At 65.5% G+C, this 56,452-nt stretch carries 55 protein-coding genes and 2 pseudogenes (2 of these 57 cut by a window edge); 19 read left to right on the forward strand and 38 right to left on the reverse strand.

Features of this window, described 5'->3' with window-relative positions; translation table 11 throughout:
- The 5 genes from dacB to K323_RS0105410 form a co-directional block, all read right to left on the reverse strand.
- On the reverse strand, positions 1-877 hold the 5' portion of the coding sequence (gene dacB / locus K323_RS24415; protein ID WP_022884268.1) for a D-alanyl-D-alanine carboxypeptidase/D-alanyl-D-alanine endopeptidase. It extends 755 nt beyond the left edge of the window; 877 of the gene's 1,632 nt are visible here — the first part of the coding sequence; the start codon lies at positions 875-877; its stop codon lies off the left edge, out of view.
- Complete coding sequence (locus tag K323_RS24420) at positions 874-2,061, reverse strand: serine hydrolase domain-containing protein (RefSeq protein WP_022884269.1); 1,188 nt, start codon at positions 2,059-2,061, stop codon at positions 874-876. Before K323_RS24420 ends, dacB begins: the two co-directional genes overlap by 4 nt.
- A gap of 147 nt (positions 2,062-2,208) precedes the next feature.
- Entirely contained in the window at positions 2,209-2,709 is a 501-nt protein-coding gene (locus tag K323_RS0105400; RefSeq protein ID WP_022884270.1) for a GNAT family N-acetyltransferase, read from the reverse strand.
- Between the two features lie 46 nt (positions 2,710-2,755).
- Complete coding sequence (locus tag K323_RS0105405; protein WP_026851272.1) at positions 2,756-3,694, reverse strand: 5'-3' exonuclease; 939 nt, start codon at positions 3,692-3,694, stop codon at positions 2,756-2,758.
- A 62-nt stretch (positions 3,695-3,756) separates the two neighbouring features.
- Positions 3,757-4,383, reverse strand: coding sequence for a hypothetical protein (locus tag K323_RS0105410; protein WP_022884272.1), 627 nt, complete (start codon positions 4,381-4,383; stop codon positions 3,757-3,759).
- A 212-nt stretch (positions 4,384-4,595) separates the two neighbouring features.
- Here K323_RS0105410 and K323_RS0105415 point away from each other — a divergent pair, with 212 nt between their 5' ends.
- A complete protein-coding gene (locus K323_RS0105415) occupies positions 4,596-5,783 on the forward strand; it encodes an ROK family transcriptional regulator (RefSeq protein WP_022884273.1) in 1,188 nt (395 codons plus the stop codon).
- A gap of 23 nt (positions 5,784-5,806) precedes the next feature.
- Here K323_RS0105415 and K323_RS0105420 read toward each other — a convergent pair whose 3' ends face one another.
- Positions 5,807-6,610 carry a gamma-glutamyl-gamma-aminobutyrate hydrolase family protein gene (locus tag K323_RS0105420; protein WP_022884274.1) on the reverse strand — a complete coding sequence of 268 codons (804 nt, stop codon included), beginning with the start codon at positions 6,608-6,610 and terminating at the stop codon, positions 5,807-5,809.
- Positions 6,611-6,775: 165 nt separating this feature from the next.
- Between K323_RS0105420 and K323_RS30665 the strand changes: the two genes are divergently transcribed.
- The 3 genes and pseudogenes from K323_RS30665 to K323_RS0105435 all read left to right on the forward strand — a co-directional run.
- Complete coding sequence (locus tag K323_RS30665) at positions 6,776-8,875, forward strand: TPM domain-containing protein (RefSeq protein ID WP_022884275.1); 2,100 nt, start codon at positions 6,776-6,778, stop codon at positions 8,873-8,875.
- A gap of 90 nt (positions 8,876-8,965) precedes the next feature.
- On the forward strand, positions 8,966-9,697 hold the full coding sequence (locus K323_RS0105430; RefSeq protein ID WP_022884276.1) for a PspA/IM30 family protein: 732 nt from the start codon (positions 8,966-8,968) through the stop codon (positions 9,695-9,697).
- An 11-nt stretch (positions 9,698-9,708) separates the two neighbouring features.
- Positions 9,709-10,416 (forward strand): annotated as a pseudogene (locus tag K323_RS0105435) (NADPH-dependent F420 reductase); the annotation flags it as partial.
- A gap of 17 nt (positions 10,417-10,433) precedes the next feature.
- Here the strand turns inward: K323_RS0105435 and K323_RS0105440 are convergent.
- Together K323_RS0105440 and K323_RS0105445 are read right to left on the reverse strand one after the other, a co-directional pair.
- The gene (locus K323_RS0105440) at positions 10,434-12,143 is read right to left on the reverse strand and encodes an ABC1 kinase family protein (RefSeq protein WP_022884278.1); all 1,710 of its coding nucleotides are present in this window, start codon (positions 12,141-12,143) and stop codon (positions 10,434-10,436) included.
- A gap of 5 nt (positions 12,144-12,148) precedes the next feature.
- Positions 12,149-12,694: a PadR family transcriptional regulator gene (locus K323_RS0105445; RefSeq protein ID WP_026851274.1), complete on the reverse strand. Its 546-nt coding sequence runs from the start codon at positions 12,692-12,694 to the stop codon at positions 12,149-12,151.
- A 212-nt stretch (positions 12,695-12,906) separates the two neighbouring features.
- Between K323_RS0105445 and K323_RS0105450 the strand changes: the two genes are divergently transcribed.
- Entirely contained in the window at positions 12,907-13,347 is a 441-nt protein-coding gene (locus K323_RS0105450; protein WP_026851275.1) for a VOC family protein, read from the forward strand.
- Between the two features lie 351 nt (positions 13,348-13,698).
- Here the strand turns inward: K323_RS0105450 and K323_RS24425 are convergent, their stop codons facing one another.
- The 3 genes from K323_RS24425 to K323_RS0105470 form a co-directional block, all read right to left on the reverse strand.
- The gene (locus K323_RS24425; RefSeq protein ID WP_022884281.1) at positions 13,699-14,511 is read right to left on the reverse strand and encodes an arginase family protein; all 813 of its coding nucleotides are present in this window, start codon (positions 14,509-14,511) and stop codon (positions 13,699-13,701) included.
- A gap of 221 nt (positions 14,512-14,732) precedes the next feature.
- Positions 14,733-15,146 (reverse strand): VOC family protein, encoded by a 414-nt coding sequence (locus tag K323_RS0105465; RefSeq protein WP_022884282.1) that lies wholly within the window; start codon positions 15,144-15,146, stop codon positions 14,733-14,735.
- Entirely contained in the window at positions 15,143-15,427 is a 285-nt protein-coding gene (locus tag K323_RS0105470; RefSeq protein ID WP_026851276.1) for an ArsR/SmtB family transcription factor, read from the reverse strand. Before K323_RS0105470 ends, K323_RS0105465 begins: the two co-directional genes overlap by 4 nt.
- A 309-nt stretch (positions 15,428-15,736) precedes the next feature.
- Between K323_RS0105470 and K323_RS0105480 the strand changes: the two genes are divergently transcribed.
- Entirely contained in the window at positions 15,737-16,570 is an 834-nt protein-coding gene (locus K323_RS0105480; RefSeq protein ID WP_022884285.1) for an arginase family protein, read from the forward strand.
- 126 nt (positions 16,571-16,696) lie between these two features.
- Here the strand turns inward: K323_RS0105480 and K323_RS0105485 are convergent, their stop codons facing one another.
- A complete protein-coding gene (locus K323_RS0105485; protein ID WP_026851277.1) occupies positions 16,697-17,083 on the reverse strand; it encodes a VOC family protein in 387 nt (128 codons plus the stop codon).
- A 407-nt stretch (positions 17,084-17,490) separates the two neighbouring features.
- Here K323_RS0105485 and K323_RS0105490 point away from each other — a divergent pair, with 407 nt between their 5' ends.
- From K323_RS0105490 to K323_RS0105500, 3 genes are all read left to right on the forward strand, one after another.
- Positions 17,491-18,279, forward strand: coding sequence for a crotonase/enoyl-CoA hydratase family protein (locus tag K323_RS0105490; RefSeq protein WP_033372510.1), 789 nt, complete (start codon positions 17,491-17,493; stop codon positions 18,277-18,279).
- 157 nt (positions 18,280-18,436) lie between these two features.
- Positions 18,437-19,888 (forward strand): dihydrolipoyl dehydrogenase family protein, encoded by a 1,452-nt coding sequence (locus tag K323_RS0105495; RefSeq protein ID WP_022884288.1) that lies wholly within the window; start codon positions 18,437-18,439, stop codon positions 19,886-19,888.
- Between the two features lie 62 nt (positions 19,889-19,950).
- Positions 19,951-20,310 (forward strand): hypothetical protein, encoded by a 360-nt coding sequence (locus tag K323_RS0105500; RefSeq protein WP_022884289.1) that lies wholly within the window; start codon positions 19,951-19,953, stop codon positions 20,308-20,310.
- A 105-nt stretch (positions 20,311-20,415) separates the two neighbouring features.
- Here the strand turns inward: K323_RS0105500 and K323_RS0105505 are convergent, their stop codons facing one another.
- The 6 genes from K323_RS0105505 to map form a co-directional block, all read right to left on the reverse strand.
- A complete protein-coding gene (locus tag K323_RS0105505; RefSeq protein ID WP_051147208.1) occupies positions 20,416-21,273 on the reverse strand; it encodes an ABC transporter ATP-binding protein in 858 nt (285 codons plus the stop codon).
- A gap of 2 nt (positions 21,274-21,275) precedes the next feature.
- Positions 21,276-22,307: a FecCD family ABC transporter permease gene (locus K323_RS0105510; protein ID WP_022884291.1), complete on the reverse strand. Its 1,032-nt coding sequence runs from the start codon at positions 22,305-22,307 to the stop codon at positions 21,276-21,278.
- Positions 22,304-23,356: a FecCD family ABC transporter permease gene (locus K323_RS0105515; protein WP_022884292.1), complete on the reverse strand. Its 1,053-nt coding sequence runs from the start codon at positions 23,354-23,356 to the stop codon at positions 22,304-22,306. The genes K323_RS0105510 and K323_RS0105515 overlap by 4 nt, the downstream gene beginning before the upstream one ends.
- Positions 23,357-23,386: 30 nt before the next feature.
- A complete protein-coding gene (locus tag K323_RS0105520; RefSeq protein WP_022884293.1) occupies positions 23,387-24,442 on the reverse strand; it encodes an iron-siderophore ABC transporter substrate-binding protein in 1,056 nt (351 codons plus the stop codon).
- Between the two features lie 98 nt (positions 24,443-24,540).
- Positions 24,541-25,497 (reverse strand): siderophore-interacting protein, encoded by a 957-nt coding sequence (locus tag K323_RS0105525; RefSeq protein WP_033372453.1) that lies wholly within the window; start codon positions 25,495-25,497, stop codon positions 24,541-24,543.
- 101 nt (positions 25,498-25,598) lie between these two features.
- A complete protein-coding gene (map, locus tag K323_RS0105530; RefSeq protein ID WP_022884295.1) occupies positions 25,599-26,366 on the reverse strand; it encodes a type I methionyl aminopeptidase in 768 nt (255 codons plus the stop codon).
- A gap of 81 nt (positions 26,367-26,447) precedes the next feature.
- Between map and K323_RS24430 the strand changes: the two genes are divergently transcribed.
- Positions 26,448-26,717 (forward strand): helix-turn-helix domain-containing protein, encoded by a 270-nt coding sequence (locus K323_RS24430; protein ID WP_022884296.1) that lies wholly within the window; start codon positions 26,448-26,450, stop codon positions 26,715-26,717.
- A 17-nt stretch (positions 26,718-26,734) separates the two neighbouring features.
- Here the strand turns inward: K323_RS24430 and K323_RS0105540 are convergent, their stop codons facing one another.
- The 3 genes and pseudogenes from K323_RS0105540 to K323_RS0105550 form a co-directional block, all read right to left on the reverse strand.
- The gene (locus K323_RS0105540) at positions 26,735-27,772 is read right to left on the reverse strand and encodes a serine hydrolase domain-containing protein (protein WP_169515603.1); all 1,038 of its coding nucleotides are present in this window, start codon (positions 27,770-27,772) and stop codon (positions 26,735-26,737) included.
- A 173-nt stretch (positions 27,773-27,945) separates the two neighbouring features.
- Positions 27,946-29,870, reverse strand: a pseudogene (locus K323_RS28395) (heavy metal translocating P-type ATPase).
- Positions 29,871-29,975: 105 nt separating this feature from the next.
- Positions 29,976-30,215: a cation transporter gene (locus K323_RS0105550; protein WP_022884298.1), complete on the reverse strand. Its 240-nt coding sequence runs from the start codon at positions 30,213-30,215 to the stop codon at positions 29,976-29,978.
- A gap of 243 nt (positions 30,216-30,458) precedes the next feature.
- On the opposite strand from K323_RS0105550, the gene K323_RS0105560 reads away from it, so the two are divergent.
- Entirely contained in the window at positions 30,459-32,240 is a 1,782-nt protein-coding gene (locus tag K323_RS0105560) for a molybdopterin-dependent oxidoreductase (RefSeq protein ID WP_084697034.1), read from the forward strand.
- 42 nt (positions 32,241-32,282) lie between these two features.
- Here K323_RS0105560 and K323_RS0105565 read toward each other — a convergent pair whose 3' ends face one another.
- The 3 genes from K323_RS0105565 to K323_RS0105575 all read right to left on the reverse strand — a co-directional run bounded on the left by K323_RS0105565 (position 32,283) and on the right by K323_RS0105575 (position 34,682).
- Entirely contained in the window at positions 32,283-32,987 is a 705-nt protein-coding gene (locus K323_RS0105565) for a Crp/Fnr family transcriptional regulator (RefSeq protein WP_245570924.1), read from the reverse strand.
- Between the two features lie 187 nt (positions 32,988-33,174).
- Positions 33,175-33,828, reverse strand: a complete 654-nt coding sequence (locus tag K323_RS0105570; protein ID WP_022884302.1) for an NADPH-dependent F420 reductase — start codon at positions 33,826-33,828, stop codon at positions 33,175-33,177.
- Positions 33,825-34,682 (reverse strand): helix-turn-helix domain-containing protein, encoded by an 858-nt coding sequence (locus tag K323_RS0105575; RefSeq protein ID WP_022884303.1) that lies wholly within the window; start codon positions 34,680-34,682, stop codon positions 33,825-33,827. The genes K323_RS0105570 and K323_RS0105575 overlap by 4 nt, the downstream gene beginning before the upstream one ends.
- Before the next feature lie 139 nt (positions 34,683-34,821).
- Between K323_RS0105575 and K323_RS0105580 the strand changes: the two genes are divergently transcribed.
- Positions 34,822-35,505: an SDR family NAD(P)-dependent oxidoreductase gene (locus K323_RS0105580; protein ID WP_022884304.1), complete on the forward strand. Its 684-nt coding sequence runs from the start codon at positions 34,822-34,824 to the stop codon at positions 35,503-35,505.
- Positions 35,499-36,695, forward strand: a complete 1,197-nt coding sequence (locus tag K323_RS0105585; protein WP_022884305.1) for an MFS transporter — start codon at positions 35,499-35,501, stop codon at positions 36,693-36,695. Before K323_RS0105580 ends, K323_RS0105585 begins: the two co-directional genes overlap by 7 nt.
- A 77-nt stretch (positions 36,696-36,772) precedes the next feature.
- Here the strand turns inward: K323_RS0105585 and K323_RS0105590 are convergent, their stop codons facing one another.
- From K323_RS0105590 to K323_RS0105625, 8 genes are all read right to left on the reverse strand, one after another.
- Positions 36,773-37,168 (reverse strand): GNAT family N-acetyltransferase, encoded by a 396-nt coding sequence (locus K323_RS0105590; protein ID WP_245570925.1) that lies wholly within the window; start codon positions 37,166-37,168, stop codon positions 36,773-36,775.
- Positions 37,169-37,557: 389 nt separating this feature from the next.
- Positions 37,558-38,043, reverse strand: coding sequence for a GNAT family N-acetyltransferase (locus tag K323_RS30830; protein ID WP_084697035.1), 486 nt, complete (start codon positions 38,041-38,043; stop codon positions 37,558-37,560).
- A 111-nt stretch (positions 38,044-38,154) separates the two neighbouring features.
- Positions 38,155-40,284: an iron ABC transporter permease gene (locus K323_RS24440; protein ID WP_022884308.1), complete on the reverse strand. Its 2,130-nt coding sequence runs from the start codon at positions 40,282-40,284 to the stop codon at positions 38,155-38,157.
- Complete coding sequence (locus K323_RS0105605; protein WP_022884309.1) at positions 40,256-41,224, reverse strand: iron-siderophore ABC transporter substrate-binding protein; 969 nt, start codon at positions 41,222-41,224, stop codon at positions 40,256-40,258. Before K323_RS0105605 ends, K323_RS24440 begins: the two co-directional genes overlap by 29 nt.
- Before the next feature lie 92 nt (positions 41,225-41,316).
- Entirely contained in the window at positions 41,317-42,150 is an 834-nt protein-coding gene (locus tag K323_RS0105610; RefSeq protein ID WP_022884310.1) for an ABC transporter ATP-binding protein, read from the reverse strand.
- A gap of 204 nt (positions 42,151-42,354) precedes the next feature.
- Complete coding sequence (locus K323_RS0105615; RefSeq protein WP_022884311.1) at positions 42,355-43,866, reverse strand: catalase; 1,512 nt, start codon at positions 43,864-43,866, stop codon at positions 42,355-42,357.
- 105 nt (positions 43,867-43,971) lie between these two features.
- Positions 43,972-44,427, reverse strand: a complete 456-nt coding sequence (locus tag K323_RS0105620; RefSeq protein ID WP_425402265.1) for a Fur family transcriptional regulator — start codon at positions 44,425-44,427, stop codon at positions 43,972-43,974.
- Between the two features lie 128 nt (positions 44,428-44,555).
- Positions 44,556-45,983 (reverse strand): amidase, encoded by a 1,428-nt coding sequence (locus tag K323_RS0105625; protein WP_022884313.1) that lies wholly within the window; start codon positions 45,981-45,983, stop codon positions 44,556-44,558.
- Between the two features lie 31 nt (positions 45,984-46,014).
- Here K323_RS0105625 and K323_RS0105630 point away from each other — a divergent pair, with 31 nt between their 5' ends.
- Together K323_RS0105630 and K323_RS0105635 are read left to right on the forward strand one after the other, a co-directional pair.
- On the forward strand, positions 46,015-46,776 hold the full coding sequence (locus K323_RS0105630; protein ID WP_026851285.1) for a hypothetical protein: 762 nt from the start codon (positions 46,015-46,017) through the stop codon (positions 46,774-46,776).
- Positions 46,777-46,866: 90 nt separating this feature from the next.
- Positions 46,867-47,694 carry an SDR family NAD(P)-dependent oxidoreductase gene (locus K323_RS0105635; protein WP_022884315.1) on the forward strand — a complete coding sequence of 276 codons (828 nt, stop codon included), beginning with the start codon at positions 46,867-46,869 and terminating at the stop codon, positions 47,692-47,694.
- Positions 47,695-47,845: 151 nt separating this feature from the next.
- On the opposite strand, the gene K323_RS0105640 is transcribed toward K323_RS0105635, so the two are convergent.
- From K323_RS0105640 to K323_RS0105665, 6 genes are all read right to left on the reverse strand, one after another.
- Positions 47,846-48,424 carry a GNAT family N-acetyltransferase gene (locus tag K323_RS0105640; protein ID WP_022884316.1) on the reverse strand — a complete coding sequence of 193 codons (579 nt, stop codon included), beginning with the start codon at positions 48,422-48,424 and terminating at the stop codon, positions 47,846-47,848.
- A gap of 89 nt (positions 48,425-48,513) precedes the next feature.
- The gene (locus K323_RS0105645) at positions 48,514-49,227 is read right to left on the reverse strand and encodes a uracil-DNA glycosylase (RefSeq protein WP_051147209.1); all 714 of its coding nucleotides are present in this window, start codon (positions 49,225-49,227) and stop codon (positions 48,514-48,516) included.
- Entirely contained in the window at positions 49,193-49,912 is a 720-nt protein-coding gene (locus tag K323_RS0105650; protein ID WP_022884318.1) for a Type 1 glutamine amidotransferase-like domain-containing protein, read from the reverse strand. The genes K323_RS0105645 and K323_RS0105650 overlap by 35 nt, the downstream gene beginning before the upstream one ends.
- Positions 49,909-50,856 (reverse strand): isoprenylcysteine carboxylmethyltransferase family protein, encoded by a 948-nt coding sequence (locus K323_RS0105655; protein ID WP_022884319.1) that lies wholly within the window; start codon positions 50,854-50,856, stop codon positions 49,909-49,911. Before K323_RS0105655 ends, K323_RS0105650 begins: the two co-directional genes overlap by 4 nt.
- 67 nt (positions 50,857-50,923) lie before the next feature.
- Positions 50,924-51,430, reverse strand: coding sequence for a phosphoribosyltransferase (locus K323_RS0105660; protein ID WP_026851286.1), 507 nt, complete (start codon positions 51,428-51,430; stop codon positions 50,924-50,926).
- 5 nt (positions 51,431-51,435) lie between these two features.
- Positions 51,436-52,218, reverse strand: a complete 783-nt coding sequence (locus K323_RS0105665) for an SDR family NAD(P)-dependent oxidoreductase (protein WP_022884321.1) — start codon at positions 52,216-52,218, stop codon at positions 51,436-51,438.
- A 39-nt stretch (positions 52,219-52,257) separates the two neighbouring features.
- Here K323_RS0105665 and K323_RS24445 point away from each other — a divergent pair, with 39 nt between their 5' ends.
- From K323_RS24445 to K323_RS0105685, 4 genes are all read left to right on the forward strand, one after another.
- Entirely contained in the window at positions 52,258-53,421 is a 1,164-nt protein-coding gene (locus K323_RS24445) for an acyltransferase family protein (RefSeq protein ID WP_084697036.1), read from the forward strand.
- Positions 53,422-53,544: 123 nt separating this feature from the next.
- Positions 53,545-54,876: a bifunctional o-acetylhomoserine/o-acetylserine sulfhydrylase gene (locus K323_RS0105675; protein ID WP_022884323.1), complete on the forward strand. Its 1,332-nt coding sequence runs from the start codon at positions 53,545-53,547 to the stop codon at positions 54,874-54,876.
- Positions 54,877-54,966: 90 nt separating this feature from the next.
- Positions 54,967-56,184, forward strand: a complete 1,218-nt coding sequence (gene metX, locus K323_RS0105680) for a homoserine O-acetyltransferase MetX (RefSeq protein WP_022884324.1) — start codon at positions 54,967-54,969, stop codon at positions 56,182-56,184.
- Between the two features lie 61 nt (positions 56,185-56,245).
- Positions 56,246-56,452: the start of a sensor histidine kinase gene (locus K323_RS0105685; RefSeq protein ID WP_022884325.1), read on the forward strand. It continues 972 nt past the right edge of the window; only the first 207 of its 1,179 coding nucleotides appear in the window; the start codon lies at positions 56,246-56,248; its stop codon lies beyond the right edge, outside the window.

The following is a 56,452-nucleotide window of genomic DNA, read 5'->3' on the forward strand; positions in this document are numbered from 1 at the left end:
CAGTGACGGTGCCAGCGACGACGATCGTATTCGGATCGTCGGGCGAGATCTTCGGGTCGTCGATTTCGGCTTCCTCGCCCGGGGCCACGGTCTGCACCCGGTTGTCCAGCTTCCACGGAGCGACGGCGGGTGTGAGCGCCGCAGTGGCCGGCTGACCTGCCGCTCCCGGAGCGATCAGGATGTCGAGGAGGTTCTGATTGATCACGATGGGGGTGACAGGGCTCTCCGCCAGCGTTCCGACGAACAGGCGGTCGTCGACCACGACGTCGCCGCCCACCGCGGTGATGCCGGAGGCCTTCACCTGCGCAGCGAGATCATCGAGTCCAGCGAGCGGATTCTCCGGGGTGAGCGTCGCGCCTGGAAGCGGGTTCGCGTCATTGTGGTCGAGGTTCGTGAAGTCGACGGTGCCGTCGGCCTTCGTGCGGCCACCCATCGTGAGATCCCCTTTGCCCACGAGCACGAGGTCGCCCGTGAGCGTTCCGTCGGTGACCGTGCCCGACTGCTTCACCGGGGTGGTGACGGTGTGATCTGGGCCCCATTTCACCCAGGCCGCGCCCGCACTATAGGTCTTAACGAAGGAGCCCGGCTCGGCCAGCTTGTCGCCGTCGAGGTCGATCAACGTCTCGCCGGTGTCGAGGTCTTCGACCGAGATCAGCCACCGGCCGTTCGCGAACTGCGGCTGGTTCATCACCTCGAGGGCCGCATCAGGAAGTCCGGGGACCGAGTTGAGCGCGGTGCCGGATCCGGTGCTGCCAGACGTGGTACTTGACGCATCCGCGACGCAGCCCGTGGTGAGGGCGGCGGCGGCCGCCACGACGATGAGGATGCTCGCGCCGCGCACGAGGCTGGCCCGGGTCGTGTGGGTTGGCCGGATCACTGGCCCGCTCCATTCGCGAGGACCTCGGCGAGGGCGCGGAAGGTCGCATCGGCCGGATGCACCTCAGGGACGTCCGATTCGTTCATGTACACGACGATGCTCGCTTCCGTTTCGTTGTTGTGGAATGTCGCGGCGGTGAAGCCAAGCCCCTCGCCGTTGTGGCCCCACCAGCCGCCGATCTCGCCCATGCCCACGGCGTACTGGTCGTAGGGAGGGCTGGGGATCTGGTGCCCGATCTGCCGCAGCTTCTGAGTTTCGGGCTCCAGCAGAGCACCGGTGGCGAGCGTCTGCGCCCAGACCCGGCCGTCATCGAGAGTGGAGAACAGTGATCCTGCGGCGCCGAGGATGGAGGGGTTCTCGTCTTGGCTCACCGGTAGGCCGTCGGTCACGAAGTAGCCGACGGGATGGGGCGCGGTCCAGTCGTCCACATCGGTGATGTAGGTGGTGCCGGTCTGTCCGAGCGGCTCGAGGATGTGCTCGTCGAGCGACTCGGCGTACGACTGTCCGGTGACCTTCTCGATCACGGCGCCGAGCAGGTTCGTGTTGGCGTTGGTATACCGGTACTCGCTGCCGGGAGCGAACTGTGCCGGCTGGCCGATCACGAAGCCATTGAGCTCGTCGAGGGTGTAGACCTTCGTGGGGTCGGCAGTGAACTCTTCGGAGAACTCCTGGTTGAGGTAGTCGGCATTGCCGCTCGACATGTTGGCGAGTTCGAGCAGAGTGATCTGCTCGCCGTCGGTGATCCCGTCGACATACTTGTCAATGGTGTCGTCGAGGTTAAGTTCGCCTTCATCGGCGAGCTGCAGCAGCAGGGTGACGGTGTATGACTTGGTGATACTCCGGATGGGCCAAGTCATGTCGGCGGTGACGGCGACGTCGCCGTCGACATCTGCGAGACCGGCTGCTGTCGTCCACGAGCCCTGTCCGGGAATCCAGACCCCGGCGGCAGCACCGGGCACGTCGTACTCGGTCATGACCTGCTCGAGAGCGCCCTGCAGCTGGTTCTGGAGTTCGGCGGGCAGCTCGCCCTCTGGTGCGGCCGGTCGGGTCACGGCCGCGGTGGTGGCTGTAGCGCCGACCGTGCTCGCTGTGGTGGTGCATCCGCTGAACAGCAGGCCGCCCACGGCGATCGCCGCCACCCCCGGAAGCCAGGATGCTCGCGCGGCTGCATTGCGGGTCCTCATCGTTCCTCTTCCCTGCCAACGGGCTGAGCGACGCTCAATCGCGCCTCAGTCACCAGACTCCCGGACGCGGTCACGCGCTGCAATAGACCTAAGTCCTCTGCGCTCCGCTCGGTCGTCGACCCGGCGAGTTCGAAGATTTCTAAATCTTCAGGAATGAGGTACGGCGTATTTGAATCCCACATGCGACGCCGTGAAGCCGAGTCGCTCGTAGAAGCGATGGGCGTCGGTACGCGCTGCGTCAGACGTGAGCTGAACAAGCTGGGCACCGAACTCGGGGGCGCTTGCAACCGCCCAGCGGATCATCGCTCCCCCGATTCCGCGGTTCCTCTGGTCTGACCGCACGCGAACCGCCTCGATCTGGAGTCGCGATGCCCCAACACGCGCGAGCCCAGGGATGACCGTGAGCTGCATCGTGGCAACAACCTCACCCTCCGGCGTCGCTGCGACCAGCAGCTGCTGCGCCGAATCGGCCGCGATCGCGTCGAATGCCCTCTCGTACGCCGGCAAATCCTCCGCACGGTCGGTGTCTCCCCTGGCGGCACTGACCGGATCATCGGCGAGAAGCTCAAGAATCACCGTTAAGTCGTTTTGTGTTGCTTCGCGCAAGGCAATCGAGCCAGTGGCGAGGATGAGAGTGGAGTCGACCATCCTTCGAGTATTCCAGCCAATAGCCAGTGACTGACGCAAGACCGCCTCAAGTACCCGGCACGTCATTTCCCAGCGCACGAAGGGCGCGAGTCGCCGGGCTACCGAGCCCCCACTCGTCGGCGAGGTGCGCGAAGGAGCTACGAGCCTCGGCGGAGAGCGGCCGGATCTGCGCATCGAACTGCCCGAGGTCGAGTCCCTGCACGACTTCGACGACCTGCGGGGCCACGGCCAGGTACTCGGCAGCAGCAGCGATCTTCGCCCGAATGGTCGACGACATCGTTGACGACACATCCGCGGCCGCCGCGATGATTCCGTCGAGGCTGGCATACTCCTGCAGCAGGTTCGCCGCGGTCTTCTCACCGATTCCGGCGACGCCCGGCAGCCCGTCTGAGGCGTCGCCACGGAGCACCGCGAAGTCTGCGTACTGCCGTGGCGTGACTCCGTACTTGCCGACGATGACCTCCTCGGTCATCACCTCAAGCTTGCTCATGCCGCGTGCGGTATATACCAGGCGAACGTCTGACGCATCGTCGACGAGCTGGAACAGGTCGCGGTCACCCGTCACAATGTCGACGGGAATCGTTGATTGCGTGGCCAGAGAGCCGATCACATCATCCGCCTCATGATCCGCGGCACCGACGACGCTGATGTGAAGCTCGGCCAGTACGCGCCTGATCATCGGAATCTGCGTGACAAGCGCATCCGGCGTCTCCTCGACGTCGACGCCACCTGCAACGACATCAACCACACGATGCGCCTTGTAACTGGGGATGAGATCGACCCTCCACTGTGGACGCCAGTCGTCGTCCCAGCACGCAACCAGATGCGTCGGCGCGTAATCACCGACCAGCCGCGCGATGAACTCCAGCAATCCCCTCACTGCATTGACGGGAGTACCGTCTGGAGCCCTGATCGTGTCTGGCAGGCCGAAGAAGGCGCGAAAATACAGTGAAGCGGTATCGAGGAGCATCAGACGCTCTGTCACACCAACATCATGGCATGCGCGCGTGCGGTGCGCCCAGAACAATCGTGCTCAGGAATTGGCACTCAGGAGTTGGCGCTTATCAGGGGAACGACGGCGAGCAACGTCGGAATGGTGATGATCCCGAAGAGAATGACCAGCGCAACACTTGTCATCACGGGGTGCCGCTCCCATCGAGTGAGGTTCTGCCGGAATGGCGACCGCCGCAGTTGCGGCCAGGTCATCGCATCGTCGACGACGCGCACCGGCACATCATAAAATTCGACCACTCGCCAGAAGTCGTCGGTGTGCCACACCTGTCCGCGCATCCGGAGCAGCGTACGACAGCGGTCATCAACCAGGAACATCTGCTGCGAGATCGTGTCACTGCTGGAATCCCCGAGCCTGACCACGATGACGGAATCCACCAGAGCGACGGGAGTGTAGACTTGCCGGCTGAAATATTCACGCTCACGGATGCCGTCGGGCGCGAGCATGATCCCGGCCCCTTTCAAACGCTGTGCGGCGATCGCGAACAGGAGGGTCAGCGCGATGTGCGCCGAAACGAACGGAACCCACTGCCCGCTCCGGACGGTGACGAGATAGAGGGAAGCGAAGATCGGCAGTGTGAACACCATGAAAGCCACCCACGCCGACACCCACAGGTCCCGCTTGGGCCGGAATGACGCGGATTCCGCCACAGGTTTCGCCACGTGCGCCGTTTCTTGGTTGCGGGCGAGGACCCAGCGGTGATTCCCGCCGACGCCACTATGATTCTGCTCGGCGGGTCACAGCGCCTCCCCCGAGCAGCGGCGCGCCTCGCTTCCTTGACACTATCGGCGACCGCGCCGCATCCGTCACCCGTTCGGACTTCGGCAGGCCACTACATTGGGATTGTCCGTCACCACTGCGAAAGAATGGGCACATGTCTGCGACCACTGCCCCCGGTACACCAGCCTGGCTGGGCGCCTGGAATGACCGGGCCGCCCTGTCACTGCTGCTTGAGCACGGCCCGCTCAGCCGGGTGCGCATGGCGGAACTCGGCGAGATGTCCAAACCGACGGCATCACTCGTCGTGACGAGACTCGAATCGGCCGGGCTCATCCGCCCGGCGGGCGAGACCAGCACCGGTCCTGGGCGGCCGGCGAAGACCTACGTCGCACGCGCCGACCTGGTTCTGGGGGTCGCGATCGATATCGATGCGAAGCGCATCCGTGCCTGTCTGGTCGACGCCGTGCGCACCGTGCACGAAACCGTCGAGCTTTCCGTTTCGGCGCTCGCCCATGACCGCGATGCCGTGCGGGAGATCCGAGACGCCGTGCACGCAGCGTGCCGGCCGAGTGGCGCCGACCCGGCATCCGTTCTCAAGATATGCATCGGGGTTCAGGGCTACCTCCACACCCAGCGCGACGACCTGCTCGACAGCGAGACTCTGCCCGGCTGGCCGCGCACCGGCGTGCGGGAGTTGCTCGAGAACGAACTCGGCTTCACCGTTCAGATCGACAACGACGTGAACCTGGCCGCCGTCGCCGAACGCCTGGCAGGGTCGGCGACGGATGCCGCAAGCTTCGCCCTGCTCTGGCTCGGCAACGGTCTCGGGGCGGCCATCGACCTGGAAGGCACGCTCTTCCGCGGCACCTACGGCGCGGCAGGTGAGATCGGGTTCCTGCCGGCTCCCCACGGACTCCAGGGCAGAGACGGATCGCCCGCCCGCGACCTGCAAGACGTCATGGGCGGTAAAGCGATGGTGCGCCTCGCCCGCGAACACGGCGTGCACGGGCGGGGCCTTACCGGGATTCTCGAGGCTCTGGAAACCAGTGAAGCGCGCGGCGGGTTCCTGATTGAACTCGCACGGAGAATGGCGTTCGGCGTTGTGCCCTTGCTCGCGGTCGTCGACCCAGAACTCGTGGTGCTCGGTGGTCCGACCTGCATGGCCGGCGGAGCGGAACTGGCCGAACTGGTGTCGCAGCAGATTCAGCGCACCAGCCGCTGGTCACCGACGGTGCGAGCGAGCGCCGTGACCGGCAACCCGGTGCTGGTCGGGGCACAAGAGCTCCTGGCCTCCGACCTGCGAGAGGTACTGCTGGGTCGCGCTGCCCGCTCTGCGGCCTGACGCTCACGTTGCCACGGACGTGCTCAGGCAGCAACGGAAGTGGTCTGCGCGGCCGATCCTGCTGCGAGCTGGTGGCCAAGACCGGCTAGAAGCAGCGGCAGCTGGTGCGCGGGAGCAGCCGGCGCTTCGGGGTGCCATTGCACTCCGGTGATCGGGGCGCTCTCGTGTTCGAGCGCCTCGATGAGTCCGTCTGGAGCGTGCGCCGCGGCAACGAGTCCGTCGCCGAGGCGGTCAACGCTCTGGTGGTGCGCACTCTGCACAGAGACCTCGCGTGAGCCCAGGCTGCGTGTGAGGGCGCTGTCGGCGGCAAGGATGACACCGTGCTCGGTCAGCACCTGGTCGATCGGCACCCCGAATGTGCGGTGCACGCCGTCTTCCTTGATGTGCTGCACGATGCTGCCACCGAGCGCCACGTTGATCACCTGGAGTCCGCGGCAGATGCCAAGCAGCGGTGTGTTGCGGGCCACTGCCCGTCGCACCAGCGCAATCTGCCCTTCGTCGGCGGCCGCGAAGTGCAGGGTCTCCCCCTCATACCCTTCATGCGCGCCGTACAGCGCTGGTGTGATGTCTTCGCCACCAACGATGACGACTGCGTCACAGGCATCCGTCGTCTCCAGCAGTTCGGCGACCGTGACATCCGCCGCCGCCACGCGGGTGACCTGCCAGCCGCCGGCCTCGCCATCGGCGACGACCCGCGAATTGAGCGTCTGCACCTTCGCGTGGTACTCGGGCCGGTCCGGGCGATGCGCCGTCACTTCGACAACGGCCAGGCGCGGCAGGCCCACACGCGGCAGGTCGACACGCGGCAGATCGAAGGATGCGGACATGGTGCAAGTCTCTCGGGTACCGCCCGGTGCGCGCGAGGCGGCGTGTAACAGGCCGAAACAGTTCGACCCGCAGACTGTTCCCCCGTTCTTCCCAGCGAGTTCCTAGACTCGTCACCGGGCTGGCCGTAAGCTCGCAGAAGGTTCCCAACGCGAGAGAGCAGGCCGATGCGGGCACGATTGATGGTCGGAATCGGGCTGCTTGCTGCAGCGATGACCGTGACGGTGGGAGTTCCGACTGCCGCCTTCGCAGAGGACCCAGTGGAGTTCGGCTCAAGCCACATCGTCGACAAGGTCGGCGTGCTCGGCGACCGGGAATCCCAGGTGACCGACGCCGTCGACCGGCTGTACACCGAAACGGGCACCGATCTCTTCGTTGTCTACGTCGACAGCTTCACCGGAGTAGACAACCGGGACCAGTGGGCAGACGAGACCGCCGACAAGAACGGGATGGGCGCCACAGACGTGCTGCTCGCCGTTGCGACCGGTGACCGCCAGTACCAGTTGTCGGTGGCCGGCGACTTCGCACTGACGGATGCGCAATTGGGCGAAGTCGAATCTGTCGCCATTGAGTCGGCGCTACGGGAAAACGACTGGGCCGGCGCCGCGATCGGGGCAGCAGACGGTCTCACCGCCAGTCTGACCGGTGGCGAGGTGACCGCACCGGATGTCACGCCAGGCGAAGCCCAACCGAGCGGGTCAGGAGGCGGTTTCAACCCGCTCTGGATCGTGCTCCTCGCTCTCGTTGTCATCGCGATCATCGTCTTCTTCATCGTGCGAAGTCGCCGTCGTGCATCGGGAGGCGCCGGGAAGAACGGCGGCGTTCCGATCGCCGAACTCAAACAACAGGCGGGCAGCGCGCTCGTTCAGACGGATGACGCAATCAAGACGAGCGAGCAGGAGCTCGGTTTCGCAATCGCCCAGTACGGTGCTGACTCCACCGTTGAATTCAAGAAGGCGCTGGCAACGGCAAAGGAGCAACTCACCCAGGCGTTCACCCTGCAGCAACAGCTCGATGACTCCGCGCCAGACACCGAGGAGCAACAGCGCGCCTGGTACGTGCAGATCGCCGAGCTCTGCGAGGGCGCCAACACCTCGCTCGATGCCCAGAAGAAATCTTTCGACGCGCTGCGAGCGCTCGAGAAGAACGCACCGGCGGCGGCCGGGGCCGTCGCAGCGGAGGCGGATGGCCTGGATGCTCGCGTCACAGCAGCCGAGAGCACCCTCACCACGTTGTCCGCCGGGTACACGGCGGAATCCATCGCCACCGTGGCCGACAACGCCGTCCAGGCCGCAGAACGCCTGGCTTTCGCGCGGGCCGCACTGACTGATGTCGATGCCAGGCTCGCGGCGGGCGAGACGGCAACGGCGGCCGTCGGCATCCGTTCGGCTGAAGCGGCCGTCGACCAGGCCACGGTTTTGGTCGACGCGGTCGACCGGTTGGGCACCGACCTTCGTGCAGCCACCCAGAGTGCGAGTTCGACCATCGCCGATCTGGAAGCCGATCTGCTCACCGCACGCGGTCTTCCGGTTGGAGACGGCCCGTCTGCCGCGCTTCCCGCCGTGATCGCGTCCACGGAGCGAACGCTCTCCGAGGCGAAGAGCGCCATGGCATCCGGCCAGATCAACCCCATCGAACTCGGCACAAAGCTAGAAGCCGCCAATGTGCAGATGGACGCCGTGCTGCAGGGAGTGCGCGACGCCGAGGCGCAGGTCAAGCGCGCCAGGGCTGCACTCGGCCAGGCGATCCAGTCCTCGCACAGCCAGATTTCGGCCGCCGAGGACTTCATCACCACCAGGCGAGGCGCGGTGGGGGCGGATGCCCGCACCAGGCTCGCCGAGGCCGGTCGGCTGGTCGTTCTGGCCGAGTCGCAGGCCGGGACCGACCCGGAGACGGCCCTCACGTCTGCCCAGCGTGCCAATTCGCTAGCCGCGGAAGCCGTGCAACTCGCACGAAACGACGTCGGAGGATTCCAGGACGGCGGCTACGAGAGCGACGGCGGGTCTGGTTACGGCGGGTCTGGCGGCCTGTCCGGGATGTTCGGCGGCAGTTCGTACGGCGGCGGGTCTTCTGGGGGTGGCGGCGACCTCCTGATGGGCGCCATCCTCGGCGGTCTCTTCAGCGGCGGAGGCGGGGGCGGTGGCCGCTCGTCATCTGGTTGGGGAGGCGGCAGCAGCTCACGCAGCCGGAGTTCGTCTCGCAGCAGCGGTTCACGCCGCAGCTCAAGCGGTTCACGCTCACGACGCGGGGGTGGCGGCCGCTTCTAGAACCTGTCACCGACATCCGCTCGCCGTCTTCTCCCCATCAACGTCTCACTGTCAACCACACCATGCACAATCCCCGAAAGGACACGCACAATGAGTAAACAGTCCATCTTTGGCCGCATCTCCCAGCTCGCGAAGGCGAACATCAATGCGCTCCTGGACTCCGCTGAAGACCCGAAGCTCATGCTCGACCAGATGGTGCGCGACTACACGAACAGCATCGCCGACGCCGAGAGTGCCATTGCCGAGACGATCGGCAACCTGCGGCTGCTCGAGGATGACCACCGCGAAGACGTCGAGGCCGCAGGCGAATGGGGTAACAAAGCCCTGGCCGCCAGCCGCAAGGGCGACGAACTGCGTGCCTCAGGCAACACGACGGATGCCGACAAGTTCGACAACCTGGCCAAGGTTGCCCTCGGGCGCCAGCTGCAGTCCGAGAAGGAAGCCAAGGACGCCGACCCGCAGATCGCGTCTCAGACGCAGGTCGTCGAGCAGTTGAAGAACGGCCTCAACGCGATGAAGCAGAAGCTGAACCAGCTGGCGTCGAAGCGCGACGAGCTCATCGCCCGTTCCAAGACCGCCCAGGCCCAGTCCCAGGTGATGGATGCCGTGAAGAGCATCGACATCATGGACCCGACGAGCGAGGTCAGCCGGTTCGAAGACAAGATCCGTCGCGAAGAGGCCAAGGTTCGCGGTGCGCAGGAGCTCGCTGCGTCCAGCCTCGATTCCCAGTTCGAGAGCCTGGAAGACATCGGTGAGCTCACCGAGGTCGATGCCAGGCTCGCCGCGCTGAAGGCCGGGCAGTCGCCGGCAATCGGCCAGTAGCACCGACAGAGAGCTCGACGCGTGATGGCGCCTGCGGGAATATCCCGCAGGCGCTATCGCTTTCCGCAAGCATGACAACTCTCGGACTCATCGGCGCCGGTCACATCGGCAGCCAGCTCGCACGCCTCGGCGTGGCCAACGGATACGACGTCGTCGTGAGCAACTCGCGCGGCCCCGATACCCTGCAGGACCTGGTCACCGAACTCGGTGACCAGGCGCGGGCGGCAACCCCCGCAGAGGCCGCTGCCGCAGCTGACCTCGTGGTGGTGACGATTCCCCTGAGCGGGATCGCCTCGCTTCCGGTGGCCGAACTGGCCGGCAAGATCGTGATCGACACCAACAACTACTATCCGCAGCGCGACGGCAACATTCCGGCGCTCGACGATGAGTCCACGACGGTCTCCGAGCTTCTGCAGGACAAGCTGCCGGACTCGAAGGTGGTCAAGGCCTTCAATCACATCTATGCGTCTGCGCTGACCGAGGATGCCCAGCCGACCGGCTCTGACAACCGCAGGGCGCTCATCGTGGCCGGAGACGACGCATCCGCTCGCCTGCGTGTGACGGAGCTGCTGAACACTTTCGGCTTCGACGCCGTTGACCTGGGTCCGCTCGCCGAGGGGTGGCGCATCCAGCGCGACACCCCCGGTTACGGCCCGCGCATGAACGATGCCGAATTGCGGGCCGCGACCGTCGCCGCGAAGCGCTACCGCGACATGTGACTCATCGGACATGAGGCCTATCCGCGACGGGACGCGAAGAGCGCGTGCAGCAGCGGAAGGATCGACGCGATCATCAGCACCGTGCCGAACACCGCATCCTCGGCGCGGAGCAGGACACCAGCGACGAGGAGTCCGCCGAACAGGAGCGCCGAGACCAGTCGCTGCGCGGAGCGTTCCAGCCGGGCAACCCGGCGTTCGAGGGCGGGGCTTTGCCCCGAAACGGAGCCGTCCTCGATCCGGGTGATGATCTCGTCAAGACGCTGTGGCAACCGCACGGCGATCCCTGCGACCTCAAGCGCCTGCTGAGCGACATCCTTTACCACGTTGCCGCCCTCGTCTCGCAGCAGTTGCGCCGCGTACGGTTCGACGGAATCCCACAGGTTGAAGTCCGGGTCGAGCGCGCTGCACACCCCAGAGGTGAGTGACATGGCACGGATGATGAGCAGGAAGTTCTCCGGCAGCTGGAACGGCAACGAGCGGACCACATCACCGAACTGCCGCGCGAAGTCTCGAAATTCGCGCGGGTCGACGTCGCGCAGCTCTGCGAATCCCATGCCGCCGAACCGGGCGAAGAGCTGCACCATCGCCCGCTCTAGCTCCGTCGTCTCAGCTGTCGGTAGCAGCACACCCAGGTCGCGGATCGCTTTCACCAGACCCTTGCCGTCGCGCGACGCGGCCGCGATCAGCAGTTTCCGCAGGCCGCTGCGGGTGCTGCTCGGCACTTCCCCCATCATGCCGAAGTCGATGAACGTCAGTCTCCACGGGCGAGCCCCGGAGCCGTCGGTGACCGGTGTGACGAAGATATTGCCCGGGTGCGGGTCGGCGTGGAAGAAGCCGTGGGTGAACAACTGGTCGAACATCACCGTCGCGAAGACGGCTGCCACCTCCCCCGGGTCGATTCCGGCGGCGCGGAGCGCATCCCTATCGGTGATCTTGATCGCCGTCACATCCTCAAGAGTGAGGACGCGCCTGGTAGTGCGCTCCCACACGACTGCGGGAACCGCCACCCGATCATCGCCTGCAAAATCCGCCGCGAAACGCTCCGAATTTGTGGCTTCGTGCAGGTAGTCGATCTCTTCGAGGCTCGTGACCGCGAACTCCTCCACGAGGGCGGGCATATCAACACGGTCAGAGATGAGACGCACGCGGCTGAGCCATCCGCCCACCTTGCGCAGTGCTGCGAGGTCGACATCGACGACCTCATCGATGCCCGGTCGCTGCACCTTGAGTACGACCCCCCTCAGCCCCGTGTCGGTTGCGTCGAGAGCGCCGAGAGTGGCGCGGTGCGCCTGACCGAGAGATGCCGCCGCCACCGGTGTCTCGTCAATCGTCGCGAACGCCCGCTCGAGCGACACGCCGAGCTCCGCCTCGGCAAGCGAACGGATCCCCGGGAACGGCACAGGAGGTACTTCGTCCTGCAGTCCCTCGAGTTCGGACGTGATCTCGGGTGGCAGCACGTCGAGCCGCGACGACATGAACTGGCCGACCTTGATCATCAGCCCCCCGAGTTCCACCGCGAGCACGTGGAAGCGGCGTGCGAAGCGCTGCATCCGCCGCCGCCGGGTGCTCTCGGCGATTTTCGTGAGGCCGATGCGTGGGAGGAACAGTTCGAACCACCACGTCACGGCAAGATTCCACCCTGCGAACCGCAGGATGCGACGATAGCGAGCGCGTGTGTTCCCGGCCCCGGCCAGCGAATCTCCTCGACCCTGGCGAACCGACGACACCTCCGTCAGTCCTGAGCGAGAATCGAGTAGAGCCGACGACGTGCCTCGTCGAGCACTGTCACCGCCTGCTGAACCTGCTCCGGCGAGCCAGTGCGACCCACCTGGGCGGCAGCCTGCGCGAGCTCCACGCCCGCCTTGGGCAGGGCGGTGAACCCGCCATTGTCGCCCGCGCTCGCGGTCTCCCACGGGGCGGTTGCGCCGGAACCGGCGACCGCCTCGCGCCCAACCTCGGTCAGCGCATAGGTCTTGCGGCCGTTCGACTCCTCTGCGCTGATCAGCCCCTCGTCGGCGAGCAGCTGCAGCGTCGGGTATACGGAGCCGGCGCTCGGCTTCCAGGCGCCGTTGCTGCGCTCCTCGATTTCCCGGATGATCTGGTAGCCGTGCATCGGCTTCTCCGCCAGCAGCGCAAGCACTGCCGCACGCACGTCGCCTCGGCCCATGCGGCTGCCAGCGCGCTTCTCAAATGTCGATCGCAATTGCTCCATTACCTGCCACATACCCTCGGCATGGTTACCGGCGCCGAATCCTCCTGCTGGGAACGAATTACCCATGATGACCTCCCGCTTGACTATGAACGATACTCAACGATACATCGTTGTGTTGCCAAGCGACATAGTTCGGGAATGCTCACTGGACAGCGACCTCTAGCGGATCGTTAGCCGGGCGCAGACTCTGCGCCGCGCGGCGGAGTCTTCCTCTCGTCCTGGATTCGCCGTAGGCTCCGTCCTGGGCCGTGCAGAACGAATTCTTGGAGGCTGTGCTCATGTCGCGAATCATTCGGTTCGACCACGTCGGTGTCACCGTTCAGGACCTCGACCACGTGACGGCGTTCTTCGTTGGACTCGGTCTCGAGATCGAGGGCAGAGCGTTCGTGGAGGGTGAGTTCATCGACACGGTCATAGCGATCCCTGATTCCCGGACAGAGATCGTTATGTTGCGAACGCCTGACGGAGGTACAGGAGTGGAGCTTTCCAACTTTGTCCGGCCCGACCCCGAGCGGGTATCGCCGGCCGCCATGGCTAACGAGCTCGGGCTGCGCAGTTTGTCCTTCGAAGTCGACGATCTCCAGGCGCAGGTCGACCGGCTGGCCACGGAGGGGTACGGGTTGGTCGGTGGCATCGGCCAGTATGAGCGTGTCTGGCGCATGGCCTACGTGCGTGGCCCGGAAGGAATCATCGTGGCCTTGGCCGAGCGGATCAGCTGACGCGGCCACCGCATAGCGGCATTGGCCGGGTCCCCTTAAAGTAAAGCGCATCCATCAAGGTGTCCCACGCCCTCGGGCTCCGACTGCATGTCGAGGCCATCGTCTGACGCTGCCCGCAAGCAGTTGATTTGGAGAGGCCAGATTCCCGCAAGCGGAACCTCTACCGGGCGCCAAAGTGGGCTGCGTGTGGACGGATCTAGAACGAGGTATCCGCCGTACGCAGCTCCGCTTAGCGAGTAGGAGAGGTGGGTGAAACGCCGGTGCGGACATCCCGTACGCTACGGAGCCGAAGCTCTTCTTTGAAACGCCGATGTGTCGCGGTCTCCGTTGACGGGCGCATTGCGGTACGAACTATGGGCGGATGAGGTGCTGGAAGGTTTCGAGGATGAGCTCCACGCTGAGGTGCTCGGGTAGGTTGGGTTCGCCGGCTTCGAACTCGGCTAGCTCCACCCCGCGGATGCTCTCGGTCGGCAGTGCGGCGAAGATAGCTGAGATTTGGTGAGGGCGTAGGCCGTCGGGGACCTTGTACGCCGCGGGAATGTAGCCGGGCTCGAGCACGTCCCAGTCGACGTGGATCCAAAGGGGCCTGTCTGCAACAAATTGGCTCACGGCCGCAGGCGTGCTTTCTGACGGAGAGAAGATACGCACTCCGGCTGCGGTCAAGAGTTCTCGTTCTGCCTCGTCGATGTCCCGGGCTCCGACGAGGGCAACCTGAGTGGGGTTCAGCCCCGCGCCGTGACCGCTGTCCCAGAGCCCACAGGCCCCGGACAGGGCCATGCCGCCGAGGTAGCCAGAGCCAGTCGTATCTGGGGTGTTGAAGTCTCCGTGCGCGTCGATCCATAGGACCACTGCATCCGGAAAGCGCTCTGCGACCTCCGGCAGTGTTGCGAGGCTTGCCGCGCAAGTGTTCGTGGCAAGAATAGGAATCGATCCGACGTCAAGAGCTCGCCCGAGCGCTGATCGAAGTTCGGTCAGGACTGCGTTCGCAGCCGGGAGGCTTTGGGTCCAGTCGTCATCGCGCGCTGCCGTCGGTGTTCCAATGTGAACAGGATCGACACCAAGAAGCGAGGCCAGAGCATCGCCCGTCAGACGAGCTCCCACGAGCGCTCCGTCTGTCCTGTCCGCAACGCGCCCCTGCGAAACGATCACCGTGTGCTTTGTCATATTCTCCCATCCGCCAGCTACTCAACAAGTATCCCTGATGCAACTGCTTAGAGGCACCGCGGTGCGCGGAGAACGATTCGCTGCCGGGTGCTACAGGGTGCCGGCGATCTGCTGTTTGGCGCGGGCGAAACGACTGCGAACGATCACAGAACGCCGCCACAGAGCGATCAAACTCACAGCACGATTCGATTCGTTGACCGAGTTGCCCGCAAGCGGAACCCTCAGCGGGCGTCGGCGTGGTTCTTGTCCGCCTTCTCTTCGATGAGCTGAATGAGGTTGCCGCACGTGTCATCAAAAACGGCCACGACAGCAGTGCCGACGTCAGTTGGCGACTGCGTGAACACCACGCCCTTGCTAGTCAGCCTGGCGTGCTCGGCCTCGAGGTCGTCGACGGCGAATTGAGCGAGTGGGATGCCGTCTTCGACAAGAGCATCCCGATACGGCTTCACGGCATGATGATCCGACGGCTCCAGCAACAGCTCCGGACCGTCAATCGATTCGGGCGACACGACGGTGAGCCAGAAGTTATCACCGAGGGGGATGTCCCGCCGCTTCGTGAAGCCGAGCACCTCAGTGTAGAAGGTGAGAGCTGCTCGCTGGTCGTCGACGAACACGCTCGTCAGGGCAATTCTCATTGTTCGGTCCTCTTTCTGGTGGGCCATCGTCCGGTGATCTCGGCGAGTGGCTCGGGATTGAAGTAGTGAAACTTGGAACGTCCGCGCCGCTCCGTCACGACGAGGCCAGCCGACTCGAGCACGCCGAGGTGCTGCGAGATCGCCTGGCGCGTAAGGCTGAGGCCATGCCGCATCGTGAGCACGGAACAGATCTCGAAGAGGGTCTGGCCGTCGCGCACTGATAGTTCGTCGAGGACGAGGCGCCTCGTCTCATCGTCGAGAGCTCGGAAGACATGGACCATGGACATACTTTAGGCAAGGCGCGACTTGCATGTCAACGCCTGTTCATCGATAGCGCGAGCGGTCCTCCGTCAGCACGAGGTGCTGGATGACCATCGAGGGGCGGGCTGTCCTATCGATGAACGGTCAGGCGGGGTTCCTCGCTGAGCTGGCCCGTAAGCCGGACGTCGACCGGGACGCGTGCAGACGGCTTTGGACATTCTCGTAATCCAGACAGTCCCCGCTACCTGCACAACCCTGCAAAATTGGGGCAGCCGCGCAGGCGAGTACTGAAGATGCCTCGTTCGATGCTGAGAGAGGATACTTGAGGCGTGCCTGCGAACTTCGTTGTTGTGCCCCAGTGGCAAGGATCGGTCTCGCCACGTGCAATGCGCCTTGCTGACGGCGCGGTCGCCATCAGGGGCGACCTGCCGGCATCCGCCACCACCGATGTGGAGGTCCCGACGGAGGCCGGCGATTCCCTCGACACCGGGATCAGCCGGTTCTCGGCGCTGGTGGCCGTACGGCAGCGGATGTCGCAAGCTCAGGCTGGCACCTCAGACTGGACGTTGACCGTCGGTGGCGACTGCGGTGTCTCCCTCACGGCCGTCGAAAACGCAGCCGCGCGGCATCCGGACGACGTCGCGCTGGTCTGGTTCGACGCCCACCCCGACCTGCATACCCCCGAGTCGTCGCCATCTGGCGGGTTCACCGGCATGGCGTTGCGCGCGATCACCGGAGAGGGCGTTGAAGGGCTTCGGCTCTCTGGCTCCGGGGCTGTGCCGCTCGAGCGAGTGGTGCTCGCCGGAACGCGAGACATCGACGCGGCGGAAGCGGAGGTCATCCGCGCCCGGTCGGTCGCCATTCTCGGATCAGACGACCTGGAGACTCCAGAGGCTCTCGTTGAAGCGGTGCGACGCACCGGTACCGCGCACGTGTACCTGCACATCGACCTCGATGTGCTCGATCCTGCTGCCCTGAACGGGCTGGCCAATCCGTTGCCGTTCGGCATCGACGTCGGCACTCTCACGACGGCGATCACGGCACTGCGAGCGGACTTCACCCTGGCGGGCGCGACCATCGCCGGTTTCTCCCCCTCATCACCGGAGCACGCAGAAGACGACCTGCCGAGCATCCTGCGCATCATCGGCGCGCTCACCCGCTGAGCTGTCAGCTGCCGCGGGGAGATTACGTCCAGCTGCGGGCATCACCACCCCGTATATACGGATGCGATGCCCCAGGGCTGGATGTAATCGCTCCGCACTGGCGGTGGACGGTTATGAATCGGTTCTTCAACTCGCTCGTTCGGCGTCACTGCGCAGGATGCAGAACTCGTTGCCTTCGGGGTCGCCGAGTACGACCCACCCTGATCCGTCCGGGAGCCGTCGGTCATCGACGGTGTGGGCGCCCAACTCCAGCAGGCGCGTCAGCTCCTGGTCGCGAGTGCCCTCGGCAGGCACGAGGTCCAGGTGCAGTCGGTTCTTAACCTGCTTCGCTTCCGGAACCTCGATGAACAGCAGTCGCTGGGCGCCGTCAGGGGAGAAGATCATGCACTCGGCATCACCGGGCTCGTCTGGATTGTCAACGTCCTGTGCGAATCCGAGCACCTTTCCCCAAAACACCGACAGGGGGTAGGCGTCAAGGCAGTCGAAGGTTGTGTGCGAGATCAGTGCGGTCATGACGGCAATACTCCCAAGGTGCCAACCCATGGTCAACTCGCACCGCATTCAACTTTTGCCCAGAACAAATGCCAGAAACACGCCGGCCGAACCATCGGGGAGAACTCTGCCCAGGTGCGCGTCTAAGAAGGAATCCGGCTCCACAGACCGCGCCGGATTTCGAGACGCGGCCTCGCAAGCTCGGTCGCTCCTAATCAGCGAATGGGCGGCACGGCTCGCTCACACACTGAGCTGTCGGCGTCCGGGGTGATCATATCCAGCTGTGGGCATCACCGCCCCGTATATAACGACGCGAGGTCGCAGGGCTGGACGTAATCCCCGCGCAGCGCGGCGAAGCTAGCATGGCAGGGGCGCGGACAGCGCCGGCGACAGGCATCAGGCATGAGACATCCGTCGAGGGAGACGCAGTGAGCGACGAGCAGAGAATCATCACCGAACGACGCGGCCACGTGCTGCTGATCGGCTTCAATCGGCCAGAGAAGCGCAATGCCGCCGACTTCGCCCTGCTGCAGCAGCTCGCACTCGCCTACGGTGACCTCGAGCGCGATCTCGAACTCCGCGTGGGTGTTGTGCACGCGGTCGGCGACCATTTCACCGCCGGACTCGACCTGGCCGACATCGGTCCCCGTCTCGGCCCGGATGGACTCGACGTCGTGCCGCCAGGCGGCATCCATCCGTGGCAGGTCGCCGGACAGTCCCTCACCAAACCGGTTGTCATCGCTGTGCAAGGGACGTGCCTGACGCTCGGCATCGAACTCATCCTCGCCAGCGATATCGCCGTCGCCGCGCAGTCGACACAATTCGGGCAGATCGAGGTCTCCCGTGGCATCCTTCCGTTCGGCGGTGCGACCATCCGTTTCCCGCGCGCTGTCGGCTGGGGCAACGCCATGCGCTGGATCCTCACCGGCGACCTGTTCGACGCGGCTGAAGCGCACCGGATCGGCCTGGTGCAGGAGGTCGTCCCAGACGGCACCCAGCTCGATCGTGCGCTCGAACTCGCCGAGCGTATCGCCGCCCAGGCTCCGCTCGCTGTGCAGGCCACCCTCGCCAATGCACGAAAAGCGATATGGGAAGGCGACGCCGCCGCTGAAGCTGACCTCCAGCCCGGTCTCGCCCGATTGGCCGCCAGCGAAGACGCCCGGATCGGTATGGAAGCGTTCCTCACCCGACAGCCGGCAAGGTTCGTGGGTCGCTGACCGATGCAGCGATCGACGCACTGACCGGCGTGCCGACCGGCGTGCCGACCGACTCCGGTTCAGGGCTGTCCCCCTCGACGGATGCCGGGGTAGGCTGCGAAGACGTGCCGCGGCCGGGCGCCGCTGAGCACGGAATCCGCAAGCGACAGGGGACGAGATGACATCCGCAGCCGAAACGTACGACCTCATCGTGATCGGCGGCGGCTCGTCGGGCGAAAACGTCGCCGATCGGGCTGTTCAGGGCGGTCTGACCGCCGTCATCATCGAGAGCGAGCTCGTCGGCGGCGACTGTTCGTATTGGGCATGCATGCCGTCGAAGGCCCTCATCCGTGCCGGCACGGCCCTCGATGCCGCGCGCAGGGTCGGGGGCGCGGCCGAGGCCGTCACCGGCGAACTCGATGCCCGCGCGGCGTTCGCCCGCCGTGACCGGGTCACACACAACTGGTCGGACGAGTCGCAGGTGAGGTGGTTGGATTCAGCCGAAATCGCGCTGGTTCGCGGCCACGCACGCATCACCGGCGTGCGCGAGGTCACGGTCACTGCAGACGACGGAGCTACCACTGTTCTCACCGCCACCCACGCCGTGGCGGTCTGCAGCGGATCTGCTGCACTGCTCCCAGACATTCCCGGGCTCGCCGACGTTGACCCGTGGAGCAGCCGCGAGGCGACCAGCGCCACCGAGGTGCCGACCAGCCTGGCCATCATCGGGGGCGGCACCGTCGGCGCCGAGATGGCGACCGCATACGCGGCGCTCGGCACGACGGTGACCCTCGTTGTGCGTGGCACACTGCTGGGCAAACTCGAGCCGTTCGCCGGCGAACTGGTGACGGATGCCCTGCGCGCGGCAGGCGCCACCGTCCTCACCGGGGTCTCCGCGACAGAACTCGCTCGCAATGCAGACGGTGATGTTGAGCTGAGCCTCGACGACGGCAGCACGGTCACCGCGAGCCAGGTGCTCGTTGCCACCGGCCGGATTCCGCGCACCCAGGACCTCGGCCTGGGAGTCGTCGGAATGTCCGACGGTGACTGGCTCACCGTTGATGACACGATGCTGGTGCGGGGTGACTCCCCGGTGCTGGAGGGTGAATGGCTCTACGCGACGGGTGACGTCAACAACCGCGCCCTGCTCACCCACCAGGGCAAATACCAGGCCAGGGCAGCGGGCGACGTCATCGCGGCCAGGGCGAACGGCAAGCCGGTCGATGACGAGCCGTGGGGAACCCACGTCGCTACCGCAGACCACGCCGCCGTGCCGCAGGTGACATTCACCGACCCCGAAGTGGCCTCGGTCGGGCTCACCGCCGAGGCCGCGGAGAAGGCCGGCTACCGCATCCGTGTTCTTGATTACGACCTCAGCTGGCTGGGCGGTGCCACCGTGCTGGCCGATGATTACACCGGCCAGGCTCGGGCCATCGTCGACGAAGACCGCCAGGTTCTGCTCGGAGTCACCTTCGTCGGACAGGACGTCGGCGAACTGCTGCACTCCGCGACTATCGCCGTGGTCGGCGAGGTGCCGTTGGCGCGACTCTGGCACGCGGTGCCGAGCTACCCCACCCTGAGCGAGGTCTGGCTCCGATTCCTTGAGGCGTATGGCCGTCCCAGCATTTAACGCCGCGTCAGAACTCAGCATGCTTCAGCGTCGCTGGCAGTTTCACCACGTAGGCTTGCCGGGTGCGCCGCATCCTCTTCGACTCCCCCATCAGCCGGGCCGGCTACCTCTACGCAACGCTGGTCGGGATCGTCTGGGGTTCGATCTGGAGTACAGGCAAGGTCGAGCGCCGCAACGGCATGATCGTGTTCCGCGGGATGCCGAAATGGTCGTTCGGACGCGGCGGCTCCTGCGTCGGCGGTTGCTACCTCACGCACCAGAACGTGTCTGCCGATGTGCTCGAACATGAGGCCGTGCACAAACTGCAGTGGCAGCGATACGGAATGGTCTTCCCGCTGTTATACCTGCTCGCAGGCCGCAATCCGCTGAAGAACCGGTGGGAGATCGAGGCCGGCCTCGAAAAGGGCGGCTACCTGCGCTGAGTGGGGCGCAATGTTCGGGTGCAGCGCTACACCCAAGCCGCGATGCACCTAAGCCTCGCCGAGCCGTGACTTAAGCATGTTCCCAGCGCTGGGAAGGTGCTTAGCTCACGGCTCGGCGACGGGTGGGTGACGGATGCCGGTGCGTGCGGCACGCGGAATGACCAGCGGTGTCCCAGACTCGGGGTCTGGGATGATCACGCAGGCCAGGCCGAAGACGTCTTCGACGAGCTCTGCGGTGAGGATCTGCGCAGGGTCGCCGACGGCAACGACGCGGCCAGCCTTCATCACGACGAGGTTGGTGGCGTACCTGGCCGCCTGGTTCAGGTCGTGCAACACCAGGGCCAGGGTGCGCCCTTCCGCATGCAGGCGGGCGCAGAGTTCGAGCACTTCGTACTGGTGAGCGATGTCGAGGAAGGTCGTCGGCTCGTCGAGCAGGAGAAGACCAGTCTGCTGCGCCAGCACCATCGCGATCCAGACCCGCTGGCGCTGGCCACCGGAGAGTTCGGCGACGTAGCGCTCGGCGAGTTCCTCACTGTTCGTCGCGGCGAGCGCTTCTTCCACAGCGCGCTCGTCGACTGCCGACCACTGCCGAAGCAGCCTCTGGTGGGGAAACCGGCCCCGACCCACCAGGTCGCGCACCGTGATCGCCTCTGGGGCGATCGGACTCTGCGGCAGCATGGCGAGCTGTCGGGCGACGGCCTTGCTGCGATAGGACGCGAGTGGGCGGCCGTCGAGCAGCACCTCACCGGCAGCGGGCGACAGCGTGCGCGAGAGCGCTTTGAGAAGCGTCGACTTTCCGCAGGCGTTCGGCCCGACGATGATCGTGAATCCTCCGGACGGGATGTCGATGGAGAGGTCGTCGACCACCACCCGTCTGTCGTAGGCCAGGCGCAGTCCTCGAGCGGACAGGCGAGGAGCCGTCGGCACTGCCTGCGCATCTGGGCCGGGTACAGCGGATGCCATCACTAGACGGTTCCCTTCTTCCATTGCGCGACGAGCAGGTAGCCGAGGTAGATCCCGCCAAGGATGGCAGTGAGCACGCCAACCGGCAACTGCACCTCGAATGGCAGCTGCTGTGCGAGCAGATCAGCGAATGTGAGCAGGAACGCGCCCATCAGGGCGGACAGCGCCACGTTCGGCCCCGCACTGCGGCTGAGGCGCCTGGCGATCTGCGGCGCCGTGAGTGCGATGAAGGCGATCGGACCAGCGACGCTCACTGCGGCGGTTGCAAGTCCGATGGCGACGAGGACCGCCAGCAGTCTCGTCTGGCCGCTTCGTGCGCCCAGACTGTCTGCCTGGTCGTCGCCCATTTCCATCAGTTGAAGCCGACGGCTCAACAGCAGCGCACATGGAAGCAGCATGGCCACGCTCGCCCAGATGACGGCCGCGTCGCTCCACGAACGCGATGCCAGGCTGCCGTTGAGGTAAGTGGCGAGCACCGTCGCCTGTTCGAGCCCCGCCCTGGTGATGACAAACTGCACAAACGCGAGGGACATCGCCGATACGCCGATGCCGATCAGAAGCATCCGTGCCGGAGAGGAGAAGCCCTTTCCCGTTCCGAGCCAGACCAGGAGCATGGCAGCGAGCGCGCCGAGGAGTGCACCGACGGGCAGGGGCAGGATGCCGGGCCAGAGCAGTCCGAATGCCGCTGCGCCGGCCGAGGCCCCTGCGGTCAGGCCGATCACGTCCGGGCTGCCGAGGGGGTTGCGGGTGACGGTCTGGAACAGGGTGCCGGCGATGCCGAAGGCCGCGCCGGCGGCGATCGCCACAACCAGGCGCGGCCCTCGGAAGACGCCGAGCACGATCTTGTCGGGGCCGCTACTCGACCCCAGGATCGCCGGCACCAGGTCGGGAAGGGCGATTCCCAGTCGTCCGAGGGTGAGCGTCAGAACGGCGCTGACCAGGATGCCGACGACGACGATTCCGGCGACGACAAGACTGCGCCGTCGCACCGTCAGGCTCAGCCACTGTCCTGCCCGCAGCGTGGTCTGGCTCATGCCGCAGCCTTCATCCGTCGTACGGCCAGGACCAGGATGGGCCCCCCGACGAATGCCGTGACGATGCCGACCATGAGTTCGGTCGGGCTGGCGACGACGCGCCCGAGGATGTCGGCGGCGAGGAGCAGCGCCGGACCGGCGACCAGGCAGTACGGCAGCAGCCAGCGGTGATCGGCACCGGTGAAACTGCGCACGATGTGCGGAACGGCGAGGCCGACGAACGAGATCGGCCCGACGGCGGCGGTCGCCGCGGCGCAGAGCAGCGTGGTCGCGACGGCCCCGAGGATGCGTGTGCGACCGACATGCGCCCCGAGCGCGCGAGCGGTGTCGTCGCCGAGCGCAAGGGCATTGAGCGACCCGGAGAGGATGAGGGCGAGCAGCAGTCCGACGACGATGAACGGAAGGATGTCGGTGACCAGCCCAGGGTCACGGCCGGCCAGGGACCCGACCACCCAGAACCGGTAGGCGTCGAAGACCTCCGGCATGGTGAGCGTGATGGCCTGGATGATCGCCACGAGCACCGCGGACACCACAACGCCGGCCAGGACGAGCCGCACCGGCGTCGCCCGTCCGCGGCCGGAGCCGAGCAGGTAGACGATGACAACCGCGGCGAACGCACCGGGAAGGGCGATCCAGACACTCGTCGCCGCCGACCCCAACCCGAGCGCGGCCGCAACCACGATCGCGGCCGCAGCCCCGGTGTTGACCCCGAACAGGCCGGGGTCGGCGAGCGGGTTCCTGGTCACGCCCTGCATGACGCCGCCCGCGACCGCGAGCGCGGCACCGACCAGCAGGCCGAGCAGCGTGCGCGGAATGCGGCTGGCGATGACGGTGTCCGCGTAACTGTCACCTGGAGCGACAAGCGCGGTCCAGACATCCGTCAGCGGGATGTATTTGTTACCGACGGCCAGGCTCAACAGGCAGACGACGATGAGCATGGCGACAAGCACGGCCAGCCACAGCACGCGAACCGAAGCGCGCCGCCGCAGGGTGCGCCGATGGGGACCGGCGGTGAGGCCGGCCCCCGATTCGGCGACGGTAGTGGTCATCGCGGGTGCCCGGTGTACAGGTCTCCGACGCTACTGTGCGACCTTCGCCACCGCATCCTTGATCATCGGAACGTACTGGTCGAGCGCCCACGGAACGCTGAGCGGGGTGAGCATGCTCGAAGCCATGCCCAGCTGGTTGTCAACGCTCGGCACATACGATCCGCGCTGCACAGCCGGGATCTGCGCGAACAACGGCTGCGCCTCGATCTGCCCCTGGTTCGCTTCGTCGTTGAACCAGGTGAAGACGACGTCGACGTCGTTCAGGAGATCAGCCCGTTCCAGGCCGACGGTCGAGGAGAAACTGCCTTGGGTGATCGGGACCTCAGCGACGGCAGACGCCATGCTCAGGCCGAGACCGGAGATGAGGTCGACGCGTGGGTCGCCCTCCTGGTAGAGCGAAAGTGTGCCGGGTTCAGCGGTGTAGACGTACGCGAAACTGACGTCGGCGAACTCGGGGTTCTCGGCCGCGGCATCCGTCAGCTCGGTGTTGATGTCGTCGATCAGCTGCGTGGCTTCGGCGCTTTTGCCGAGGGCTTCACCGATGATCTCGATCTGATCTGTCCAGCTGGTGCGCCACGGCTCGTCAGGGTATGCCACCGTCGGGGCGATCTCAGACAGCGTCGCGAACTGCTCTGCACTGATACCGGACTGCGGGGCGAGGATGAGGTCTGGGGCGAGTTCGAGCACCGACTCGACGTCGATCTCCGGGTACACATCGAAGGTGGCGGGAAGGTCGTCGCCCGCTGCTTCGATCGCATCGCGGGTCCACGGGAAGTACTGGTCGTCATCGCCGCCCCAGGTGGCCGCTTCCATTCCGACCGGAACGGTGCCGAGCGCGATCGCGGTATCGGCGGAGCCCCAGCCGATCGTGACGACGCTCTGCGGGTCGCTGGGAATCACGGCGTCACCGAGTGCGCTTTCGATGGTCACCGGGAATGCGCCATCGGCCGCGGAGTCGCCCGTTGCGTCCGTGTCTCCCGGCGTGCTTGCACAGCCGGCGAGCAGTAGCGCACTAGCCGTTGCAACGGCTGCGAGCCGTGCTCGCGCTGCAAAGCGGCGGGATCGGATGGGGTCGGTAGCGCGCACAGGCGTTCCCTTCGTTGGATGCGGGTATCGGTGATGGAGATGTGCCGCGCCGGTGCGGCCTGCCCGGCAGCAGCCGGGAAAGATTCTGTGGAACGGATTCAGTTCGCTTCGGCCCGACCGCTGCGCCAGTAGCCCATGAAGGCCACCTGCCTGCGGTCGATTCCGGTTTCGGAGACCAGGAAGCGGCGGAGCGTCTTGATGACGCCTGCCTCCCCAGCCAGCCACGCGTACAGGTCGCTGCCGTGGGTCGTCGCCTCCGGCACCTCCCAGAGGATGTCATTCTCAATGTCGACGTCTGCGATTTCGGCGCCACGCTGCGCGGTTGTCACCGAACGTGTCGTCCAGGCCCTGACAGCCGATTCGAGAGCTGAGCCATGTGCCTCGTGCGTGGACGATTCATGGTGCAGAGCGGCTTTGGCCCTGGCGAGCCAGGTGACCTGCACGCCATCCGGGGCCCCGGTCTCCATCGCGTCCCGCTCGTCTGGAACCTCGATGAAGGCGCACCCGCGGGCGTCGCGCGGGAGGGCGGCCAGGATGGCGCAGATGGCTGGCGCCGCGGTCTCGTCTCCGGCGAGCAGCACGCTGCGCGCATCGCCGGGGCGCCATTCGATTCCACTGCGTGGGTTTGGTCCGAGCGCGTCAGGGCCGACGATCACAAGCTCGTCGCCGACGACGGCCCTGCGCACCCAGCGCGACGCCGGACCGGTGTCTCCGTGCGCCACGAAGTCGATGTCTATCTCGCGATCCGCGGGGCGTACAGAGCGCACCGTGTAGGTGCGGATCGGGTTGCGATGGCTGTCTGGAAGCTCACGCCAGGCCGCATACCAGGACTCGTCCTCCGGCAGTGCGGAGATGCCGACGCCCGGAAGCGGGAGGATGAGCTTCACCCGCTGGTCGAGGCCCGCCGTGCCGAAGTCGTACAGTTCGGCTCCGGTGAAGGTGACCCTCGTGAAGGTGTCGGAGAGTTGCCTGATGGCCGCCACCGAGACCGTGAACGGACGATAGCTGGGCCTCGCCTGGCGCACGGGTGCGGGGGCGTCAGTCGAAGTAAGCATTGCCTAAGTATGGCATGCCTAACCTAAAGTCGTCCAGCCGTCCAGGCCTGATCGGACCGTCACATCCGTTCGCCTCGCCCGTCGCCTGCCATCACTGACTGTCAGCTGCGTCGGGTGAGCGTGATCGGGCCGTCGGCGGTGATCGCGATGGTGTGTTCTGAGTGGGCGGTGCGACTTCCGTCTGCGCTGCGCAGTGTCCAGCCATCGCGGTCGACCCGGAGCTTGTCTGTACCGCGCATGAACCACGGCTCGATCGCTATGACAAGTCCTGGTCTGAGCGGGAAGCCACGACCGGCGCGACCGGAGTTGGGAATGTGTGGGTCGCCATGCATGGTTCGGCCGACGCCGTGGCCACCGAACTCCAGGTTCACGCTGAGACCTGCGTCGTGTGCGACGCTTCCGATGGCATGGGAGATGTCGCCGATCTTGTTTCCCACCATGGCGGCCGCGATTCCGGCGTCGAGAGCGCGCTCGGTGAGTGCAATAAGTTCGAGATCTTCGGGGCGAGCTGTGCCGACCACGATGCTGATGGCGGAGTCCGCTACCCAACCGTTGACGCTGGCCGCGAAGTCGAGTGTGAGCAGGTCTCCGTCGTGAAGACGGTATGGGTTGGGCTTGCCGTGAAGAACGGCGTCATTGACCGATGTGCACAGGACGTATCCGAACGGTCCAGAGCCGAACGACGGCGCGTAGTCCAGATAAGAGGATTGTGCGCCGCGCTGCCGGATGAGCTCGTGGGCGAGTGCGTCCAACTCGAGCAGGCTCACACCGACTGCGGCGCGATCTTTCAGCGCCTCAAGGGTTGAAGCGACAAACGTGCCGGCTGCCTTCATCTCGTCTATCTCGCCTGCTGTGCGCAATTCGATCATCTCGCTCCTCCATTCTGCGGGTGTCGGCATCAATGCCGAGGCGAATACCGGTATTACTATACCGGTACTATTATTGGTGTCATGGTTCGTGTTCCGCTCACTCCCGCCGAAGTCAGGCGAGGCCGCGATTTGGGTGCTGCGTTGCGGGAAGCGCGCGGCTCACGAACGATGGTGGACGTCGCATCGCGTGCCGCAATCTCCGTCGAAACGCTTCGCAAGATCGAGACCGGACGCAGCCCCTCACCGGAATTCTTCACGATCCTGCGGATCTGCTCTGCATTGGGCATCACCATGGACGAGCTGTCGCCGTACAGCGTCGACAACGACGTTGCGGTCGCCACCGCTTTATAGCGAGCTGCCCGGCCTGCTCACTGGGGTATGGGCTTGTCGAGCAGGTCCCAGCCGTACGATTTGGCGATCCGGTCCTGGATCTCCGTTATCACCGACCCACCGTTGTCGCCGTTGTCGCCGTTGGTCATGATCACGGCACCGTAGCCCTTGGCGACGTGCGCGATGACTTGAGCCTTGTAGCCCCAGTTGTCGCCGCCGTGCTCGAAGTACCAGCCCTCACCCTTCTGCGACACCATGAAGCCGACCGCGAACGGGCCAACGCCCACCGGTGTCACCATGTTCCGCATCGTCGTTTGGTCCAGGACCAGCGACGACCGCCCTGCCAGCGTTCGCTGAACCTCGACCATGAATCTGGCCAGGTCACCAGGTGTCGTCCACAGGCCGGCAGCCGCCTGCTCCGGATACACGTGCCACCGAGTGCTCATCGTCGAACCCGCGTGGTCGTGTGCACGGGCGGCCCGGTGTTCGAGTTCGGCCGACAAAGGCTGCTCGTAGGTGCTCATCGACATGCCGATCGGCTGCAGAACCCAGTCGTTCATGATCTGCGTAAATGGCTCCTCGACGGTGTCGGTGAGCACGAGCTGCTGAACCTGGATACCACCCCCGGAATACTGATAACCCGTCATCGCCGGACGCACCAGCCGCACTGCCGGCAAATTCGAGGGCGGCTGTCCATCGAGCACCTGCAACACAGTGGGCAGTGGTTCGCCCGGTTCATACCCGGGGAAACCAAACCCGTCTCCGAGGCCGGCGGTGTGGCTCATGAGCATCCGTGGTGTAACGGCGGGGCCTCCGCCGAATGGCGCATCCGGAAGTTTCCAGCTCTTCAGGATGGTATTGACGTCGTGGTCGAGCTCGAACAACCCGAGCTGCGCCGCCTTCAGCGACGCCATTGCCGCCACTGGCTTGCTGATCGAGGCTGCCTGGTAGAGCGTCTCATCGGTCGCATTCTCACCGGATTCCGCGTCCGCGGCACCCCACGACTTCGTCCATGCGACCTCGAAGTCATCAATCACAGCAACGCTGACACCGGGCACATGAAAGTGGTCAAGCAACTGCGCAATGGTCAGAGAGTCGACCCCCTGGAGGTCCGGCGACTGCGCGCCCTCGATCTCCGCGATCCACGTGGCATGTGTCTCCGATGGACGTGGCCGACTGACTGGCATGCTCACGACCGTACCGTACCGCACCGTTCCGTTCGCCATCGCCGTGTCGTTGGCCGGCGGGCTTAGCTCGTGCTCGGCTGAATCCTGATGGATGCCGCGGACACCGTTGCTGTGACAGTGGTGTCACGTCCGCGGCGAAGCAGCCGCATGGCGTGACGATGACGATCAGGACTGACGCTTCGTGAAGGAGCATTCCGATAGACATTGTCACGCCGCCCAGCAGTACGCCAAGCAAGAGCAGGGACACGGTGATGAGGGCGATGGCGATGTTCTGGCGCATATTGTTCACCGTGCGCTTGGCCAGAGAGATCGCCTCGGGGAGCTTGAGAAGGTTATCGCCCATCAAGGCGATGTCAGCGGTTTCCACTGCCACGGCCGACCCGGCTGCTCCCATCGCGACTCCGATGTTAGCCGTAGCGAGAGCGGGTGCGTCGTTCACACCGTCACCGACCATTGCCACGACATGCCCCTCCGCCTGCAGCTGGGCGACAACGTTGAGTTTGTCTTCGGGCAGCAACGAGGCACGGACCTCGTCGACGCCAGCGATCGCCCCAACGGCATTGGCGACCAGCGGCGCATCGCCGGTGAGCATGATGACTTTCTTGATACCCCCGGCATGCAGCTCCTTCACCATCTGGGCGGCATCGGGGCGGACTTCGTCGGCGACACCGACCACACCGGCCACTCCCTCATCAACGGCGACGATCATCGGCGTGCGGCCCGCCTCGGCCAGCTCGTCGGCAATGCGAGCCGCGACAGCGGTGCCCTCGATTCCGTACTGCGCAAGCAGGGCGAGGTTGCCGATCAGAACCCGGCGGCCTCCCGTGTTGACCGCGATGCCCTTGCCTGGCACCGGCTCGATCGACTCCGGCAGACCGATGACACTGAAGCCCTCGCGCTTTGCGGCATCCAGTATCGCTTCGGCCAATGGGTGCTCTGAGCCTGCTTCGGCGCGACCGGCCCAGGTCAGAACCTGCTCTCGGGTCATGCCTCGGTTCAGCACAACCACGTCAGTCACACGGGGCTGGCCCATTGTCAGAGTGCCCGTCTTGTCCACAGCGACGGCGGTGATCTTCGCGGAAGTCTCCAGATACTCTCCGCCCTTGATGAGGATGCCATCCTTTGCCGCACGGCCGACGCCGGCAACGATGGACACGGGGATGGAGATGACGAGCGCTCCGGGGCAGCCGATGACGAGAAGTGTCAGCGCCAGGACGACGTCGGTGGCGAGCACGCCGACGACGAGGGCCAGGATCATGATGGCGGGTGTGTACCAAGCCGAGAACCGGTCCATGAACACTTGGGTTTTGGCCTTGGCCTCCTGCGCGTCTTCGACCCGGTGGATGATCCTGGCCAGTGTGGTGTCAGCACCGACGCCGGTAGCAAACACCTGCAGGAATCCGCTCCGTGAGACGGTGCCGGCGAACACCCGATCGCCGATCACTTTCGCCACCGGCATTGATTCACCGGTGATCGACGCTTCATCGAGGGTGCCGGTACCGCCGGCGACTTCGCCGTCGACGGGAACCTTGGCACCGTTCTTGACCAGGACCGTCTCACCCATGATCACCGCGGCGGCAGAAACCTCCACCTGCTCGCCGTCGCGCATAACGATGGCGACGTCGGGAGCAACAGCGACCAGTTCAGCCAGAGCAGACCGGGTCTTGTTCAGGGTTGCCGTCTCAAGGGCATGACCGATCGCGAAGAGGAAAGTCACCGCGGCGGCCTCCCAATACTGACCGATAACGACCGCACCGATCGCGGCCACCGAAACCAGCAGATCGATACCGATGACTTTCGCTCGAAGCGCTCGCGCCGCGTTCATCACGATGCGGGTACCAGCCACCACCGCGGCGGCCACCATAACGATGTTGCCGATCGTGTCGAAACGCGGAACCTGCAGCATCACGAGCGCGACGATGATCAGTAACCCCGAGACGGCCGGGATCGCCCACCGGTTGTTCATCCCGCTGCGTAACGTGCTCATGGCGCTTACCTTTCTTTGAGACTGATGAGACCCTGGGCCGCGGGTGCATTTCACAACGCAAATGACTGCGGGTCCCGCGGCCCTGCTGCGCGGCAACGGCGCGGGTCAAATGGCTGTCGGGTGCGACTCGTAACCGACTTTTGCGACTGTCGCCACCAAATCGTCGACGCTCACGACCAACGGGTCGTGGTCGATCTCGATGCGGGCGGAGGCGAAGTGAACCGTGACGGCGGAAACCCCGTCGACACGCCCGACCTGCTTCTCGATCTTCGACACGCAGGAGGGGCAGGAAAAGCCTTCAGCGCGCAGAATCGTGCGCGTGTTGGTGGGTGCGGTGGTGGTCATGGTGTGGTCCTTCCGTGGCGCAATCACCCCGCTTGTCGGGGCAATCACGACGTTACGTTTGCCCACCGAAGCGCACCATGACGCGCGTCATTTAGCCACAACTACGTGCTGGAAGCCCAATCGCACTTCCGGCGAGGAACGTTGTGGATACGCATAATTCTCCTGGTCATCGCGCCATTTTTGACCGACTGGCCGGCGCCCGTCAACACGGCCGCCAGCTGAAGGGGGGCTAGGCTCCGGAGCATGGCTACTTCTTCTGAAGACCAACATGTTCCTGCAGCAGATATTGGGGCCGGGGGCAAACGGCGGAGTTTTCGTGAGGAACTCGACGAAAGACATTACACAGCTGTGGACGAGCACTGGGCGGGAGGCGTGCCGGCACAGTATGGTGTCGCCCCAAGAGTGCGCATCGGTAACAGCAAGTGGTTCAACCTGTTATGGCTGATCCCGATCGGCCTCGTGCTGTTGATCATCGGGATCGCGATCGCCAAAGGCATCCGTGAGCTGCCCGCGGTGGAGGACTTCATACACCGCTACCCGGGTACATCAGAGCTGCCGGACAACGCACCGGTCGGATTCCCGGCCTGGCTCGGCTGGCAGCATTTCCTGAATCTCTTCCTGATGATCTTCATCATCCGCTCCGGGGTCACGATCATCGCCGACCACCCCCGGTTCTACTGGACCAGGCACTCAACACCCAGTAAAGACTGGTTCCGCATACAGAAACCGGTGCCAACCGATCCGCTCTACACCGCAAAGCAGGACTCGATCACCCTTCCAGACGGTGTTGGCCTTCCCGGGCGGCGCCACTCCATCGGACTGGCCAGATGGTGGCATCTCGGAGTCGATACTCTGTGGCTGCTCAACGGCATCATCTTCTACATCCTCATCTTCACGACCGGGCAATGGATGCGACTGGTGCCGCTCAGCTGGGATGTCATTCCGCACTCCATTTCGGTCGCGATCCAATACCTGTCCCTTGATTGGCCGGCGGAGGAGGGCTGGGTCAATTACAACGGCCTGCAGCTGATCGCCTACTTCATCACCGTCTTCATCGCCGCTCCGGCCGCGCTGATCACCGGGCTCGGAATGTCGCCGGCGCTCTCGACGCGGTTCCGTGCCATCAGCTCGGTCTTCAGCATCCAGGTGGCCCGATCGCTGCACTTCCTCGTACTGTGCTGGTTCGTCATGTTCATCGTCGTTCACGTGACCCTCGTGCTGACGACCGGCGCCCTCCGTAACCTCAATCACATGTACGCCTCGCAGGACACCGACTCCTGGGTGGGATTTTGGATCTTCGCAGCCTCCATGGTCGTCGTGATCGTCGGCTGGGTCGCAGCCACACCATTCACATACCGGCATCCCCGCGTTGTGCAGAAGGTGGGTTTCGCGCTGATAGGTCCTGCGCAGCGACTCTTCGAGCACATCGATTCGAAGCCCGGCCAGTACACGGAGAAAGACATTTCGCCGTACTTCTGGCACAACGGGAAGTACCCCGAAACTGAGGAGTACAAGCGACTCGAAGAAGGCAACTTCACCGACTACAAGCTGGACATTGGCGGTCTTGTTGAGAACCCCGTGAAGCTGGATCTCGATCAGTTGCGTGCCCTTTCCTATCACGAGCAGATCACGCAGCACTTCTGCATCCAGGGTTGGTCAGGTGTCGCCAAGTGGGGCGGCGTCTCCATGCAGACCATCCTCGATATCGTCAAGCCGAAACCCGAAGCGAAGTGGGTGATCTTCTACTCCTTCGCGCTCGGACCGGAGGGTGGCCTGTACTACGACGCCCAACCCATCGAGCAGATGAGCTACAAGCTGACCATGCTCGCCTACGACATGAACGGCGAACCTGTTTCGTTCGGCCATGGTGCACCGCTTCGCCTACGCAACGAAGTGCAGCTCGGATTCAAGCTCGTTAAATGGATCAAAGGTATTGAATTCGTGGAGGACTTCTCAGAAATCGGCGGCGGGCTGGGCGGCTACAACAACGATCATGAGTTCTTCGGCTACCGGCAGTCCATCTAACGCCAGCGCGGCATCGATACGCGGCATCGATACGCTGAGGCGTTACGAAGCAACGGGAACGGCAGGTGCGGCGAGGGCGGCGAGTTCGTCCCGGTCAAGGACCGAGGTCCACCCGCGTCCCGAATCGATGACGCCGTCCTTGCGCAATTGGCTCATGGCACGGGAAACGGACTCGGCGGTCGAGCCGGTTAGCGCGGCCACGTCGGCACGAGAGAGAGGCAATTGGATCAGTGTGCCGTCTACTCCTTCGTCCGCGCCCGGCTGACCGAATTTGTCGGACAGCCGCAACAGCACCGTCGCAACTCGCTGCGCGACGGTCGCCGTAGCCTGTTGTCCGGCATCGGAGCGAGCTTGCACCAACATGACACTCACGTCGTCGAGCACACGCAACGCGACCTGAGGATACTCGAGCAGCACCTCACGAAATGCCACGGTGTCGATGCGGAGTGCGCACGTTGTCGACAGCGCCTCAGCGGTTTCTGGGTAGTTGGATCTGCCGAGAAGGCCGAGGCCTCCGAAGAGATCCCCGGGAGCGAGCAGGTCAACGATGGTGTCCTGTCCGCTCGATGCCGATTGGAAGACCTTTGCCTGGCCGGCGGCGAGCACGTAGAGATGCTCCGCCGGTTCCTCTGCCGCATAGATGGTGTCGCCTTTTGCCCACGACAGAGAGATCATCCGATCGTCTATCCGCTCGAGCTCGGCCTCCGACAGCCCCGCGAAGAACGGAATCTGCGCCAGAATCTTCATCCGCAGAGGCGCGGGGCAATCGTGCGGTTGGGCGCAGGTACTGCGGAGCGGAATCCTTCGGCGGGACAGGGTCATAAGCTCATTGTCCCCCTGGGCAGTGATGAGTTTTTTCACGCACAACGCACGAATGCTCACCGACCCACCGTTGTCGCCGCTGGTCATGTTCACGGCACCGTAGCCCCTGCGTCTACTGTTCCGCTCGTAGCCGGGTCGCTACCGCCAGGTTGCGGACGAGTGCGTCGTGGCTCTGTCCCCCCATTAAGGAACGGTGCCACACGGGCGTACCGGGGCCCGACCGCCAGGATTCGCTCAACGGACTGTTGTCGACGGAGTCGTATCCGAACGTGTCGTAAAGCCCTGTCACGAGCGAGACGGCTTCGGGATGGTCGCTCGAGACCGCCAGGTCGGGGGAACCGGCGGGTCGGGCGAAGCCAAACAGGGTCGGTGCCTGGATGTGTGTGAACGCCTTGACGATCTTCGAGGTCGGCAGCTGCTCTTGCCGCAGCTCGTGCACGGTCTTCTCGCCGGAGTCCACGACAGGGAAGTGGCCGTCGCGCCCTGGCATGTAGTTGTTCGTGTCGAGTACGATCTTGCCGGCGAGCTCCTGGGCAGGTATGTCGTTGATGAGCTTGAGCGGCACGGCAATGACGGCGAAATCGCCGGCCGCGGCGGCCTCCGCAGCGGTTGCGGCGCGAGCGGATGCACCGAGTCCGGCAATGAGCCGGGTGAGGGTTTCTGGGCCGCGGGAGTTGGCGATGACGACCGTGTATCCGTTCGCGATCGCTGCGCGGGCGATCTGAGATCCGACCTCGCCTGCGCCGATGATCCCGATCGTCGTCACGCGTGCTTCCAAATCTCGTGCAGAGCGGCCGTGGAGGGCAGGGCCGCAGAAGCAAGCATCGCCAGCTTCTCCGCGTCACTGGATGCGGCGTCCGGGTGGAACACGACGAGCATCAGCCCATTGGCGCCGGCGATGCTCATGCGCTCTCGGTTGAGGGTCAGTTCGCCGACCTGCGGGTGGTCGAACCGCATGACGCCTCCGGTCTGGCCCCGCACTTCGTGTCGGGCCCAGAGTTGGCGGAATCGAGGGCTAGCGAGCGTCAGCTCTCCGGTGAGTTCGATGAAGCGAGGGTCGTCGACGTCGTTGCCGACGGTCTGCCGCAGGTTGGCAACGAGGCATTCCGTGGCGCTTGCCCAGTCCGGGTACAGTGCCTGTCCTGCCGGGTCGAGGAACAAGTCCCGTAGCTGGTTGCCTCCGACAGCGAGGCGGGGGTCGATCGCCTGGGCCAGGGTGTTGGAGGCCAAAACGTCGAAATACCGGTTCTCGATGTACGCGGGTTGCGCGAGGGAGTCGAGCAGCTTGAGTGCACCTGGCGGAGGCGTCTGTTTGCGCGGGCGGCGCCTGCGCTGCCGGGGAACTTCCGCGACCAGGGTGAGCAAGTGGGCGAAGTGATCGTCGTCGAGGTCCAGTACGCGCGCGATTGATTCGAGCACCTGCGTGGACGGGTTCCGGTCGCGGCCGCGTTCCAACCGCAGGTAGTAGTCAGCGCTGATGCCGGCGAGCATGGCGACTTCCTCTCGGCGGAGCCCAGGCACACGCCGCGCACCGTCATCGGGGATGCCGGCCTGCTCCGGTCGCACCAGATCGCGTCTGGCTCGCAGGAACGCCGCGAGATCGTTGGTCGATTTGTCCATGCAGCAACTCTAAGCCGGTCAAGCGGTATCAGTGGGGGCCCTGTCAGACCCCGGTCCCCAGGGGACTCTGGGCAAGGGCAGCGGATGTTCGTAGTGTCACTAACGGCCTGTTCGGGCCGGACCGTTTGAGAGGACAGACATGACCGTCGCATTGATCACTGGTGCCAATAAAGGCATTGGTTTCGAGACCGCGAAGCAACTGCTTGAGCTGGGCCACACCGTCTACATCGGCGCACGCGACGTCGAAAGGGGCGAGCGCGCCGCAGCAACGCTCGGAGCGCGATTCGTGCAGCTCGACGTCACCGACGACGCATCCGTTTCGAGCGCACTGGCCGCGATCGACGCGTCCGAGGGGCACCTCGACGTCCTCGTGCACAACGCCGGAGTCCTGCACACCGCGCTCGACGGCCCCGCGGCCCTGCGCTCGTTCGACACGAACGCGGTAGGCATCGTGCGCGTCACGGAGGCGGCCCTGCCCCTGCTCCGCCGCTCGTCGAACCCCAACGTCGTCACCATCTCGAGCAGCGCCGGATCGTTCTGGGCGGTGAACAACCCCGATCGGCCGGAGTTCGATATGCCGCTCGCGCTGTACTCAGCGTCCAAGACCGCAGCCACCATGCTGACCGTGCAGTACGCGAAAGCGCAGCCGGGCATCAAGTTCAACGCCATCGAGCCTGGAACCACCGCCACCGACATGACCGCCGCCTTCGGCATCGGGCGATCGGTCGAGGAGACCGCCCGGGTCGTCGTGCGGTGGGCGACCCTGAGCGCGGACGGCCCAACGGGAACCTTCCAGGACGAAACAGGCGAGCTGGGGTGGTAAGCACCGCAACCTCATCGATATCGAACTCGACAACTTCGGCCTCGCGCACATCCGGGTCTTGGGCCGGCGTCGTCTCCCTCGGCCTGGGGATCTTCGCGATCGTCATGTCGGAGTTCCTGCCCGCGAGCCTGTTGCCGCGCATGGCCGGAGACCTCCAGGTGTCAATCGGCCAGGCGGGACAGGCCGTGAGCGTGACCGCGTTCGCGGCCGCTGCTTCCGCCCTGTTCATCTCGGTCGTCCTGCTTCGTGCAGACCGGCGACGCGTCATGATCGGTCTCACGCTCCTCGCCGTCGTCTCGAACCTGATCGTCGCATTCGCTCCGAACCTCGTCGTGCTCCTGTCCGCACGGCTCCTGCTCGGTGTCGCGCTCGGCGGATTCTGGGCGATGGCAACGGCGATGGCAGTGCACCTGGTGCACGCCGACCACGTCGGTCGCGCCCTGACCATCATCAACTCCGGCGTGGCGATCGCCACCGTCGTCGCCGTCCCGCTCGGAGCCTGGCTAGGCGAGATCTGGGGTTGGCGGGGCGTCTTCCTGCTGGGTGCGGGCGTTGCGGCGCTCGCTCTGCTCGTGCAGGCCTCGACGCTCCCGCACATCAAACCAGGCGCGGCGAGTGGCATCCGCGCTCTCGGATTGGTCCTGCGCTCGGGCGTCGTCCTGGGCGGCCTGTTGGCGGTCCTGCTGATCTTCGGTGGGCACTTCAGCGGATTCACCTACATTCGGCCGGCCGTGGAGATCCTGTCAGGTATTGACGCCGACGCTTTCGCCCTGCTGCTGCTCGTGTTCGGCGTGGCGACCTTCGTCGGCACAGCAACGAGCGGGCCACTGGCAGACCGCGCGCCGCGTGTGGGCGTGCTCCTGTTCCCGGCCGTGCTTGGTGTCGGGATGCTCGTCATGCTCGTCACCGGCGGTTCGATCGTCGGGCTGTTCGTCGCCGCCGCGGTGTGGGGGTTCGGGTTCGGCGGAATGCCGACCACATTGATGAGCTGGGGAGCGCGCATCGAACCGACACGGTTGGAGCAGATCGGCGGGGTCATCGTGACCGTCTGCAATATCGGCGTCGCCGCCGGCGCCATCATCGGAGGGTTCCTTGTCGACAGCGTCACCGCCAGCACGCCGCTCCTGATCGGCGGGATTGCGGCGATCATGGGCGCAGTCCTGCTTGCATCCTTGAGCCGGCACCGATAGCCAGCCCGCCGCCTCGGTGTTCAGAATTCGGTTCCGCCACGTCACCACTTGCGGATGCGGGTGCTCAGGTGCTCTGCCTACGCGGCGGCGCGGGTCATCCGAACCTCGCGCACATTGTCTTCGAACTTGATGGCCCCGTCGTGAACAAAACCGCTCTTCCGGTAAAAGGCTTGCGCCCGCGGATTCGGATCACCGACCCAGAGCGCGGCGTTCTCGTCTGCATCGATGACGGCGTTCAACAACGCCGTCCCCACACCACTTCCATGATGCTCGTTGAGCACATAGAGCACGTACAGCTGCTGCGTCCACGCCTCGTTTTCAACGGTGCCCGACATGGCGATACCGATCAGCGACCCCTTTCGCTCAGCGACGGCTACCCGGTTCGAGGCCCATCGCTCATCCGTCAATGCGCCGGTCCAGAAACGTTCACGACTCGGGAGCAGTTTGGGGTCATCGAGAACGGCGTCCGACATCAGACTCCCACGGTAGGTCTCCCGCCAAGACTGGACGTGAATTCGAGCCATCGCCGGTGCATCCACAGGCTCCGCAGAACGAACACGAATCTCGAATGTCATGCCGACCGAGTTTAGTGTCGAGACCGGTGTGACGAGCTAACTAAGGTGCACCGGTTCAGAGAAGGAACGCGCATCATCAAACGGACAACAAAAGCTGTTTGAGACACGCGATCGAAGCCTCGGCCATGCAATCGCCTCAGCAGAACGGCGAGGCACCGGTGCAGCTGCATCAGGCGGGCGAGTATACCCAGCCGGAGCATGCCGAGCTGTTCACGGTCGCGCGGTCAACGTGACCGGTCGGCCGACAATATCGCGACATGACTCACGCACACGCGGCATATTCAGCCTCACCGTTCGGCTATGGTGACGTCGGTCCAAAGTAGTCGGTCATTCTCTCGGAACCCGTTGCGTGCATACATTCGTGCGGAATCAACAGACGCGTGGACTGTCACATGTTCCGCGCCGTGTGCTTTCGCAGATTCCAGGACCGCATGCACAAGGGCGCCACCTACGCCCTGATCGCGGTACGCCGGTAGTACGTAGCATGATTGAAGATCACCGGCCCACCGATTGTGGCTCCGTGTAGTGGGAACACGCGGTGTCAGCGCGAGCCATGCCATCCCTATAACCTCATCTTTCTCATCAACGGCGACATGAGGCAAGTGTGTCGCCGTGTGCTCGCGCGCCCAAGCCGCTGCCTGCTCCACGAAGTTGCCTTCATCACACGACGGTTGCTCGCCGCTTTCGACTGTCCACAGCCAGCGGAGTCGGACGGCTGCCGCGATCTCAGCGTCCTGGGCAAGTCGCACAGCGAAAACGAGCGAACCGGGCATGTCACGACGCTATACGAAACACATGGCAGCAGCTAGAGATGGATATGTCAGGGTTCTGGCGTGCACGATCTCATGACCAGGGCGACCCTCGAACTCAAACAAGTTCTCGAATCAGGCGGTGCGACGCGAGCGCCAGAGCAGCCAGACGAAGTACGGCGCGCCAACGACCGCGGTCAGCAAGCCGGCCGGCAACTGGCCCGGCGCGATCACCGTGCGGCCAATCGTGTCTGCAACACACACCAGGATCGCGCCGAGCAGGGCGGACACCGGCAACACCAGCGCGTGCCGCCCGCCCACCAGAGCACGCGCGGCGTGGGGCGCGACAAGACCGACAAAGCCGATCACCCCGACTGCGGCGACGGCTGCGGTCGCCAGCAGCACGCTCACCGCGAGCAGCCAGAGCCGCGTGCGCCCCAGCGGAACCCCCAGTATCCGCGGGGTGTCGTCATCCTGCGCGAGCACATCGAGCTCCCGCCGGGCACCGGCAAGCACGGGCACGGAGATGACGAGAGCGACGACGACCGGCACCAGCTGCGGCAGCGTGCGTCCGTACGTCGACCCGGAGAGCCAGGTCAGCGCCTTCGCGGCGTTGTATGGGTCGGTGGCCACGATGAGCATGCTGGTCAGCGCCCCTGCGGCGGCCGCGACCCCGATTCCGATCAGGATCAGGCGGTTCTGACCGAATCCGCCCTTGGCCGCCAGTCCGAACACGACGACGGATGCCGCGGCAGCGCCGAGCAGGCCGCCACCGGTGACCGTCCAGAAGCTCGCGAGCGGGGCGAGGGTGATCACGACGACGGCACCGACCCCCGCGCCGCCTGTCACCCCGAGCAGGCTGGGTTCGGCGAGTGGGTTGCGGGAGACCGCCTGCACGACGGCACCCGCGAGCGCCAAGGCCGCGCCGGCGAGCAACGCGGCCAGAACCCGGGGAATGCGAGTGTTGGTCACGAAGGTGACGACCGGCCCGGCCTGGCCGGTCAACCAATTCACGAGATCGCCGGCGAGCAGCTTCGCATCGCCGAGCAGGAGCGACACAAACGTGACCCCGAGGAGGACGACAACAAGCACGACGATCAGGAGGCGCCGCATCCGTTTGCTGGAGCCCGACCCCCGGGTCAGGTCGACCCCCTGGGACGCCGGACCGGAATCGGAGAGCCGGCGGGCGAGGACGACCAGGAACAGTGCGCCGAAGAGCGTGGTCACCACGCCGGTGGGCACCTCAACACCGGCCTGGCCGCCGAAGACCAGCCGCAGCAGCACGTCGGCGCCGAGAACAACGATGACGCCCATCAGCGCTGAGGCGGGTATGAGCGCGCGGTGGCGCTGCAGCCCTGGCACGCGGGCTGCGAGCAGCCGCACCAGGGCCGGCGCGGCAAGTCCGACGAAGCCGATCGGTCCTGCGACGGTGACGGCGGCGGCCGCCAGCAATACCGCGAGCACGATGGCGATCAGCTGGGTGCGTCTCACCTGCACGCCGAGAACGGATGCCGTGTCGTCACCGAGCGCGAGGATGTCGAGTTTTCGGGCGAGCAGAAGCAACCCGAGAACGGCGAGCACAACCACCGGGCCGAGCTGATTCACGGAGTCGAGTCCGGTTTGCGCGAGTGACCCTGAGCCCCACGCGAACAGGCCTGTGGTCTCCTCGGAGAACAGCAGGAGCAGAACCGTGGTCAGAGCCGTCAGGGCGAGGGCGATGGCCGATCCGGCCAGCACCAGGCGCACAGCGCCTCCCCCACCGCCGGCCGACAACCCCATCACGAGTGCGGCCGCGGCCAGACCACCGGTGAAGGCCACGGCGCCCCCGGTCAGCGCGGGAAGCGAGATGCCGAAGGCGGCGACCACCACCACGGCGAGATACGCGCCGGCGTTGACCGCGAGGGTGTCAGGCGATGCGAGCAGGTTGCGGGCGACCGTTTGCATGACGGCGCCCGCGACGCCGAGCGCAACGCCCACCACCAGGCCGGCCAGGAGCCGTGGCACCCGCGACGCGATCAGAACAGCGGCCTCCTGGTCGCCGCCGCTGCCGGCAAGCACCGCCCAGATGTCGGCCGCGTCCACTGCCGACGATCCCTGCGTGAGGTGCACGGCGGCGAGCAGCACGGCAAGCAGGAAGCCGCCGGTCAGCACAACGCCGAGCGTGATCCTGGCCACGCCGGTCCTCGCTGCGCCAGTGGTCGCCGCGCCGGTGGTCATTGCGCCCGTGCGCACCACCTCAGCCGGCGAGGGTTGCGACGACCGCATCGATGTAGTCGTTCATCGACGACGGTCCCCCGAACATCCAGATGCCGTCGGCCAGGCGGTGCACCTTCCCGCTCTGCACGAACGGAAGCGACTGCCAGACGGCGTTGCCGGCGAGTTCGTTGCGGTAGGCGTCTTCTTCACCGTTGGTGATGTAGAAGAAGTTGACGTCGTCGAGCACCGTCAGACCCTCGACATCCGTTGCTCCGAGGCCATAGTCCGCGTCGCCCGCCTCTGGCCAGGCATTGACGAGCCCGAGTTCTTCGGTGACGTCGGAGAGCAATGAACCGGCCGCGAACGGACGGATCGACACCTGCCCACCGCTGACCCAGGAGTCGGTCATGGCGAAGTCCGTGCCGGCCAGCCCTGCCGCCTCCAGGGCGGCGGCGCCGTCCGCAAGTTTGTCGTCGAAGCCTGCGATGATGCTGTCTGCTTCGGATTCCGTTCCCGTCGCCTCCGCGATCGTGGCGAGGTTCTCCTTCATCTGCCCGATGGCATTCGAGGCGTCGGCGCTTCGCACCACGAGCACCGGCGCGAACTCCTCGATCTGTGCGATCGCGCTCTCGGCGAGGTCAGACGTTGCGACAACGAGGTCGGGAGCCAGCCCGGCGATTGCGTCGATGCTCGGCTCGCCGCGCTGGCCGACATCCGTCGCCGTGTCATCGAGCGGTTCCGACTTCACCCACGCGCCGTAACCCTTGACGTCGGCAACGCCCGTGGGCATAACGCCGAGCGCGACCAGATTCTCGACGGTGTTCCACTCCAGCGCGACGACCTTCTTGGCCGGGGCATCGAGTTCGATGGTCTCGCCTCGCGAATCGGTGATCGAGATGGCGGCCGGCCCGTCGGATTCGCCTCCGGCGTTCTCGGTGGTGCCGCAGCCGGCGAGCAGCAGAGCGGTTGCGGCTGCCGCGATGGCGAGGGTCAGGTGGCGTGTTTTCATGCGCTTCTTTCTTCGGGCGTGCAGGTTCGAACCCGCGAGGTGGGTGAGAAGTGGACGTGGTGTTGGACGACGTATGGTCAGGTGAGGCGTGGTCAGGCGAGGGCGACGACGCGCGGCAGGGAGCGCGCACCGTAGCGACCGACCGGGCGGGTGCGGATGACACCGGTCTCCTGGTCGGCATCGACCTCGATGCGGATGCCATAGACGGAACTGAGGACATCGCCGGTGAGCACGTCGTGCGGAGTTCCGACGGCGCGAACCTGCCCCTCCTCGAGCAGAACAACCCGGTCGGCGATCAGCGCGGCCTGATCGAGATCGTGAAGCACGATTCCAATGGTCACACCGTGGTGCTCGGCGAGGTCACGGATGAGGTCGAGCAGTTCGACCTGGTAACGGAGGTCGAGGTAGGTGGTGGGTTCGTCGAGCAGGAGCACGGTCGTGTCCTGCGCGAGGCAGGTGGCAAGCCACACCCGCTGCAGCTGCCCGCCAGAGAGGCGGTCGACCGGGCGATCGGCCAGCTCCTCGATACCGGTGAGCGTCATGACCCTGTCCACCACGGCGGTGCCGTCGGCGTCGCCACGGCGCCAGCGCCCGCGGTGCGGGTGACGGCCGAATTCGACGACTTCGCGCACCGTCAGTCCCGAGGGCGTTGGACGGCTCTGGGCAAGAAGGGTGACCCTGCGCGCGAATTCGCGGTTGGTCAACGCCAGGGCGTCGATGCCGGGCTGTTCAGAATCGGCGTCGTCGACGAGCAGCACGCGCCCTGAATCCGGCGCGTGGAGGCGGGCGAGGGCCCGCAGCAGGGTCGATTTGCCGCTGCCGTTCGGTCCGACGAGGGCGGTGATCTGCCCTGGCGCGAGTTCGATGCTGGCGCCGTGGACGACGGGTGTTCCGTTGTAGGAGAGCGTGAGGTCAAGACCGAGCATCCCTCCACTATAGGGAAGGCTTACCTAACTTAGCTAGTCCTTACTTGCTCAAAACAACGTTCCCGGCCGACGGTCACCGTCTCCCCCAGCACGAAATCGACGGAGATGTCCGAGAAACACGCCGTTACCGGGAATGGGGATGGCGTTCTCCGACGGAAGCTCCGTCGATTTCGCAAAGGCCGGGGAGGTCTGCCCAGGAAGGAGTTAGTCGGCGACGCCGACGTATTCCGCGGCCTCGTTGGCGCTTTCAGCACCGGATTCGAGGTTGCGACCCAAGGACGCGCCGAGCTCGGCGTCGACCTGGGTCCAGTACCAGATGGCACGCTCGCGCACCTCCGGCCGAGTCACTCCGCTGATGGCACCGGTGATCGTCTCAAGGAAACGTGCCTTTGCCGCGTCGTCGTAGACCTCGCGGTACAGCGTTCCGGCCTGGCCGAAGTCGCTGTCTTCAGAGCGGAGAGTCGCCGCGGAGCGAACCAGGTCGCCATCGGACTCCCAGCCGCCCTCTCCAGCAGCCGCAGCATCCGCCACCGGCCCACCAAGCGAGTTCGGCGCGTACACCGGCGTACTCGGCGCGTTGAAGCCGTGCCGGGCTGAGCCGTCTTGCGAGTAGTTGTTGACCGGAGCGATCGGCGCGTTGACCGGAATCTGATTGTAGTTCGCACCGACCCGGTAGCGCTGGGCGTCGGGGTACGAGAAGATGCGCGCCATCAGCATCTTGTCTGGACTGGCGTCGATCCCCGGCACCAGGTTCGCTGGCGAGAACGCCGCCTGTTCAATCTGCGCGAAAAAGTTCTCCGGGTTGCGGTCGAGAGTGTGCGTGCCGACCTTGATCAGCGGGTAGTCGGCGTGCGGCCACACCTTGGTCACGTCGAACGGGTTGAACCGGTAGGTCTTGCCGTCTTCGTACGGCATCACCTGCACGTGCACGTCCCAGGAGGGGAAGTCACCCGCCTCGATGGCCTCGAAGAGGTCGCGGCGATAGTAGTCGGCATCCGCACCGGCGATGAGCTCGGCCTCTGACCCGCTCATCTCGATGTTGCCCTGGTTGGAGGTGAAGTGGTACTTGACCCAGAACCGCTCGCCCTCCGCGTTGATCCACTGGTAGGTGTGCGAGCCGAAGCCGGGCATCTCGCGCCAGGAGCGCGGCAGGCCGCGATCTCCCATCAGGTAGGTGACCTGGTGCGCCGACTCCGGCGAGAGGGTCCAGAAGTCCCACTGCATGTCTGCATCGCGCAGGCCTGAGCCCGGCAGGCGCTTCTGCGAGTGGATGAAGTCGGGGAACTTGATGCCGTCGCGGATGAAGAACACCGGAGTGTTGTTGCCGACGATGTCGTAGTTGCCCTCTGTCGTGTAGAACTTCACCGAGAAGCCGCGCACGTCCCGCCAGGTGTCAGGCGAACCCTGCTCGCCTGCCACGCTGGAGAAACGCTGCAGGGTTTCGGTGGTGGTGCCCGGCTGGAACACCGCGGCGCGGGTGTACCGGGAGACGTCTTCGGTCACCTCGAAGGTTCCGAATGCCCCGCCCCCCTTGGCGTGCACGATGCGCTCAGGAATGCGTTCGCGGTTGAACTGAGCGAGCTTCTCGACCAGGTAGCGGTCGTGAAGGGCGGTGGCGCCGTTCGCTCCCGCGGTGAGCGAGTGGGCGTCACTGCCGACAGGGGTGCCGGTCTGCGTTGTGGTGGGCTGCGGCGTGGTGGGCGTTGTCTCGGTCATCGTGCTCCTTCGATTGATTTTCGGTCGGCAACGGAAAAGGTGATGGCGCTCACCAAATGCAGTGAAGCGCGCGGCGTCGTTGCCGTAGTCGGGTGAAGGATGCACTCAGGCGCGTTCGGCGCGCTGGCAACTCGCGCAGAGACCCCAGAAGGTGACCTCGGCAGACTGCGCGCTGAATCCGCCGGTATTCGAGGGGGTGAGGCAGGGCGCCTCCCCCACGACGCAGTCGACATCGCCGACAGCACCGCAGCCCGTGCACACAACGTGATGATGGTTGTCGCCTGTGCGCAGTTCGTAGCGGGCGGGGGAACCGGCCGGCTCGATCCGCCGCACCAGTCCGGCCGCTGTGAACGAGGTGAGCACGCCGTAGACCGCCTGCACGCTGGTTCCGGTGACGTCGCCGCGCACAGCGGTGAACAGCGCGTCGGCACCGGCGTGCGGTGCGGACTCGAGCGCATGGAGCACAGCAAGACGAACGGCCGTCACCTTGAGACCGGCGGCGTGGATGCGGTCGGCGAGCGCTGCTGCGTCCGCACCCATCGCATCCGTCGTATCCGTCATCGTCTTCATGCCCTCATGCTACCCGTTGTCTTGACCGATTCAAAACAACTAATCGCCGAACTGTGAGCTAAGCACCTTCCTCGCGCTTGGAAGGTGCTTAGCTCACGGTTCGGTAGGAGTTCTGTGGTTCAGACGCCAGGCGGCACCCGATCCTGCCAACGGATGCGACGCTCGAGTTGTGCTCCGAGCGCCAGCAGCGCTGCCTCGCCGCCCGGTCGCCCGATCAGCTGCACCCCCATCGGCACACCGTCGTCACCCTGGTACACCGGGAGCACGATCGCCGGCAGCCCGGCCACGTTGACCATCGACGTGAACGGCGTGTACTGCACCTGCTGCGCGAAGTTCCGTTCGCCATCGACCTTGTCGTACCAGCCGACGGGCCGTGGTGTGAGTGCCAGCGCCGGCGTCAGCACGGCGTCGAAGCGGGAGAGCTGGCGGATGAACGAGCGCTCGTACGTGGTCAGCGCCGTCAGTGCTTCGGCGAGTTGGCGCGCGGTCAACGCCCGTCCACGGTGCAGAAGCCATCGGGTGAGCGGCTCGAGCAGCTCCTCCTGCTCCGGCGTCTCGGCCGGGATACCTGCCGCTCCGGCCTGCCAGATCGTGCGGAACGCAGGAGCATAGGAGGGGTCAGGCGCGAGCGCCGTCTCTTCGAGCCCGTGCCCCATGGCTGCGAAGGCGTCGGTCGCGATCGCGAGGGCCGCTCGTGCCTCAGGAGCGATGGTGATGTCATAGTCGTCATCCCAGGCCGACGTCGTCATCACTCCAAGCTGGAATCGGCCCTCGCCGCGCACGGCGTAGCCGAGCAGGGGCTCGTCATCTCCGGGCGCGCGCAGTGCGTAGTGGTGATCGGGGTGACCACCCCGCGGCGTGACCATCGCGTCAAGCAGCAGCGCGGCATCCGTCACCGTACGGGCGATCGGCCCGCCAACGGTGAGGCCACCGACCGTGCCGACGCCGGAGAACGCAGGGATCCTCCCCCGTGACGGTTTGAGGCCGACCAGACCACATGCCGCTGCAGGAATACGTATCGAGCCGCCGCCGTCGGAGCCGGGAGCAAACGGCAACAGGCGGGCAGCAACCGCCACCGCGGCTCCCCCGCTCGATCCGCCAGCACCGAGTTCGGTGTTCCACGGGTTCCGGGCAGGCGGGCCGGCGAGGCTCTCGGTATAGGACGGGAGGCCGAACTCCGGGGCGTTGGTGCGACCGAGGCTCACGCCCCCGGCCTCATCGAGCGCCTGCACCAGGTCGTCCGATTCCTCCGGCACGAAGCCGGCCATTAACCGGGAACCGAACCCTGCCTGCACACCGGCCCTGAGGTGGAGATCTTTGTCTGCAAAAGGGAGTCCCCAGAGCGGGGCGGTTCGCGGCACCTGAGACTCAACCAGCCTCGCCCGCTCGAGCGCGGCATCCGCCGTCACGGTCACAAACGCGCCGAGACCAGCATTCAGTGACTCGATCCTGGCGAGGTAGTGCTCGGCCAGCGCAGAGGGAGTGACTTCGTCGCGCTGGAGCGCCTGCCAAAGTTCCAGGGCGGTCAACTCGTGCAGTTCTGCCATTGTTCGAGCCTAGCCTCGCTACAGTTGTGCCATGTCGGATGCGCGCGTGCCGGGAGAACAGGACGATAGCGGCCTGCCCGCCACTGTGCTTGCCGGCGGCGACACCATCCCCGCTGGCGCCTCCTCTGCTGCGAATCGACAGCGCCGTTCGCTCGAATCGCGCCTTCCGGCCTGGCTGGTGCGGCATCCGCTCATCGTCGGCTGGTGCTGGATCGCCGTCTGGCTGGGATTCATGGCTCTGAGCGACTCTCTCGGCTGGGCAGACTGGACCTGGTACGCCTTCGTCGCCATTTCGGCCCTGCCGACACTGATCGCTTCGCTCTGGGTGCTGCACGCAACGCCCAGAGCGCTTCTGAAACCGAGCACCGACACAGTGCTCAGTCATTTTTTCGTACGGTTTCTCACATTGATCTTCGCCTTCCTGCTCTGGGGTGTTTCGGTCGTGGCGAGCGCCTCCATCTCCTCCACCATCCAGGCGGCGATCGGCGCAAACGAGCGGGAGGTGACCGCTCTCGGCTTGAACCTGCTCCTGGTCGCGATTCCCGCCGTCATCGTGCTGATGTGGATGGCCCTGATCGTGCGCTGCGCCTGGTTCCTCCGGCGACTCCGCGGCTGGCGGCAGACCCCGCTGAAGTCGAAGGTGCCGAAGAAGTTCCTGCGGTCGCGACCCCGGCTGCGCGCGGTCGTCATCGGGCTGGCACACCCTGGCCTGCTCCTGGTCGGCGGACTTGGGGCCTCACTGCTGGCGCTGTTCCTCGATGCCGCAGAGACGACGCTGAACGTCTATCTCTGACGGTCACACCAACACTGCCCGACCACGACCACGACCACGACCACCGGGGACAGCTGCAGGATGCCGGGTGGGGAGGGTTAGCCTGATCCAATGGTTTCCGCAGAGTTCAACCCGATGGGCACGACGGCGCTGGTCACCGGCGCTTCGAGCGGCTTCGGTGTCGGTTACGCCCACGCGCTGGCCGAACGCGGCGCAGACCTCGTTCTGGTCGCCAGGCGGCAGGAACGCCTCGAGGCCCTCGCTGTCGAACTGGCCGAGACCTATGGCACCGTGTCGACGGTGATCCCGCTCGATTTGTCGAGAACGGATGCCGTGGCAGAGCTGGTCGCTGACCTGCGATCCAGAGAGATCACGGTCGGCACCCTCGTCAACAACGCCGGCTTCGCCACCTACGGCACGTTCGTCGACCTCGATCCGGCTCGCGAACTCGAAGAGGTCGACGTGAATGTGCGCGCGCTGACCGCACTCACGCACGCGCTGCTTCCTGGCCTGCTGACGACGGCGTTGAAGCATCCGCACGGCGCAGCACTCGTGAACTTGGCAAGCACCGCGGCATTCCAGCCGGTGCCTCACATGGCGGTGTACGGCGCGAGCAAGGCCTACGTGCTGAGCTTTACAGAGGCGCTCTGGTACGAGACGCGAGGCACCGGACTCAAGGTGACCGCCATCTGCCCTGGACCGGCACGCACCGAGTTCACCGAGGTCGCCGGCAACGACGAGCTCTCGTTCTACCGGCGCCAGTTGTCAGTCGACGATGTCATGCACACGACCTTCGCCGCACTCGACCGCGCGTCCGTCCCCCCGCACGCGGTCAGCGGCACGCAGAATGCGGTGCTCGCCAGGCTCTCGACGCTCTCCCCGCGCCGCGCAGTGCTGAACACCATCGGGCGCCTCTCCGCACCCGGTCGCCGCCGCTGAGCCCGCTGAGCCCGCGCCGCTGAGCCCGTGAAGCCCGCGCCGCGAAGCCCCCTGAGCTCCCACCCGGCAGTCACTGTGACCTTTCCGGTCGAGAGCGCCCGTTCCGCCGGTCACTCTCGACCGGAAAGGTCCCTCTCAGCGTGAAGCGGCCCTACTTGAGGCTCTTCTGCATGAGCACGGTGCCGAGCCAGCGCTCGAACTTGAAGCCGACTCTTCCCATGCGCCCGATCTCCACGAAGCCGAACTCTTCATGCAGCCGGATGGAGGCATCCGCTCCCTGGTCGGCGATGACGGCGATGATCTCCTTCAGGCCGGCAGCCGTCGATCGGTTGATGAGTTCAGCAAGCATGGCCCGGCCGAGTCCCTTGCCGGTCGAGGCTGCACCGAGGTAAATCGAGTTCTCGACGGTGAAACGGTAGGCCTTCTTCTGCTTCCACGGCGACACCAGCGCGTAGCCGAGAATCTGACCCGTCGGCGACTGGGCAACGAAAAAGGGCATGCCGAGCTTCGTCAGGTAAGCGAACTTGTCCTTCCAGTCGGCGAGGGACATCGCGTCTTCGTCGAAGGTGACCGTGCTGTTGGCCACGTAATGGTTGTAGATCTCGCGCACGTACGGGAGGTCGGCCGCTGTCGCATCCCTGAGCGCGTATTCGAACGGTGCCTCCGGCTCTGACGCCGGCCTCAGGTGCCGCGGCAGCCGGCGCCGCGGCTGGTATTCCTCTTCGAGCAACGCGCGCTCCCTTCCAGGCTCAAGATTACTGGAGTGCCCGGTTACTGGAGTGCCCAGTTACTGGAGTGCCCAGTTGCTCCAGCGGCCGGTCACTCCAGCGACCAGTCCACGGGTGCTGCTCCGGCGGCCGCCAGAAGCTCATTCGCCCGACTGAACGGTCTCGACCCGAAGAAGCCGCGACGGGCGGACAGCGGCCTCGGATGCGCGGATTCGATGATCGGCGTCTCGCCGAGCAGGGGGCGAAGGCCGGCGGCATCCCGCCCCCACAGAATTGCGACCAGCGGCTGCTGGCGGGCGACCAGCACCCGAATGGCGTGCTCTGTGACACGCTCCCAGCCACGCCGACGGTGCGAACCGGTCTCACCGGCGCGCACGGTCAGTACGCGATTGAGCAGCATGATGCCGTGCTCCGCCCACGGGGTGAGGTCGCCATGGGCAGGCGGGGCCACCGCGAGGTCGGCGTTCAGTTCCGTGTAGATGTTGGCGAGGCTGCGCGGAATCGGCCGAACATCGCGGTTTACAGCGAACGACAGGCCGATCGAATGACCGGGTGTCGGATACGGATCCTGCCCGACGATGAGCACACGCACGTCGGCGAGCGGGTAACGGAACGCCCGCAGCACGTTCTCGCCTGCCGGCAGATACGGGCGACCAGCTGCGGTCTCCGCACGCAGAAATTCGGCAAGTGAACGGATGTCGCCTGCCACCGGTTGCAGCGCCGCCGCCCATCCGGGGTCGAGGTCTCCGATCTCGGAGAGTTCCCCGATCTCAGGCACCGAACGTCCCGACGAGCACACCGCCATCTGCCTGGCTCACTCGCCAGACGCTGCCGGCGCCGGCGACCGAAAGCGCGCCTTCGCCAACCGACAGAACGGTGTTCTCGTCGATGGCGAGTCCGCCATCCACCAGGCCGGCCTCGGTCGCCGCGATCAGTCGGGAGAGGTTTCCCCACTGCGCCGCGTGCACGTCAACGGTGACGTCGACGAGCCCGATTCCCTGCTCGATCGTGACTTCATCCAGATCCTCAGAGCCAGCCTCAGGGCTCACCTCGACCCCGCCGATGCGCCAGCCGCCGATCATCGCTCGTTCGGCGGCTATCATGGCGCCCGCCGAGAATCCGAGATACGGCGCGCCCCCGGCCACCTGCCTGCGGATCTCACCCGCGATCGGCGAGACCGCGCGCAGGTATGCCGGGGTTAGTCCGCCCCCGACAACGATGCCATCGACATCCGCCACGGCAGGCAGTTCGAGCTCGCCGCCGTGCGCCAACGCGGTGATGACGGGTTCGAACTCTCCGCTGGCGGCGAGAGTGGAGACGAGCTTGGCGGCGTGGTCGTGACCGTCGCCATCCCGCACCGCGATGACGGCGATGCGAGGTTCAGAGCGACCCGATGCCGCGGCGCGAGCCGCCGCTTCAGCCAGGAACGGACCGAACACGGCCGCATCGTTCTCTGCGTTCCAGCCGCCGCCTACCAGGTGCACACTCATGCTTCGAGCCTAGGTGACCAGTTGGACCGTCCGTACCTGGGAATCCAACAACGCACCGTGTTGCGGTAGTGACGAAAGTCGTCGCCGAATCGCTCCTCAAGGTCAGATTCCTCGAGGGGCCTGACCGCGTAGTTCCACAGCAGCGAGCCCGCGACTGAATAGGCGATGACAAGCCACGACTGCAGCATGAGACCGACCGCGACGCCTTGGACGATGCCTGCGACCGCCATCGGGTTTCGGATCCAGCGATACGGACCTGCGACGACGAGGCGGCCCGGCATCGCCGACGGCAGCGGCGTGCCATCACCCAGCGTCGACATCACGACCGCTGACCAGATGCCGAGTGCACTGGCGAGTGCGAGGATGGCGACGCCGACACCGGCCGTGAACGGAGGCAAGGGAACCGCCACCTCCCAGCGCCGTTCAAGAACGGCGATGACAAGCGGAATAACGGCCAGGAAGAATCCCCAGAAGACGACGATTTGCGCGAACGTCGAAACCACGTTTGTTGCAGCGGACTGGCGCATGACGGCGGGGCGGAATGCGAACGGACCGTGAATGATCCATCGAGTCGGAACGCGTCCGAGCACGATGCCGCACAACGCGATCAGCGAGCCCGCGACGGCCGCACCCATGATGAGTACGCCCCAGCCAGCTTCGGTCGTGACCGTGGCGTACACGCCGAGTGCGATGGCGACGAAGCCCGTCCAGACGCCGCTCACGACCGCGGCGGCTCTCACACCGAATGCCGCCACGGCCGAACCGACGACGAACAAGGGAATGTCGAAGATGGCGACTGCCACCGGGTCGAGACCACCGAGGGTCGCCTCGCGCACCACCGGAAATGCGAACACAGCGATCCACCACCCGAATCCGGCAATCGCCTGCATGGCGAAATAGGCTCGGCCCCAGACGTCCGGCGCCACCGACCGAGCCCGAAGCATCTGTAATCCCTGTCGGCTTGTCAATGAGGTCTTCGAATAATCATTCTCGACTCCCGCGCTGGTGGGCTCAGCCCTCAACCGGAGGAAGCGCAGACCACGGGAACACGATCCAGTCGTCGGTCTCGCGCCAGGTGTAGTCGGGAGCCAGCACGGTGCGCGGCTTGGTGTACAGGGTCGCGGTGCGCACTTCGGCGGCGAAGTCCCTGAGCAGTGCGACAACAAGCGCGAGGGTGTGACCGGAGTCGGAGACGTCGTCGACCAGCAGCACCCGTTTGCCGGCGAGCGCAGGCGAGTCGAGCATGGGAGAGGACAGCACGGGTTCTGGCAGTCGCTCATCGATGCCGGTGTAGAACTCCACATTGATGCTGCCGCAGTTCTTGGTGCCAAGCGCATAGGAGATCGACCCGGCCAGCAGGAGGCCGCCTCTGGCAATCGCGATGACGACGTCAGGGTCGAACCCGCTCCGACGCACCATCGTGGCCAGCTGCCTGGACGCATCCGCAAAGTCGGTCCATTCCAGAATCTCCCGTACGGGTTCGGTCACGGCCGCTTCGGTGGGCACGGGTTCGGTCATGGCGTTCATGCCTCCGCGCGAACCGTGAGTTCGCCGCGCGCCAGGCGCGAGGGCGCTGCCTGGGCGACCGGTTTGATGGTCACCAGGTCGAGGTTCACGTGCGCGGGGCGCTCAACGCTCGACACGATCGTCTCTGCGACGTCGTCTGCGGTAAGCGGGTCGGGCACGTTCTCGTACGGCGCTGCGGCCTTCTCGGCGTCACCACGAAAGCGCACCAGCCCGAACTCCTCGGTCTTGACCATGCCGGGCGCAACCTCGATCACCCGGATCGGTTCACCGTTCAGCTCCAGCCGCAGCACCTCCATCATGGCGTGCGCGGCGAACTTCGCTGCGTTGTACCCGCCGCCACCGAGATAGGCGACGTGCCCGGCGATCGAGGTGACGGTGACGATGTCGGCCGAACCTCCGTGCTGCACGCTCGATCGCAACAGGGGCAGGATGGCGCTGATGACGCGCTTCACCGCGAGCACGTTGATCTCGTACATCCAGGCCCAGTCGTCGATCGACGAGTTCTCGACGGAGTCGAGTCCCATGGCACCGCCGGCGTTGTTGACGAGGGCGTGCACTGGTCCGGATGCCGCGAGATAGTCACGCAGGCCGTCGACATCCGTTTGGCTGGTCAGGTCGGCTGTGAACACCGCGGCACCGGTCTCTTCGGCGAGCGCCGCCAGCCGGTCGGCTCGCCGTGCCACGCCGACGACATCCCACCCGTTCGCGCGGAACCGGCGCACGGTGGCCGCTCCGATCCCTGAACTCGCACCGGTCACGACCACTCTCTTTGCACCCATTGCTCCATTCTGCAGCCTCTACCGGAGAGAATGGAGCCAATGAGTTCCGTCACCCACAGCCCGAACACGCACAAACGGCGTGTCCCGATCTGGGACAACGCCCGCTGGGTCGCGATCACCCTCGTGGTCGTCGGCCACGCCATTCTGAAGTTGATTGCAGAATCGGATGTCGCGTATTCGGTCTACCTGTTCATCTACGCGTTCCACGTGCCGGTCTTCATGGGCGTCAGCGGCTATTTCGCGAAGTCGGGCCCTCCCGGCATGCGGCAGCTGAAGAGGCTGCTCACCGACATCGTGTTCCCGTACCTGATCTTTGAAACGATCTGGACGATCATCCACTGGCTGCTCGGTGGTGACTTCTGGCTGGACTATTCGACGGCATCCTGGACACTGTGGTTCTTGATGGCGCTCGCCATCTGGCGACTGGGCCTCCCGTACCTCGTGCTGCTGCGTTACCCGCTCCTGATCAGCATCGTCATCTCCGTCGGCGCCGGTTACCTTGAGACCATCGGTCCTGCCTTCGCCCTGTCGCGCACACTCGGGTTCCTGCCGTTCTTCGTCTTCGGCTGGAAGCTGCGGCAGTGGCAGATCACCGGGCGCTGGCTGGCACTGCGCCCCGCCGTGCTCTGGCGCTGGCGTGCGGGGGCCATCGCCCTGTTCGGCATCCTCGCCCTGGGCATCGGGCTGAACATCGAGTTGCTGCGCACCCTCAAGATCCGCCGGTTCCTGCTCTACGACGAGGCGTATTCCGAATTCGGTTATGGCGAATTCTGGGCAGGCGGCATCCGTCTCGGCCTGATCCTGCTCGGCTTCGCGCTCACCGTGGCGTTCCTGCTACTGATGCCACGTCGCAAGGTCTGGATCACGGCGCTCGGCGCTGCGACGATGTACATCTACCTGCTGCACAGTTTTCTGCTCTACCCGCTGCGCGAGACCGGGGCGCTCGACGGGCCGAAACAGCCGTGGGTGCTGCCCGCGATGATCGTGCTGAGCATCGTGATCGCCCTTGTTTTCTCGACGAGGGTGGTGCGGCGAGTATTCCGGCCGCTGGTGGAGCCGCGCGCCAGATGGCTCTTCAAGCAGGAACCGTCCACGGCGACCGGAACCATCGTGCTGCCAGACCTGCTCGCGGAGCTCGGACCTGAACCGCCTGCGCCGCCAGGCAAGCAGGAGAAATCACCGAAGCCGCCGCGCGCCCAATAGACCGTGCGCCCAATAAGTCGTCGTGTTGCGCAGTCCATTGCCCGATTCGATCGGGGTGCCTAAGCTCGCTGCAGAGCGCTGGATGGTCCAGGCTCGTCGAGGAAAAACCCGGGAGACCCCCTCATGAGCGATTCGTCCGCATCCTGGAAGTTCGAGACAAAGCAGGTCCACGTCGGCGCGGCGCCTGATCCCGTCACCAATGCTCGGGCAACTCCGATCTACCAGACCACGTCTTACGTCTTCAACAGCGCAGAGCACGCCCAGAACCTGTTCGCGCTGGCTGAATTCGGCAACATCTACACCCGCATCCAGAACCCGACCCAGGCCGTCGTCGAAGAGCGCGTTGCCGCACTCGAGGGTGGTACCGCGGCCCTGCTGCTCTCGTCTGGACAGTCGGCAACGACCCTCGCTGTGCTGAACATCGCCCAGGCGGGCGACCACATCGTCTCGTCGAGCTCGATCTACGGCGGAACGTACAACCTGTTCAAGTACACCCTCGCCAAGCTCGGCATCGAGACCACATTCGTCGAGAACCAGGACGACGTCGAAGAATGGCGCGCTGCCGTCAGGCCGAACACCAAGCTGCTCTTCGCCGAAACCATCGGCAACCCGCGTATCAATGTGCTCGACATCGAGCTCGTCGCCGACGTGGCTCACACGAACGGCATTCCGCTGATCGTCGACAACACCATCGCGACCCCGTACCTGATCCGCCCGTTCGAGCACGGCGCCGACATCGTCGTGCACTCTGCGACCAAGTTCCTGGGCGGCCATGGCACGGTCATCGGTGGCATCATCGTCGACGGCGGCAAGTTTGAGTGGTCGAAGAACGTCGAGAAGTTCCCCGGCCTGACCGAGCCGGACCCGTCCTACCACGGTGCCAGCTACACCACTGTGCTCGGCGACGGCATCGCCTACATCATCAAGGCGCGTGTGCAGCTGCTGCGCGACCTGGGAGCGGCAATCGCTCCGGCGAGCGCCTGGCAGCTCATCCAGGGCATCGAGACTCTGAGCCTCCGGATCGAGCGCCACGTGCAGAACACCCAGGAGATCGCGGAGTGGTTGGAGAGCCACCCCGACGTCGCCCAGGTGTTCTACTCCGGCCTGCCGTCGAGCCCCTGGTACGCGGCGGCCAACAAGTACGCCCCAAAGGGTGTCGGAGCCGTCGTCTCGTTCGAGCTGAAAGGCGGGGTGGATGCCGGACGCGCGTTCGTCGACAACCTCGAGCTCTTCAGCCACCTGGCCAACATCGGCGACGTGCGCTCGCTCGTGATTCACCCGGCGTCGACCACGCACTCGCAGCTCTCCCCGGAGCAGCAGTTGACCGCGGGCGTCACACCGGGGCTCGTGCGCCTCTCGGTCGGCATCGAGAATGTCGATGACCTGAAGGTCGACCTCGAGACCGGACTTGCCGCCGCCCGCGCGGTCGCCGAAGGTGCAAAGGCCTCCGCCTAACTCCCTCATCCACAACCGCTCGACCATCTACAACCGTTCGACGCGTAACAATCGCAGAGCTCCCTGCCCGGCCCGGCAGAATGGGAGCATATGGAATGGCAGACATCGGCAGAGACGGTCCCGTCGAGCTTCGTCACGGAAGCGCAGGCGCGGTCGCTCCTCGGCAAGCCACCGGCAACGGGCGCCTGGCGCGACGGCGACCCGCTCGGCAACCGCCTCTTTGCCGACGTCGGTCCGCTTCGGCTCGCCGCCGGCGGTTCCCTCGGACGTGTTCGCCTGGCCTATGAGACCTGGGGCGAACTCGCGCCAGATGCGAGCAATGCCGTTCTCGTTCTTCATGCGCTCACCGGCGACAGCCACGTGGCCGGTGCATCCGGGAACGGCCACGCGACCGACGGGTGGTGGCGCGGCATCGTCGGGCCGGGACTCTCCATCGACACTGACCGCTGGTTTGTCGTCGTTCCGAACCTGCTGGGCGGCTGCCAGGGCAGCACCGGCCCCGCTTCGCTGGCTCCAGACGGCACTGAGTGGGGCACCAGGTTCCCCTACCTGACCATCCGCGACCAGGTACAGGCGCAGGTCGCGTTGGCCGACAGGCTCGGAATCAACCGCTGGGCCGCTGTCATCGGCGGTTCCATGGGCGGAATGCATGCCCTGGAATGGGCGATCGACTCCCCGCACAGGGTCGAACGCCTCGCCGTTCTCGCGGCACCTCCGGTCAGCACCGCCGACCAGATCGCGCAGAACTCCGTGCAACTCGAAGCGATCCGCTCCGACCCGGGGTTCGAGTCCGGCGTGTATTACGACGCTCCAGACGGCCAGGGCCCGACGAATGGGCTCGCATTGGCCAGACGGATGGCGATGCTCAACTACCGAAGCGCTGCCGAGCTCAACGCACGGTTTGAACGCAGCTGGCAGAGCAGCATCAGCCCGCTGGGAACCGGTGGCCGGTTCGCTGTCGAGTCCTATCTCGATTTCCACGGCAACAAGTTCACCAGGCGATTCGATGCCAACAGTTACATCACCCTGGTGGAGGCCATGAATTCGCACGATGTCGGGCGAGACCGCGGTGGCGTCGCCTCCGCTCTGGCCAGGGTGAGCGCGACCAGCGTGGTTGTCGGCATCGACAGCGACCGCCTGTTCCCCGTCGACGGCCAGCGCGAGATCGCCCGGCATCTGGCCGGCAACCTCGACGGGAACGAGCCTGTGGTGCTCTCCTCCGAGTACGGTCACGACGGCTTTCTCATCGAGACCGAGCTGGTCGCCGCCCAGCTGCGGCGCCTGTTGGAGGCTCCTCCGCTTCGCTGAATGGCCGCTGCCCGATATTGTGCTGTGTAACGCAGTTCATTTCAATTCTCGGCAGGGCAGCATGCACCGCATCAGCAAAGAGCGCGATCGCCTGCTTCGCCGAACGGCGAGACAGGCCGGTCTGGCCGGCGCTGCAGTCGCCATACTGGTCGCCCTGGTCGCCCTGGTTCCCGGCGTGCTCCCGGTCGGGACGCTTGTCGGGAGCATCGCGCTCCTGCTCGCGCAGACCGTTTTCCTCTACCTGATCGGCCGGAACGGCTCGGCTGCC

It is taken from the genome of Glaciibacter superstes DSM 21135, assembly GCF_000421145.1.
Classification (GTDB): domain Bacteria; phylum Actinomycetota; class Actinomycetes; order Actinomycetales; family Microbacteriaceae; genus Cryobacterium; species Cryobacterium superstes.

Excerpts from the sequence above, each read along its gene's own strand:
- K323_RS0105430 (WP_022884276.1), top strand. The coding sequence starts at position 8,966 with ATGAGTAAACAGTCCATCTTTGGCCGCATCTCCCAGCTCGCGAAGGCG.
- K323_RS24420 (WP_022884269.1), bottom strand. The coding sequence starts at position 2,061 with ATGAGGACCCGCAATGCAGCCGCGCGAGCATCCTGGCTTCCGGGGGTG.
- K323_RS0105505 (WP_051147208.1), bottom strand. The coding sequence starts at position 21,273 with ATGGCATCCGCTGTACCCGGCCCAGATGCGCAGGCAGTGCCGACGGCT.
- K323_RS0105650 (WP_022884318.1), bottom strand. The coding sequence starts at position 49,912 with ATGAGTGTGCACCTGGTAGGCGGCGGCTGGAACGCAGAGAACGATGCG.
- K323_RS30665 (WP_022884275.1), top strand. The coding sequence starts at position 6,776 with ATGCGGGCACGATTGATGGTCGGAATCGGGCTGCTTGCTGCAGCGATG.
- K323_RS0105660 (WP_026851286.1), bottom strand. The coding sequence starts at position 51,430 with ATGACCGAACCCGTGCCCACCGAAGCGGCCGTGACCGAACCCGTACGG.
- K323_RS0105445 (WP_026851274.1), bottom strand. The coding sequence starts at position 12,694 with ATGGGTAATTCGTTCCCAGCAGGAGGATTCGGCGCCGGTAACCATGCC.
- K323_RS0105550 (WP_022884298.1), bottom strand. The coding sequence starts at position 30,215 with ATGACCACCACCGCACCCACCAACACGCGCACGATTCTGCGCGCTGAA.
- K323_RS0105645 (WP_051147209.1), bottom strand. The coding sequence starts at position 49,227 with ATGGCGGTGTGCTCGTCGGGACGTTCGGTGCCTGAGATCGGGGAACTC.
- K323_RS24445 (WP_084697036.1), top strand. The coding sequence starts at position 52,258 with ATGAGTTCCGTCACCCACAGCCCGAACACGCACAAACGGCGTGTCCCG.
- K323_RS0105495 (WP_022884288.1), top strand. The coding sequence starts at position 18,437 with ATGACATCCGCAGCCGAAACGTACGACCTCATCGTGATCGGCGGCGGC.
- K323_RS0105415 (WP_022884273.1), top strand. The coding sequence starts at position 4,596 with ATGTCTGCGACCACTGCCCCCGGTACACCAGCCTGGCTGGGCGCCTGG.
- K323_RS0105625 (WP_022884313.1), bottom strand. The coding sequence starts at position 45,983 with ATGGCAGAACTGCACGAGTTGACCGCCCTGGAACTTTGGCAGGCGCTC.
- K323_RS0105450 (WP_026851275.1), top strand. The coding sequence starts at position 12,907 with ATGTCGCGAATCATTCGGTTCGACCACGTCGGTGTCACCGTTCAGGAC.
- K323_RS0105510 (WP_022884291.1), bottom strand. The coding sequence starts at position 22,307 with ATGAGCCAGACCACGCTGCGGGCAGGACAGTGGCTGAGCCTGACGGTG.
- K323_RS24430 (WP_022884296.1), top strand. The coding sequence starts at position 26,448 with ATGGTTCGTGTTCCGCTCACTCCCGCCGAAGTCAGGCGAGGCCGCGAT.
- K323_RS0105420 (WP_022884274.1), bottom strand. The coding sequence starts at position 6,610 with ATGTCCGCATCCTTCGATCTGCCGCGTGTCGACCTGCCGCGTGTGGGC.
- K323_RS0105635 (WP_022884315.1), top strand. The coding sequence starts at position 46,867 with ATGGTTTCCGCAGAGTTCAACCCGATGGGCACGACGGCGCTGGTCACC.
- K323_RS0105465 (WP_022884282.1), bottom strand. The coding sequence starts at position 15,146 with ATGAGAATTGCCCTGACGAGCGTGTTCGTCGACGACCAGCGAGCAGCT.
- K323_RS24440 (WP_022884308.1), bottom strand. The coding sequence starts at position 40,284 with ATGCGGTCGTCGCAACCCTCGCCGGCTGAGGTGGTGCGCACGGGCGCA.
- map (WP_022884295.1), bottom strand. The coding sequence starts at position 26,366 with ATGATCGAATTGCGCACAGCAGGCGAGATAGACGAGATGAAGGCAGCC.
- K323_RS0105575 (WP_022884303.1), bottom strand. The coding sequence starts at position 34,682 with ATGGACAAATCGACCAACGATCTCGCGGCGTTCCTGCGAGCCAGACGC.
- K323_RS24425 (WP_022884281.1), bottom strand. The coding sequence starts at position 14,511 with ATGACAAAGCACACGGTGATCGTTTCGCAGGGGCGCGTTGCGGACAGG.
- K323_RS0105515 (WP_022884292.1), bottom strand. The coding sequence starts at position 23,356 with ATGACCACTACCGTCGCCGAATCGGGGGCCGGCCTCACCGCCGGTCCC.
- K323_RS0105655 (WP_022884319.1), bottom strand. The coding sequence starts at position 50,856 with ATGCTTCGGGCTCGGTCGGTGGCGCCGGACGTCTGGGGCCGAGCCTAT.
- K323_RS0105590 (WP_245570925.1), bottom strand. The coding sequence starts at position 37,168 with ATGTCGGACGCCGTTCTCGATGACCCCAAACTGCTCCCGAGTCGTGAA.
- K323_RS0105605 (WP_022884309.1), bottom strand. The coding sequence starts at position 41,224 with ATGAAAACACGCCACCTGACCCTCGCCATCGCGGCAGCCGCAACCGCT.
- K323_RS0105525 (WP_033372453.1), bottom strand. The coding sequence starts at position 25,497 with ATGCTTACTTCGACTGACGCCCCCGCACCCGTGCGCCAGGCGAGGCCC.
- K323_RS0105565 (WP_245570924.1), bottom strand. The coding sequence starts at position 32,987 with ATGAAGATTCTGGCGCAGATTCCGTTCTTCGCGGGGCTGTCGGAGGCC.
- K323_RS0105485 (WP_026851277.1), bottom strand. The coding sequence starts at position 17,083 with ATGACCGCACTGATCTCGCACACAACCTTCGACTGCCTTGACGCCTAC.
- K323_RS0105470 (WP_026851276.1), bottom strand. The coding sequence starts at position 15,427 with ATGGTCCATGTCTTCCGAGCTCTCGACGATGAGACGAGGCGCCTCGTC.
- K323_RS0105400 (WP_022884270.1), bottom strand. The coding sequence starts at position 2,709 with ATGGTCGACTCCACTCTCATCCTCGCCACTGGCTCGATTGCCTTGCGC.
- K323_RS0105665 (WP_022884321.1), bottom strand. The coding sequence starts at position 52,218 with ATGGGTGCAAAGAGAGTGGTCGTGACCGGTGCGAGTTCAGGGATCGGA.
- K323_RS30830 (WP_084697035.1), bottom strand. The coding sequence starts at position 38,043 with ATGCCCGGTTCGCTCGTTTTCGCTGTGCGACTTGCCCAGGACGCTGAG.
- K323_RS0105615 (WP_022884311.1), bottom strand. The coding sequence starts at position 43,866 with ATGACCGAGACAACGCCCACCACGCCGCAGCCCACCACAACGCAGACC.
- K323_RS0105620 (WP_425402265.1), bottom strand. The coding sequence starts at position 44,427 with ATGACGGATACGACGGATGCGATGGGTGCGGACGCAGCAGCGCTCGCC.
- K323_RS0105560 (WP_084697034.1), top strand. The coding sequence starts at position 30,459 with ATGGCTACTTCTTCTGAAGACCAACATGTTCCTGCAGCAGATATTGGG.
- K323_RS0105610 (WP_022884310.1), bottom strand. The coding sequence starts at position 42,150 with ATGCTCGGTCTTGACCTCACGCTCTCCTACAACGGAACACCCGTCGTC.
- K323_RS0105580 (WP_022884304.1), top strand. The coding sequence starts at position 34,822 with ATGACCGTCGCATTGATCACTGGTGCCAATAAAGGCATTGGTTTCGAG.
- K323_RS0105675 (WP_022884323.1), top strand. The coding sequence starts at position 53,545 with ATGAGCGATTCGTCCGCATCCTGGAAGTTCGAGACAAAGCAGGTCCAC.
- K323_RS0105630 (WP_026851285.1), top strand. The coding sequence starts at position 46,015 with ATGTCGGATGCGCGCGTGCCGGGAGAACAGGACGATAGCGGCCTGCCC.
- metX (WP_022884324.1), top strand. The coding sequence starts at position 54,967 with ATGGAATGGCAGACATCGGCAGAGACGGTCCCGTCGAGCTTCGTCACG.